The 57671-nt window shown below is 45.6% G+C and carries 49 protein-coding genes and 1 other annotated feature (2 of these 50 running past the window's edge); of the genes, 48 read left to right on the top strand and 1 reads right to left on the bottom strand.

Going from position 1 to position 57671, the window contains the following annotated elements:
* The 30 genes from yhbY to holA all read left to right on the top strand — a co-directional run.
* Positions 1–108: the 3' end of a ribosome assembly RNA-binding protein YhbY gene (yhbY, locus tag DESYODRAFT_RS23360; protein ID WP_007786847.1), read on the top strand. It extends 186 nt beyond the left edge of the window; only the last 108 of its 294 coding nucleotides appear in the window; its start codon lies beyond the left edge, outside the window; its stop codon occupies positions 106–108.
* Between the two features lie 357 nt (positions 109–465).
* Positions 466–1338, top strand: coding sequence for an FAD binding domain-containing protein (locus tag DESYODRAFT_RS23355; protein ID WP_007786845.1), 873 nt, complete (start codon positions 466–468; stop codon positions 1336–1338).
* A gap of 137 nt (positions 1339–1475) precedes the next feature.
* The gene (locus DESYODRAFT_RS23350; protein WP_007786842.1) at positions 1476–2891 is read left to right on the top strand and encodes a sigma-54 interaction domain-containing protein; all 1416 of its coding nucleotides are present in this window, start codon (positions 1476–1478) and stop codon (positions 2889–2891) included.
* A 240-nt stretch (positions 2892–3131) separates the two neighbouring features.
* Positions 3132–3788, top strand: coding sequence for an ABC transporter permease (locus DESYODRAFT_RS23345; protein WP_007786840.1), 657 nt, complete (start codon positions 3132–3134; stop codon positions 3786–3788).
* Positions 3789–3848: 60 nt separating this feature from the next.
* Complete coding sequence (locus tag DESYODRAFT_RS23340) at positions 3849–4964, top strand: ABC transporter ATP-binding protein (RefSeq protein ID WP_007786839.1); 1116 nt, start codon at positions 3849–3851, stop codon at positions 4962–4964.
* A complete protein-coding gene (locus DESYODRAFT_RS23335) occupies positions 4965–5609 on the top strand; it encodes an ABC transporter permease (RefSeq protein WP_007786838.1) in 645 nt (214 codons plus the stop codon).
* Positions 5610–5786: 177 nt separating this feature from the next.
* The gene (locus tag DESYODRAFT_RS23330) at positions 5787–6731 is read left to right on the top strand and encodes a glycine betaine ABC transporter substrate-binding protein (protein ID WP_042340051.1); all 945 of its coding nucleotides are present in this window, start codon (positions 5787–5789) and stop codon (positions 6729–6731) included.
* A gap of 162 nt (positions 6732–6893) precedes the next feature.
* Positions 6894–7898, top strand: coding sequence for an ATP-binding protein (locus DESYODRAFT_RS23325; protein ID WP_007786835.1), 1005 nt, complete (start codon positions 6894–6896; stop codon positions 7896–7898).
* 499 nt (positions 7899–8397) lie between these two features.
* Positions 8398–9864 carry a trimethylamine methyltransferase family protein gene (locus DESYODRAFT_RS23320; RefSeq protein ID WP_007786834.1) on the top strand — a complete coding sequence of 489 codons (1467 nt, stop codon included), beginning with the start codon at positions 8398–8400 and terminating at the stop codon, positions 9862–9864.
* 24 nt (positions 9865–9888) lie between these two features.
* Positions 9889–11346: a trimethylamine methyltransferase family protein gene (locus DESYODRAFT_RS23315; RefSeq protein ID WP_007786832.1), complete on the top strand. Its 1458-nt coding sequence runs from the start codon at positions 9889–9891 to the stop codon at positions 11344–11346.
* A gap of 111 nt (positions 11347–11457) precedes the next feature.
* The gene (locus DESYODRAFT_RS23310; RefSeq protein WP_007786830.1) at positions 11458–12090 is read left to right on the top strand and encodes a corrinoid protein; all 633 of its coding nucleotides are present in this window, start codon (positions 11458–11460) and stop codon (positions 12088–12090) included.
* A gap of 192 nt (positions 12091–12282) precedes the next feature.
* Entirely contained in the window at positions 12283–14295 is a 2013-nt protein-coding gene (hutU, locus tag DESYODRAFT_RS23305; protein ID WP_007786828.1) for a urocanate hydratase, read from the top strand.
* Positions 14296–14316: 21 nt separating this feature from the next.
* Positions 14317–15576: an imidazolonepropionase gene (hutI, locus tag DESYODRAFT_RS23300; RefSeq protein ID WP_007786827.1), complete on the top strand. Its 1260-nt coding sequence runs from the start codon at positions 14317–14319 to the stop codon at positions 15574–15576.
* A 146-nt stretch (positions 15577–15722) separates the two neighbouring features.
* The gene (locus DESYODRAFT_RS23295) at positions 15723–15875 is read left to right on the top strand and encodes an aspartyl-phosphate phosphatase Spo0E family protein (protein WP_007786825.1); all 153 of its coding nucleotides are present in this window, start codon (positions 15723–15725) and stop codon (positions 15873–15875) included.
* A gap of 185 nt (positions 15876–16060) precedes the next feature.
* Complete coding sequence (locus tag DESYODRAFT_RS23290) at positions 16061–18010, top strand: ABC-F family ATP-binding cassette domain-containing protein (protein ID WP_007786824.1); 1950 nt, start codon at positions 16061–16063, stop codon at positions 18008–18010.
* A 21-nt stretch (positions 18011–18031) separates the two neighbouring features.
* On the top strand, positions 18032–18187 hold the full coding sequence (locus DESYODRAFT_RS28850; RefSeq protein ID WP_007786823.1) for a hypothetical protein: 156 nt from the start codon (positions 18032–18034) through the stop codon (positions 18185–18187).
* Between the two features lie 63 nt (positions 18188–18250).
* Complete coding sequence (locus DESYODRAFT_RS23285) at positions 18251–19807, top strand: ABC-F family ATP-binding cassette domain-containing protein (protein WP_007786822.1); 1557 nt, start codon at positions 18251–18253, stop codon at positions 19805–19807.
* Positions 19808–19999: 192 nt separating this feature from the next.
* On the top strand, positions 20000–21166 hold the full coding sequence (locus DESYODRAFT_RS23280; protein ID WP_007786820.1) for an MFS transporter: 1167 nt from the start codon (positions 20000–20002) through the stop codon (positions 21164–21166).
* A gap of 111 nt (positions 21167–21277) precedes the next feature.
* Complete coding sequence (gene nadD, locus DESYODRAFT_RS23275; RefSeq protein ID WP_007786819.1) at positions 21278–21910, top strand: nicotinate-nucleotide adenylyltransferase; 633 nt, start codon at positions 21278–21280, stop codon at positions 21908–21910.
* A gap of 180 nt (positions 21911–22090) precedes the next feature.
* Positions 22091–22342 (top strand): RNA recognition motif domain-containing protein, encoded by a 252-nt coding sequence (locus tag DESYODRAFT_RS23270; protein WP_007786817.1) that lies wholly within the window; start codon positions 22091–22093, stop codon positions 22340–22342.
* Between the two features lie 136 nt (positions 22343–22478).
* A complete protein-coding gene (gene yqeK / locus DESYODRAFT_RS23265; RefSeq protein WP_007786816.1) occupies positions 22479–23075 on the top strand; it encodes a bis(5'-nucleosyl)-tetraphosphatase (symmetrical) YqeK in 597 nt (198 codons plus the stop codon).
* Complete coding sequence (gene rsfS / locus DESYODRAFT_RS23260) at positions 23050–23409, top strand: ribosome silencing factor (protein WP_007786815.1); 360 nt, start codon at positions 23050–23052, stop codon at positions 23407–23409. The genes yqeK and rsfS overlap by 26 nt, the downstream gene beginning before the upstream one ends.
* 27 nt (positions 23410–23436) lie before the next feature.
* Positions 23437–23634: a binding site (T-box leader), on the top strand.
* Between the two features lie 54 nt (positions 23635–23688).
* Positions 23689–26190, top strand: a complete 2502-nt coding sequence (gene leuS, locus DESYODRAFT_RS23255; protein ID WP_007786814.1) for a leucine--tRNA ligase — start codon at positions 23689–23691, stop codon at positions 26188–26190.
* Between the two features lie 351 nt (positions 26191–26541).
* Entirely contained in the window at positions 26542–29994 is a 3453-nt protein-coding gene (locus DESYODRAFT_RS23250; protein WP_007786813.1) for a pyruvate carboxylase, read from the top strand.
* Positions 29995–30121: 127 nt separating this feature from the next.
* Positions 30122–32260 (top strand): cell wall-binding repeat-containing protein, encoded by a 2139-nt coding sequence (locus DESYODRAFT_RS23245; protein WP_007786811.1) that lies wholly within the window; start codon positions 30122–30124, stop codon positions 32258–32260.
* 389 nt (positions 32261–32649) lie between these two features.
* Complete coding sequence (locus tag DESYODRAFT_RS23240; protein WP_007786810.1) at positions 32650–33975, top strand: PhoH family protein; 1326 nt, start codon at positions 32650–32652, stop codon at positions 33973–33975.
* Between the two features lie 502 nt (positions 33976–34477).
* On the top strand, positions 34478–35887 hold the full coding sequence (gene ltrA, locus DESYODRAFT_RS23235) for a group II intron reverse transcriptase/maturase (protein ID WP_007780559.1): 1410 nt from the start codon (positions 34478–34480) through the stop codon (positions 35885–35887).
* A gap of 232 nt (positions 35888–36119) precedes the next feature.
* Positions 36120–36716: a helix-hairpin-helix domain-containing protein gene (locus tag DESYODRAFT_RS23230; protein WP_007786809.1), complete on the top strand. Its 597-nt coding sequence runs from the start codon at positions 36120–36122 to the stop codon at positions 36714–36716.
* On the top strand, positions 36713–39172 hold the full coding sequence (locus DESYODRAFT_RS23225; protein WP_007786808.1) for a ComEC/Rec2 family competence protein: 2460 nt from the start codon (positions 36713–36715) through the stop codon (positions 39170–39172). Before DESYODRAFT_RS23230 ends, DESYODRAFT_RS23225 begins: the two co-directional genes overlap by 4 nt.
* 280 nt (positions 39173–39452) lie before the next feature.
* Positions 39453–40472, top strand: coding sequence for a DNA polymerase III subunit delta (gene holA / locus DESYODRAFT_RS23220; RefSeq protein ID WP_007786807.1), 1020 nt, complete (start codon positions 39453–39455; stop codon positions 40470–40472).
* A gap of 90 nt (positions 40473–40562) precedes the next feature.
* Here holA and rpsT read toward each other — a convergent pair whose 3' ends face one another.
* The gene (gene rpsT, locus DESYODRAFT_RS23215) at positions 40563–40835 is read right to left on the bottom strand and encodes a 30S ribosomal protein S20 (RefSeq protein ID WP_007786806.1); all 273 of its coding nucleotides are present in this window, start codon (positions 40833–40835) and stop codon (positions 40563–40565) included.
* Between the two features lie 241 nt (positions 40836–41076).
* Here rpsT and DESYODRAFT_RS23210 point away from each other — a divergent pair, with 241 nt between their 5' ends.
* The 18 genes from DESYODRAFT_RS23210 to DESYODRAFT_RS23125 form a co-directional block, all read left to right on the top strand.
* Positions 41077–41406: a phage holin family protein gene (locus DESYODRAFT_RS23210; protein WP_007786805.1), complete on the top strand. Its 330-nt coding sequence runs from the start codon at positions 41077–41079 to the stop codon at positions 41404–41406.
* Positions 41407–41508: 102 nt separating this feature from the next.
* Positions 41509–42594, top strand: a complete 1086-nt coding sequence (spoIIP, locus tag DESYODRAFT_RS23205) for a stage II sporulation protein P (protein WP_007786804.1) — start codon at positions 41509–41511, stop codon at positions 42592–42594.
* An 81-nt stretch (positions 42595–42675) separates the two neighbouring features.
* Positions 42676–44244: a murein biosynthesis integral membrane protein MurJ gene (gene murJ, locus DESYODRAFT_RS23200; RefSeq protein ID WP_007786803.1), complete on the top strand. Its 1569-nt coding sequence runs from the start codon at positions 42676–42678 to the stop codon at positions 44242–44244.
* A 197-nt stretch (positions 44245–44441) separates the two neighbouring features.
* Positions 44442–44885, top strand: a complete 444-nt coding sequence (locus tag DESYODRAFT_RS23195; protein WP_007786802.1) for a HutP family protein — start codon at positions 44442–44444, stop codon at positions 44883–44885.
* A gap of 356 nt (positions 44886–45241) precedes the next feature.
* Positions 45242–45559, top strand: coding sequence for a P-II family nitrogen regulator (locus tag DESYODRAFT_RS23190; RefSeq protein WP_007786801.1), 318 nt, complete (start codon positions 45242–45244; stop codon positions 45557–45559).
* Between the two features lie 3 nt (positions 45560–45562).
* Positions 45563–45946, top strand: coding sequence for a P-II family nitrogen regulator (locus DESYODRAFT_RS23185; protein WP_007786800.1), 384 nt, complete (start codon positions 45563–45565; stop codon positions 45944–45946).
* Positions 45947–46005: 59 nt separating this feature from the next.
* Positions 46006–46833 (top strand): nitrogenase iron protein, encoded by an 828-nt coding sequence (nifH, locus tag DESYODRAFT_RS23180; RefSeq protein WP_007786799.1) that lies wholly within the window; start codon positions 46006–46008, stop codon positions 46831–46833.
* A 37-nt stretch (positions 46834–46870) separates the two neighbouring features.
* Positions 46871–48298 carry a nitrogenase molybdenum-iron protein alpha chain gene (gene nifD, locus DESYODRAFT_RS23175; RefSeq protein ID WP_007786797.1) on the top strand — a complete coding sequence of 476 codons (1428 nt, stop codon included), beginning with the start codon at positions 46871–46873 and terminating at the stop codon, positions 48296–48298.
* Between the two features lie 30 nt (positions 48299–48328).
* Positions 48329–49756 (top strand): nitrogenase molybdenum-iron protein subunit beta, encoded by a 1428-nt coding sequence (nifK, locus tag DESYODRAFT_RS23170; protein WP_042339046.1) that lies wholly within the window; start codon positions 48329–48331, stop codon positions 49754–49756.
* Between the two features lie 18 nt (positions 49757–49774).
* The gene (gene nifE / locus DESYODRAFT_RS23165) at positions 49775–51142 is read left to right on the top strand and encodes a nitrogenase iron-molybdenum cofactor biosynthesis protein NifE (RefSeq protein ID WP_007786794.1); all 1368 of its coding nucleotides are present in this window, start codon (positions 49775–49777) and stop codon (positions 51140–51142) included.
* Complete coding sequence (nifN, locus tag DESYODRAFT_RS23160; RefSeq protein WP_007786792.1) at positions 51135–52442, top strand: nitrogenase iron-molybdenum cofactor biosynthesis protein NifN; 1308 nt, start codon at positions 51135–51137, stop codon at positions 52440–52442. Before nifE ends, nifN begins: the two co-directional genes overlap by 8 nt.
* A gap of 110 nt (positions 52443–52552) precedes the next feature.
* Positions 52553–52924 (top strand): NifB/NifX family molybdenum-iron cluster-binding protein, encoded by a 372-nt coding sequence (locus DESYODRAFT_RS23155; RefSeq protein WP_007786791.1) that lies wholly within the window; start codon positions 52553–52555, stop codon positions 52922–52924.
* Positions 52925–52993: 69 nt separating this feature from the next.
* Positions 52994–53257 carry a ferredoxin III, nif-specific gene (fdxB, locus tag DESYODRAFT_RS23150; RefSeq protein WP_007786790.1) on the top strand — a complete coding sequence of 88 codons (264 nt, stop codon included), beginning with the start codon at positions 52994–52996 and terminating at the stop codon, positions 53255–53257.
* A gap of 199 nt (positions 53258–53456) precedes the next feature.
* A complete protein-coding gene (locus DESYODRAFT_RS23145; RefSeq protein WP_007786788.1) occupies positions 53457–54293 on the top strand; it encodes a radical SAM protein in 837 nt (278 codons plus the stop codon).
* Between the two features lie 2 nt (positions 54294–54295).
* On the top strand, positions 54296–55435 hold the full coding sequence (locus tag DESYODRAFT_RS23140; protein WP_007786786.1) for a homocitrate synthase/isopropylmalate synthase family protein: 1140 nt from the start codon (positions 54296–54298) through the stop codon (positions 55433–55435).
* Positions 55436–55629: 194 nt separating this feature from the next.
* A complete protein-coding gene (locus DESYODRAFT_RS23135; RefSeq protein WP_007786785.1) occupies positions 55630–56076 on the top strand; it encodes a GNAT family N-acetyltransferase in 447 nt (148 codons plus the stop codon).
* Between the two features lie 273 nt (positions 56077–56349).
* Positions 56350–57249 (top strand): glutamate formimidoyltransferase, encoded by a 900-nt coding sequence (ftcD, locus tag DESYODRAFT_RS23130; RefSeq protein ID WP_007786784.1) that lies wholly within the window; start codon positions 56350–56352, stop codon positions 57247–57249.
* A 41-nt stretch (positions 57250–57290) separates the two neighbouring features.
* On the top strand, positions 57291–57671 hold the 5' portion of the coding sequence (locus tag DESYODRAFT_RS23125; RefSeq protein ID WP_007786782.1) for a cyclodeaminase/cyclohydrolase family protein. It continues 246 nt past the right edge of the window; the window shows 381 of its 627 coding nt (coding positions 1–381); its start codon is at positions 57291–57293; its stop codon lies off the right edge, out of view.

The raw sequence follows: 57671 nt of genomic DNA, 5'->3' as shown, positions 1-57671 counted from the left end.
GCAGAACTTGCCGAACGGACTGGGTCAGATCTTGTCCAAGTTATCGGGCGTAACTTCTTGTTGTTTAAGCAGTCAAAGGATAAGCCAGTCATAGAACTGCCGAAGTAAGGATCCAATGACGATCATGAATGATTCATAAATATATTGAAGTTTGTTAAAATGGAGTGATTTAAAAATTGGGCGGTTTTGAGGCTGGACTAATCTAGGTTAGTACACCTCAAACCGCCCGATTTTTCAACTGAAGGCTATGTGCAGCCCTGCTTGATGTTAGGACTATCAACGAAAACCTGAAAAAGCATAATACGCGCGTATGATTTTTGAGACAAGAAATAAGACAATTGCCCGCTCAGCTTCAATACGGAAACTTACCTATTCTTAAGGAAGGGATACTGGCTCAGATAGCGAATATCTAAAGAAGAAATGCGAGGATCGGGTGGAAAGAGGAAGCGAGGGGAGTTTTTTTAGATGCCGAAATGTCAGTTTGTTTGTCCAGCGACTATTGCAGACGGGATTGAGAAGATTTCCGCAATTAATGAGGACGTTATGTTTATAAGCGGCGGTACGGACCTTGTCATTAAATTACAGAGCGGTCAGATACATCCTGATTGGCTGATGGATGTTTCTTTGATTCCGGAGCTTAAATTTATTAGGGAAGCTGATGGTAGGATCAAGATTGGGAGCGGGACAACCTTTGCTCAAATCGGTGAGAGTAATCTCGTTCGGGAGAAAGCTCGTTGTTTGAGCCAAGCCGCGTCTCAGGTGGGGTCTGCTCAAATCCGTAACCGGGCTACCATAGGCGGAAATATTGCTAACGCTTCGCCGGCGGGGGACAGTCTACCCGCTTTGCTGGTCCTTGATGCTTGGGCCAGTATGATTGGACCTCAAGGCATTCGGAGATTACCCTTTGCTCAGTTGCAAGCAGGAGATGGCCAAGGTCTGCGTAAGAAGGAATTGATCACTGAGATCGATTTTCCTCTGTGGAAAGCGCAGGAGAAAGCTCGTATTATCAGCGCTTTTGGGAAAATCGGAAGCCGTACCGCGGTTTCGATTGCTCGTTTAAATATGGCGGTAATGGTGGAATTTGATGTTGAGGGTCAGCGGATTTTAAACTCAAGATGGGCAGTGGGAGCGTTAGGGCGTGTCCCCTTTCGTTTAAAGGAGTTGGAGCAGGAATTACAGGGAAAGAGGGTTAACCAAGAACTTGCAGAGGACATTGCCGATCATTTAACAGGAGTAGTGGATCGAGCAATTCCTGGCCGTGACTCCCGGGAGTATAAACGCGAGGCTATTCGAGGTCTGGCTTACGACCTTTTTGAGGATTTGTTCCCTAACCTGTGAAACAAGGGATCATTCTCGGCTATTGAAATGAGAGCCTCATGATTGGATGATGCCGGTATAGTGACATTTAAAAAGGTATATCGTTAGTTGGAGAATCAGAGTATTATAGTGTTTTAAATGACTAAGGGGGTTGGAGTATGCCTGTAGGTGATATTATGATTCAAGTTTTTAGGCATCTCTTCAATTCAATTGACGAAGGGATCATTGTTACAGATACTGAGGGTAAGATCATCTTTTATAATGCAGAAATGGCTAAGTTAGAAGAATTGTTATCGGAACATGTTGTTGGAAAGCACCTGAATGAGGTCTATGATGCGGTTACTGTGGAAAGCAGTGAACACTTGAGTGTTGTGCTTACCCGTGAACCTGTTCTTGAGAAGCATAAAGCCTATTTTACAAACAAAGGTAAAGAGGTCACGATTGTAGCCAGTACGTTTCCCGTGATAGAAGACGATCAGGTGGTTGCGGTCTATTCCGTGTGTAAAGATATTACCAAGTTTAAAGAATTGTTAACTAAGACGATGCAGTTACACGACCAGATTGGGTTGGAAGGGCAGGAGCAGCGCAGTAATAATGGAACCCGTTATACCTTTGATTCGATTGTCTATGCCAGCTCAACGATGAAACGCTTAATTGCTTCTGCTAAGAAAGCAGCGGTAGCGGATGGATTTATCTTAGTGTTTGGCGAGACCGGAACGGGTAAGGAACTACTGGTTCAAGCCATTCATAATCATAGCCCTAGAAAAAATGAACCTTTTGTAGCAATTAACTGTGCGGCAATTCCGGAAACCTTGCTGGAAAGCATCCTATTTGGGACGGCCAAGGGGGCTTTTACAGGAGCCGTGGAATCAAAGGGACTGTTCCAACAAGCAGGTCAGGGAACCTTGTTTTTAGATGAATTAAATTGTATGAGTATCGCTTTGCAGGCCAAGATTTTACGAGTCGTTCAAGAAAAAATGGTGAGGCGGGTTGGCGGGACAACGGAGATTCCTATTCACTGCCGGGTGATCAGTTCTACGAATGTTGATCCTTGGGAGTCAGTAAACAATGGGAGCATGCGTAAAGATCTTTTTTATCGCCTGGCCGTTATGACCCTCTTTATTCCCCCTTTGAAGGATCGGAAGGAAGATATTGAAGCTTTGATTCACTTTTTTTTGAACCGGTATCAAAAAATCTATGGCTTAGGTGAGGTTCAAATTGGTGATGATCTAAAGAATGTTTTCCTTAGATATATATGGCCGGGAAATGTACGCGAATTAGAGCACATTCTTGAAAGCGCAATGAACATGCTGGACGGCCGGAAGGTTATAACTATGGACCATTTACCTCATTATCTAAAGGCAAAGTTTCTCAGTCAGGAGGTGAGTTCAACCGAGCTCTACAAAAAGGGGTCCGGCACTTTAGCTCATGCTTTGCGTGAGGTAGAGAAGCAAGTGCTGTGGGAAGCATTGAAAGCTCATAGCGGGAATGTCACCAGGGCTGCTCAATCCTTAGGAATTGCTCGGCAAAATCTCCAATACAGGATGAAAAAATTAGGAATGCATAAATTTTAAGCGCGCCATAATAATTTGCGCTTGCTATAGAAAAACACTCCTGGCTAGTCTTGGGGTGTTTTTCTATAGCAAATAAATTATGCATAAGGATTCAAGGCTGTGGACAAAAAGCCAGATGGCCAAATTATCTGAAAGCAGGCATGATTTTTGCAACATATATTAAATTTACAGTATTTTTTAAAATGTTTTAATTTGAAGTGTGATTCATGAATAGATGAAAGAAAGGTGGGGTGATGCGAAGTGACATTGTCGGACATGATTAATTTTTTTACAAGAAACACCAGGACCATTCTGGAGTATTCAGAAAATCATTTTACTCTGGTCTTATTGGCAGTGGGGATTTCTCTGGTGATTTGGGTACCTGTCGGGTTATTATTGACGAAAAGTGATAAATGGGCGGCTAGGGTCTTGTCGCTGGCGAACACGATATTTTGTATTCCAAGTTTGTCCATGTTTGCTATTTTGGTAACTATTCCCATGTTCGGCTTGGGCCGAAAATCTGCTTTGTTTGCGTTGGTGCTTTATGCGATGATGCCCTTAATTCGCAGTGTTTATGACGGGGTTAAAAATGTCGACCGCAATGTAATTGAAGCGGCTAAAGGGATGGGTATGAGCACAAGGAGAATTCTTGTTGAAATTCTTGTACCTTTAGGTATGCCCGTTATCTTTGCCGGTTTTCGAGTGACGGTGGTAATGACCACCGGCATTGCGGCGATAGCCACTTACATCGGGGAGCGTAATTTAGGGCGGTTTATTCAGGAAGGCCTCGTTCGTTCTAATACTCCTATGTTGGTCACAGGTGCTTTGATTATCTCGGTGATCGCCATTGGCTTAGATACGTTTCTTGGCTTGATTGAGAAAAGAGTTGTTCCCAAAGGATTAAGAATTAGCCGCTAACGCCTCATCTACATAAAAGGCCTAACTGAGGACAGAAAGAGTTTGCAGAGGAGGTTTCTGATGATCGTACTAGAGCAAATTACAAAACAATACCCAGGTCAAGCAATGCCAGCCGTTGACAAATTATCGCTTTCCATTCCGAAAGGGGAGATATGTGTCTTAGTCGGACCTTCAGGCTGTGGGAAGAGTACTATTTTACGCATGATCAACCGTATGATTGAACCTTCATCCGGGGTCGTCAAGATTAATGGAGAGGATGTGACGCGCACAGATCCGGACCAATTGAGAATGGGGATCGGTTATGTTATTCAACAGATTGGCCTGCTGCCTCACCGCACCATTGCCGAGAATATAGCCATCGTTCCCCGATTGTATAAATGGCCAAAGGAGAAGATCAAGCAGCGTGTTGACGAATTAATCGTTATGATGGGGCTTGATCTGGAAAAGACAAGGGGAAAGTATCCCTCTCAGCTTAGCGGCGGGCAAATGCAGAGAGTTGGGGTCGCCAGGGCAATGGCCGTTGATCCTCCGATAATGTTGATGGATGAGCCCTTTGGCGCAGTTGACCCGATAGCCCGGACGCATCTGCAGGATGAATTGCTCCGTTTACAGAAGGAGATTAAGAAGACCATTGTTTTTGTTACCCATGATATTAATGAAGCTATAAAAATGGGGGACAGGATTGCTATTTTTAATGCTGGAAAGCTAGTTCAATTCGGAACTCCGGAAGAGATTTTGACCAATCCAATCAATGAGTTTGTCGAAGATTTTATCGGTCGTGACCGGGTTGTGAAAAAGTTGAACCTTTATTTGGCTGAAGACGGAATGCAGCCGGTTGGTTGTACCGTAAAGGAAGAGGAACTGGAGAATGCTGCCCGGAAAATGAAGGATGCGGGAGCCGAGGTGGCTTTTGTTATTAATAAAGCCGGCAAGGCTTGCGGGCACATTACCTCTGCTGATCTTGACAAGCTTGAAAACGATTTGGAGGGGTTAAGAAAACGGGTTCTTAAGACGGAGAAAGCCTTTGTTCAGACAACCACTCCGTTTCCTGATGCGCTTTCTTTATTACTGGAATATGATGCTGATTATCTAGGAATTCTGAAGGGCGAGGTACTTTGCGGGATGCTCTCTTTCAAGGGGATCAGGAAGCATGTTTATAGGAAAGAGGGTGTGTAGATGAGGTGGGAGAATTTCAGGTTTGCTCTATTCGAGAAAGCACCGGAGGCTTTATTGGAGCATTCCATGATCGTTGTGATCACCATAGGGATTGCAATCCTGATTTCTATACCGCTCGGGGTGTTTCTAAGCCGTCCGAAATTTAGAAAGTTTGGTCTTGTCACCCTTAACATCCTGAATCTTTTACAAGCTGTGCCCGGGATTGCTGTTATTGCTCTGGCTTTACCGATTCTTGGTTTGGGAATGAAACCTGCCATAGTTGCTCTTCTATTCCAAAGCCTGTTGCCCATCGTCAGAAATACGATTGCCGGTTTATTGGGAGTTAGTTCAGATGTTAAGGAAGCGGCGAGCGGTATGGGAATGTCCCAGCGAAAAATACTTTTCGAAGTAGAAATTCCCTTAGCTATCCCGATTATTCTGAGCGGTATCCGGACGGCGACAGTTTACGTTGTGAGTATGGGTACATTGGCTTCTTTAATCGGGGCAGGAGGTTTGGGCAATCTTATTATGGGCGGTTTAGCTCTTTTCCGGCCTGAATACTTGCTGGTTGGCGCGGGGCTGGGGGCGCTGATGGCAATCTTTTTAGATCGGATGATTAACTATCTGGAGTATCGGATTACTCCGCCGGGGATGAAGGTCGAGTAGGAGAGAGACGGGATTTCGGTCGGCAAGATGTATCGAGGAGGCTGTAGGGGCCAAGGGTGACGTTTTGACATGGAGCTTGGAAGGAGGGATGTCCAGAAAATTGTGGAAAAAGTGCTTCGAAAATATTGTGAAAAGATGTATAATTGGAACAGTTCAATAAAAGGAAGGGGTATGTACATGAAAAAACGATCATTATTTCTCGTTGCAGTCTTGTCCCTGACATTAGCTTTGGGCGGGGTCTTTGGCTGCGGTTCCAAGGAGCCTGCTGCCGGATCTGCTCCAGATAAGGCAAAGGAAGGACCTGCCATTAAGATTTCCTCCAAAACCTTCACCGAAGCGGCACTTTTAGGAACGATGACCCTCCAATACATGGAAGAACTAGGCTATCCCGTTGAAAACAAGATGGGTCTCGGTGAATTGGCCGTTATCAGACCTGCTCTGACCTCCGGGCAAATTGATCTCTATTGGGAATACACTGGTACGGGTGTCTTGAATTTAATGGAACATGAACCTGTATTTGATGCTGATGAAAGCTACAAACTCATTAAAGATTGGGATGCCAAGAACGGAATTGCGTGGCTGGATTATGCCCCACTTAATGATACTTACGGAATTGTGGTTCGATCAGATATTGCCGAAAAGTATAACTTGAAGACCACGTCTGACTATGTTGCTCTGGTGAAGAAGGGGGAAGGCCTTAAATTTGTCGGTTTCCCTGAATGGGAAGGACGAGCAGATGGGCTGCCGGCTTTCGAGAAAGTCTATGATTTCAAAATGCCTAAAAACGATTATGTTAATGTAGCTATGGGTCTAAACTACGAGACGCTTGCCAATAAAAAAGGGGATCTGGCATTAGCCTTCACGACAGAACCCAGGATTGTTACAGATAAGCTGGTAATGCTGGAAGATGATAAGAAAGCCTTCCCGGTCTATAACGCAGCTCCTGTCGTACGTCAGGAAATTGTGGATGCCTATCCTACCCTGGCAGAGGATCTTAAGAAATTGAGTTCTGTGTTGGATACAAAGACTATTACTGAATTAAACATGCAAGTCGATGTTGAGAAGAAGTCTATCGAAGAAGTTTCAACAACCTTCTTAAAAAGTAAGCAATTGTTAAAATAAGTAAGGTCTGACGCACCTCAACTTCGGCGTTCCGCCGAGGGTTGGAATGTTTCCGTGATTAAGCCGCTCATTCAAGTAATCAGCCACTTTATACCTAATGCTTCACAATAGGTGTAAAGTGGCTTTACGATGTTTTGCATCATGAAAGGCAGGATAGTAAAAATGACTACAATTGATAACTCAATTTCTTCGTTTGGTGTACCTGAATTTGCAATTCCTTATCTTTCTCGTTTTATTTCGGAATATGAGATGGACCTGGTGGACCGGCTTGATGGTCAAAAGTGTACTGCCCCTGAAATTGCAGTAAGGCTAGGTTTTTCTTTAGAAGAGACACAGGTTTTTTTGCAAAGCTGTTATAATAAGCATATTGTTCACAAGGAAGAGCTTAATGGGGAGCTTGTTTATTTTGCAGGGGATTTCTATGATCTCTTGGATTATATGTGTAAGTTTGATGAAAACTATCCCCTAATGGATAAAGAGTTAAAACAGGCTTTAGATCAGTGGTGCTATCAGGTTTATGCCGAACGGATGGAGCCGTATCTTAATTCACTGCTGAATGGGGAAGCTGTGGATAGAGCACCAGAGGAGTTTATGCTGATTGAAGATCTTGACGACGTATTGGAGCGTGTGAGTGAGATCCGTTTAGTTCCTTGTAATTGCCGCAAGTTAGCAGAGCAGTGCGCTAAGCCGGTGGAAACTTGTCTGAGTTTTGACGATGCAATAAAGGATCGTACGTTTGGTCGTTCACTTACGAGGGAAGAGGCCAAAGAGCTTGTGATGACAGCTCATAAGAAAGGCCTGATGCATCAATTGAACAGTGACTGGCGGACAAATGGGCCGGCTTTTATGTGTAATTGTTGTTCCTGCTGCTGTTATCCAACACGTCTGGCCCAGGAAAAGGGGACGAAGGGTATATTTCCTATTAGTCAATTCGAGGCTCATTATGATGAAACCAAGTGTTCCCATTGTGGAGCCTGTACTAAGCGCTGCAATTTTGGGGCTTTCTATTGGGGAGAAACGGAAAGGGTGGTGAAGGGCAAGACTCGGAGAAACGTCGAGTTTGACCCAAGCAAATGTTGGGGATGCGGGATTTGTGTTGAAGCCTGTGGCAGTAAGGCAATTTCCATGGTTCCTCTCGATAATGGTTTAAATCATAACAAAAAATGAAACGTAAATCAGCAAATTTATTAGGCAGTGCTAATAAATTATGCGCTCATATAAAGTCATAAATAGTTGGCTTATATAGAAACTATAGATGCAAAAAGTTTATGCGGATTCGATATATTCCGTTTTTATAAGCAGGCAAACCCCTGTATTTATACAGCCCCGGGACATCTTTACAAGCTATACAATGGGCTTAAACGCGCTAATATGGACTTGAAACACATACTTAAAAAGAAGATTTCTTCTGGTTTAAAGAATTGGCATAGAATTTGCTACTAAATAACTGTAGTGAAAGAAATATTAAATACCCACTTAGTTATTATCTATAAGCTAAGTAAGAGTTTTCTAACTTTCAGCAAATGCAAAGCTTCCCGGGTATTTAAGGTAGTTTTAGGTAGACCAAGGTGACAAAACGTTCAAAACTTGGAGAGAAAATCAAACAGCAAGAATTAGGAAAGGATAAGGTTAGGTTTTCCAAGTTTTATTAACCGGGTAAGGATTGATGAGAAAGATTCGTTCCAATAGTATAGAACAAACAACGCCATTATTACGCTGGGTGAGTGAGGGGCAAATCGAGCAAATTCATTTCGCAACTTTGGAGGTTCTGGAACGAACCGGAGTTAAGGTCGATCACCCCGAAGCATTACAGTTGCTGAAGGATGCCGGATGTATAGTTAATGAGAACCGTGTTCGAATTCCGAGCTGGCTGGTAGAGGAATGCCTGCGGTTAGCACCTCGCAAAATTGTGGTCGCTAATCGGAAGGGTCAACGGGTTATGCCGTTGGAAAAGAATCGGACATATTTTGGGACAGGCTCAGATCTGCCCTATACAATTGACTTGGAGACGGGTAAGCGGCGACGCTCGACGAAGAAGGATGTGGAGCTTGCTTGCCGGGTGATGGATTATTTGCCGAATTATGATTTTGTCATGAGTTATGCGATTGCCTCAGATACGAGTCCTAGAGTGAGTGACCTTCATCAATTAGAGGCGATGGTTTCTAATACTATAAAACCAATCATTGTTACTGCCCATGATGAAATCAACATGCGGGCGCAATTAGAAATGGCTGCTTTAGTTGCTGGTGGGAAGGAAGAACTGAGAAAGAATCCGTTCCTGATGCTTTATTCCGAGCCGATCTCTCCTTTGGTGCACACCAATGATGGAGTGGGCAAAATGTTTGCTTGCTTTGAATATGGTGTTCCGGTGGTTTATACTCCGGGGATTTTGTCGGGGGCAACTACACCGGTTACCAAAGCAGGAACCATTGTGTTGATGAATGCTGAAGCATTGGCAGGAGTTGTCATGGCTCAATTAAAACAAAAGGGGGCTCCAATTATTATTGGCGGCGGAGCGACTCCTATGGATATGAGAACCACGGCGACCTTGTATGGCTCTCCGGAGACAATGATGAACTATGCCATCATGACTCAATTATCCCAGTTTTATGGGATTCCTAACTTCACGGAAGCTGGGTGTGTCAATTCTCCGGTGCCGGATGCTCAAGCTGGCATGGAAGCCGGAAATGGTATTTTAATGGCTCAATTAATGGGTGCTAATCTGGTTCATGATGTGGGATATCTGGAAGGCGGAAAAACCGGTTCGTTGGCTTTCCTTACAATGTGTAATGATTTCATGGATAATGCACGTTATATGGGAAGAGGTACGCGGATTGATGACGAGACGATGGCTGTCGATGTGATCGATGAAGTGGGACCGGGTGGAAACTATGTTAGCCATGAACATACGTTTAAATATTTCCGTGAAGAAGTTTGGATGCCAAAACAGTTCAATCGCTCCTTCTGGGAGATCTGGGAAGAGCAGGGGTCGAAATCGATGGAAGACAATGCTGAGGAATTAGCTAAAGAGATCGTCGCTGCTCATACCCCTGAACTATTAGACCCAACAATCCGTCAGGGATTAAATGATATCATCTCTGAGACGGATAAAGCAAAAGCGGCAATTCGATAAATACCAACGAAAGGGGTACATGTAATGGGATTAGGAAGCTCACATGGAAATGGCCTATTCTTTCGAACACTCTCGGAAAAGCAAGCAGAGGAGATTCATCTTGCCAGTTGCCAAATTCTCGAAGATACAGGTATGGTAATTCACCATGAAGAAGCAGTTGAACTACTTCGACAGGCGGGAGCGCAGGTCGAAAATGGTAACCGTGTTTATTTTCCGAGCTTTCTGGTGAAGCAAGCACTGCAATCGGCCCCTTCTCGTGTAACTCTATATGACCGCAATGGGGAAGCAGCACTGCATTTAGAGGGGACAAATGTTTACTTTGGTACAGGGTCGGATACGCTCAACTATCTCGATCCGTTCACCTTGGAACGGCGGAGTTGGCGTCAAGAGGATGTGGCTAATGCCATCAGAATTTGCGATAAATTACCAAATATTGATTTTGTCATGTCCATGGGTTTATTGTCTGATGTGGACCCGCTTATGATTAATCGGGAACAATATGCAATTATGGTTCAAAACACAGAGAAACCTCAGGTGGTTATTGCTGAAGATGGGGATACCCTGCGGGATATTATTGAGATGGCTGCGTGTGCGGTCGGCGGAAAAGAACGTCTGCGTCAGAAGCCTTTGTTTATGATCTATACTGAGCCGACTTCGCCGCTTCAACATCCGAAGGAGTCCGTTGATAAATTGTTGATCGCTGCAGAAAATGGAGTTCCGGCGAATTTCGCGTGTGGTGGTGTAGCGGGCGCATCTGTTCCTACAACTGTGGCAGGGGCTTTGGTTCAGGCCAATGCGGAAGCGTTGAGCGGCTTAATTATTCACCAGTTGAAAGCTCCAGGGGCGCCGTTTATTTACGGTTATGGAAATTCCCCGCTGGATATGCGCTCGATGCAGGCGGTTTATGGAACTCCCGAGGCGGTGCTCTTTCAAGGCGGAGCCGTTGATCTGGCCCACTACTACCAGCTGCCCTCTTGGGGCTATGCCGGCTGCAGCAATTCTAAGGTTTGCGATGAGCAGGCGATTGTGGAGTCGACGATGTTTACGTTAATGGGAGCGCTCCAAGGGTGTAATATTATGCATGATGTTTTCTATATGGAATTTGGCATAACAGGCTCCTTAGAGCTGCTGGTTATTTCCAACGAAGTTATCGGACGGACCCGGCGGCTTTTAAAGGGGATTGATACGGATAAGGAATCCCTGGGCGTAGAGGCGATCAAACGGGTTGGCCCGGGAGGAAATTTCCTCGGGGATGAGCATACCGTTAAGCATTTTAGAGGAAATTGGATGTCCGATCTTTCGGATTTCAACAATTATGAAAACTGGACAGTGAACGGCAGCAAAACAATGGTGGAACGTGCCCGGGACCGCATTAAACTTATCTTGGATACCCACCAGCCCAAGTCCGTCTCTGAAGATGTAAAGGAGCAAATTGCTGAAGTTCTCCGCAAAGCCAGGGAAAAGCTTGGAGTTAAAGCGTAGATCTAATTAAAAACTGCACATGCCTGAATAATCATAGACGACAAAGATGTTAAAGTGGTATAAGAGTATCCTTGGATAAAGATAATAACTAATATTATAGGAGGAATTATGATGAGCAATTTTGCTAATTTATCTGAACTTGTGATTAGTGGGAATTATGCCGGAGCTAAGGATTTAACTCAGAAGATGATCGATAACGGTATTGAGCCTTTAGAAATTATTAACCAAGGATTAATGGCGGGTATGAATGTTGTCGGGGTTCGTTTCAAAGCCGGGGATATGTTTGTTCCGGAGGTCATGATGTCTGCCAGAGCTATGAGCACAGGGATCGAACTCTTAAAACCTTTGATTGCGGATAAAGATATGCCTACTGCCGGGAAAGTGTTGATTGGTACGGTAAAGGGCGACCTTCACGACATCGGGAAAAATCTCGTCGTGATGATGATGGAAAGTGCCGGATTTGAGATTGTTGACTTAGGTGTTGACATAGCCCCTGCTGTTTTTGTGAAAGGGGTTAAAGACCACAAGCCCCAAGTTATTGCTATGTCCGCTCTTTTGACAACAACAATGCCGGCCATGAAGGATACGATTGAGGCATTGAAAGAAGAGGGATTGCGTGATTCCGTCAAAGTTGTGATTGGAGGAGCCCCCATTTCCCAAAGCTTCGCTAATGAAATCGGCGCCGACGGATATGCTCCGGATGCTGCAGCTGCCACAGATTTGTGTCGGAATTTAATTGCTTAGTAAACTCGTGAATGAGTTTTTCCATGGCAGGGATAGAGATTACGGCGAAAGTTCCGTATAATGATAAGGGTACAGGAGTCCGCAGGGACAACTGTACCTATTTCTAAACTGCCAATTAAGTGACTTTTCTGCTAGTTTTATTGATTAGTAAGTTAGGTCAAGGCTTAAAATTTTTAGTGAGGGGTGACCTGTATGATCAGTAACAATAACATTTCCCAAGCCATGACGATCAAGCTGGATTCTAAATTGCCGGAGATGCCGGAGTTTGTGGAAGGGATTAGGCGGGCACCGGATCGAGGTTATAGCCTGTCGGTTGAGCAAACGAAAATTGCCTTGAAAAACGCTTTGCGCTATGTTCCCGAAGAACTGCATGAACAATTAGCGCCTGAGTTTCTGGAGGAGTTGCGGACCAGGGGGAGAATTTATGCGTATCGTTACCGTCCGGCGGGAAGGTTGTATGGGAAGCCTATCGATGAGTATAAGGGTAACTGCACAGAAGGCAAGGCTTTTCAGGTGATGATTGATAACAACCTGGATTTTGACGTGGCGCTTTACCCTTATGAGCTTGTTACTTATGGTGAGACAGGAAGTGTTTGTCAAAACTGGCTGCAATATCGTTTGATTAAAAAATATCTCGAAGTGATGACAGATCAACAGACTCTGGTTATGGAATCAGGTCATCCCGTCGGCTTATTTCCTTCCCGCCCGGATGCTCCGCGGGTGATTATTACCAATGCTTTGATGGTCGGGATGTTTGACAATCAGAAGGATTGGGAAATTGCTGAACAAATGGGTGTCGCAAATTATGGGCAGATGACGGCGGGCGGTTGGATGTATATTGGCCCTCAGGGAATTGTCCATGGTACCTTTAATACCTTGCTTAATGCCGGGCGAATGAAGTTAGGGATTCCACACGATGGGGATTTAAGCGGGCGATTATTCATCTCCTCAGGTCTGGGCGGAATGAGTGGTGCTCAAGGAAAGTCTGTGGAAATTGCCTGTGGTGTGGGAATTATTGCTGAAGTGGATGAGTCTAGAATCAAGACTCGTTTTGAGCAAGGTTGGGTTAGCAGAGTGTCTGCGGATCTTGAGGAAGTCTTCCGTATTGCGGATGAGTATATGCGGAAAAAAGAGCCTATGTCGATTGCTTATCAGGGTAACATTGTCGATTTATTGGAGTATGCGGTTAATCATCAAATTCAAGTGGATTTGCTCAGTGATCAGACGTCCTGCCATGTTGCCTATGAAGGCGGGTATTGCCCGCAGGGGATTTCCTTTGCAGAGAGAACGAGGCTGCTGGCAACAGACCGGGCTGAGTTTAAGAAGCTCGTGGATCAGAGTTTGGTTCGTCAATTTGAATTAATCCGCACCCTGGTTGAACGTGGGACGTATTTCTTTGATTATGGTAATTCGTTTATGAAAGCGGTTTATGATGCTGGAGTGAAGGAAATTTCGAAAAACGGTGTGGATGAAAAAGATGGTTTTATCTTCCCGTCCTATGTCGAAGATATTATGGGGCCGGAGCTCTTTGATTATGGATATGGACCGTTCCGATGGGTTTGCCTGAGCGGCAAACCGGAAGATTTGCGTAAAACGGACTCGGCAGCGATGTCTTGTATTGATCCGAATCGCAGGGGGCAAGATCGGGATAATTATATTTGGATTAAGGATGCTGAGAAAAACAAACTGGTCGTAGGTACGCAAGCCCGAATTCTATATCAGGATGCCGAAGGACGCATTAAAATTGCCCTTAAATTTAATGAAATGGTACGTCAGGGAGAAATTGGCCCGGTCATGCTGGGGCGGGATCATCATGATGTGAGCGGAACAGATTCGCCGTTCAGAGAAACAGCAAACATTAAAGATGGCAGCAATGTTATGGCAGACATGGCTGTGCAGAGTTTCGCGGGAGATGCTGCGCGTGGGATGAGCCTCGTATCTCTTCACAATGGAGGGGGCGTCGGTATTGGCAAAGCCATTAATGGCGGCTTTGGCTTGGTGCTTGATGGCAGCGAGCGAGTGGACAGTATTATCAAATCTGCTCTGTTATGGGATGTTATCGGTGGAGTAGCGCGACGGTCTTGGGCTAGAAATGAACATTCCATCGAGACGAGCATCGAGTTTAACGAGCGATATAAGGGGCTGGGGCATATTACGGTTCCCTTTATTCCAAAGGATGAATTGATTGATCGGTTGGTCAAGTAGGAATTGAATGGAGATGATTGTGTGGTTTATGCGGATCTGGTGATCCATTCCGCTCAGATGATGGCGACGCTGAGAGGTTTCTCGGAGGGACCGGCCTGTGGGACGGATATGTCTGAGATCGGTATAATCGAGGATGGTGCTGTTGCTATTCAAGACGGCAAGATTACAGCGGTTGGCACAACTGAGGAAGTCCGGGCAGATGGATGGATAGGCCCTGATACAAAGCTAATTAATGCGTCAGGTAAAGTTGTTACACCAGGATTTGTTGATCCTCACACCCATGTTCTTTATGCTGGCTCGCGTGAGAACGAGTTGTCTTTAAAACTAAAAGGGGTTCCCTATCTCGAGATACTTAAACAGGGCGGGGGGATTTTATCCACGGTTCAGAGTACAAAGCAGGCATCGGATGAAGAAATTAAGGCGCAGACAAGTCGCCGGCTTCGAACGATGCTCAGCATGGGCACGACGACGGCTGAGGCGAAGAGCGGATATGGCTTAATGCTGGATGAAGAACTCCGGGCGTTGCGTTTGATCCATGAATTAGATCAAGAACAAGCCGTTGATTTAGTACCGACGTTTATGGGTGCGCATGCCGTTCCCCCAGGCTACAATGAAGAAAGGTTCACAAACTACATTGTTGATGAAATGTTGCCTCAGATTGCCGCAGAGGGCTTGGCGGAGTTCTGTGACGTTTTTTGCGAGCCTGGGGTTTTTAGTCTCGAATCCAGTGAGCGGATTTTACTGAAGGCTAAAGATTTAAATCTTAAGTTAAAAATGCACGCTGATGAATTGGCTTCAGCAGGAGGAGCAGAATTAGCTGCAAAGCTGGGCGTTATTAGTGCAGATCATTTACTTCAAGCCTCGGATGAAGGGATCGCGGCCCTTGCCCGAAAAGGTGTCATTGCAGTGTTGCTTCCGGCAACGTCGTTTAATCTTGCCAAGAATTCGTACGCCAGAGCAAGAGAGATGGTTCAAGCAGGGGTACCTCTAGCACTGGCCACGGATTCAAATCCAGGATCGTCTCCCACAGAATCCATGCCGCTTGTTTTGACCATTGCCTGCCTATACCTTAGACTTACTCCTGAGGAGGCTTTGACAGCGGCGACGATCAATGCTGCGCATGCTATTGACAGAGCGGATCAGGTGGGAAGTTTGGAAGTTGGAAAACAGGGGGATGTGCTCATACTTGACATACCAAATCTAAATTATTTGCCCTATCATTTTGGAAATAACCCCGTAGAAATGGTGATTAAACGAGGAAAAGTAGCCTGGAGTATTTAGACAGTTTTTGGAATTTATAGACTTTTTTCAAGTATTTATAATTCATCTCATTTCGACAAAAGATTATCTTATATATTGTTGATGATATTTGAGTATTGTATTAGAATGGTTCAAGGTTATCAAATATGTTGAAATGAGGTATTCTAGTGAGTAAATTGCTAGAAGAGCAAATTGAAGAATTGAGATTAGAAATGCATGAAGTCGCTTCAGATAAAGATTTGACGGATGATAGAGTTGTGAGTATCAGCTCTAAATTAGACGTATTAATTAACGAGTTTTATCTGAAAGGCAAGCATTAAAACGTTTTTCAATGAGAGAAAATATTAGGCTGTCCTTGGTTTCTTTAATTATGGAGTAACCGAGGACGGCTATTTTTATGGTTAGACGTCTTGCAGATTAAGGCAGTTTCTATATAGGGCGTCCTTCTTAGAACTGTGATATAATAAATTGTTCGACAGCTTTTGCTAAAGAGAAGAGGGTCAGGATGAATGTCTTAACTGCTGAAAATTTGACGAAAAGTTATGGTGAAAAGCTTCTATTCACTGATATTTCCTTCGGGATTGACGAAGGGGAGAAAATAGGGATTATCGGAGTCAATGGGACGGGTAAGTCTACATTACTTAAAATATTAGCTGGTATTGAATGGCCGGATCAGGGTAAAGTTACGATTGGCAATAGCGTCCGCTTAGAATACCTCTCTCAAAACCCGGAGTTCGAAGAAACGGCGACAGTCTTACAGCAGGTCTTTAAAGGAAATTCCCCGCAGATAAAGCTGCTGCGGGAGTATGAATCCGCTTTAGAAAAGCTGAATGCAGATCCTGATGAGCCGGTACTTCAACAAACGCTGATAGCCTTAGGCCAGCAAATGGATGAGCAGGATGCCTGGCAACTCGAAAACGAGGCCAAAACCATCTTGACTAAGCTGGGAATTTCCGGTTTTGATACCTTAGTGGGAACTCTTTCAGGCGGACAGAGAAAACGAGTTGCTTTGGCGAGTGCTCTCATTAATCCTACAGATATCCTGATGCTCGATGAACCAACGAATCACATTGATAATGATACGGTTGATTGGCTGGAGCAGTATTTAAATAAACGTAAAGGTGCGTTGGTTATGATTACGCACGATCGGTATTTTCTGGATCGTGTGGTGGGGCGAGTGCTGGAGTTAGATCACGGGAGGGTGTATCCTTATCCCGGTAATTACAGCCGTTTCCTGGAATTGAAAGCGGAGCGGGAGGAGCAGCTTGAAGCATCCGAGAGAAAGCGCCAAAACCTCTTTCGCAATGAGCTTGCTTGGATGCGGAGAGGCGCTAAAGCCCGGACGACGAAGCAAAAGGCCAGGATAGAACGTTTTGAAAAACTGCAGGCTGAGAAGCCCTTAGATCATGAGGAGCGGATTGAAATCCTGGCGGGGGCGTCCCGCTTAGGAAAAAAGATTCTGGAATGCACTGAGCTGCAAAAAGGGTTTCCTGATCGGGGTGTAGTTATCAAAGATTTTAGCTACATTCTTTTGAGGAATGATCGGATAGGAATTATCGGACCCAATGGGAGTGGCAAGTCGACCTTGTTGAACCTGATTGCCGGAAAGCTGACGCCGGATAGCGGTAGTATCGAACTGGGTTCGACGGTTAAGATAGGCTATTTTTCTCAGGAAAACAGTGATATGGATCCGGATGTACGTGTCATTGATTCGATTAAAGCCATAGCCGAAGTGATCCCCACGGCAGATGGTGGTTCTTTGACGGCTTCTCAAATGCTGGAACGCTTTTTATTTCCGCCGGCCGTTCAGTGGACACAAATTGGTAAGCTCTCCGGCGGGGAAAAACGCAGGTTGTACTTGTTGCAGGTTTTGATGGGAGCACCGAATGTTCTCTTATTGGACGAGCCGACCAATGATTTAGATATTCAAACTCTCACTATTTTGGAAAGCTATTTGGATGATTTTCCGGGAGCGGTTATGGCTGTCTCCCACGATCGGTATTTTCTTGACCGGGTCACAGATAAGATTTTTGCGTTTGAGGGTGAAGGAAAAATTCGCTCATATACGGGAAATTACTCGGACTATCGTGAGCAAGTATACGCTGCTGAGCAAGAGGCCGAACAGGCTGTTAAATTGGCCGCTTTAGCAAAAACCTTCCGAGAAATAAAGCTTGATTCAGAAAAGGGAGAACCCGAAAGCAAGAAAGAACGTCCGCTCAAAATGACCTATAAAGAGCAGCAGGAATATGATCAAATTGACGCCCGGATTGCGCAAGCAGAAGAAGAACTGCAAAAAAACACTCAGGCTATGAATGATGCCGGCAGTGATTTTGGAAAGCTGAATGAGCTAGTGAAGCTTCAAGAAACCCTTGAACAGAAACTGGATGATTTGTTGGAACGTTGGACATATTTAACGGAGTTGGCAGAAAAGATAGCCGAAACAAAGGGCAGATAAACTTATTGGAGGACACGACAGATGGACGAAAAGACCTTGGGCCTGATGAAAAAATTAGTTGAGGAGAAAAAACTAAAGAGCTCTCAACAAGGTGGGCCGATTAAAGCGATGCAAAAAATCGGAGAGAAAAGGAAGGGCATTAAACGGCGCAAAGTCGGTGGGATGTTTGATAAGTAAATAACTCATTTTTGGGCGCCTGATAGGAGTTCTAGTTTACTTAAGGGAGAGAAGTTAAGTCAGATGAGTGTTTTAAATGTTGAAAATGTCAGTCATGGGTTTGGTGGACGCAAAATATTTGAGGATGTCACGTTTCGTTTATTAAAAGGGGAGCATGTTGGCTTAGTAGGAGCGAACGGGGAGGGAAAATCGACCTTTCTGGATATTATAACAGGGCGCCTGATGCCTGATAAAGGCAACGTCGAATGGTCAAATCGGGTGACGGTCGGCTATCTGGATCAGCATACGGTTTTGACCAAAGGAAAGACCATCCGGGATGTGCTTAAAGAAGCGTTTCAAGGGATGTATGATTTGGAAGCGGAGACTTTAGAGATGTATGACCGTATGGGCAATGTCTCTGAAAGCGAAATGAATAAGCTTCTGGAAGACGTAGGGGAAATTCAGAGTATTTTAGAGCACAATGGTTTTTATATGATCGATGCGAAAATCGAAGAGATTGCTAATGGACTGGGTCTTGGTGAAATCGGACTGGATAAAGATGTTACAGATTTGAGTGGAGGTCAGAGGACGAAGGTCTTACTCACCAAACTGCTGCTTCAAAATCCGACCATCTTAATTTTGGACGAGCCCACCAACTTTTTGGATGTTGAGCATATCGAATGGCTCAAACGTTATTTGAATCAATATGAGAATGCGTTTATTCTCGTTTCTCATGATGTTCCGTTTTTGAATAGCGTCATCAATGTTATTTATCACGTGGATAATGCGCAGTTGACTCGTTATACTGGAAACTACGAGCAATTTATGGCGCTTTTAGAAACTAAAAAGATTCAGGAACTTAAAGCCTATGATAAACAGCAGAAAGAAGTCGATCGTCTCGAAGACTTTATTGCCCGCAATAAAGCGCGGATTTCAACGACCGGGCGGGCTAAGAGCCGTCAGAAGCAGCTGGAAAAAATGGATCTGCTGGAGCGGCCAAGAGAGAAGATTCAGCCCAAGTTTAAATTTAGGGAAGCACGGTCACCTGGAAAAGTGATTTTTGAAGCCAAAAATATTGTGCTTGGGTATGATGAGCCTTTGACTCGTCCGCTGGACTTGGCCCTGGAACGCGGGCAGAAGGTTGCGATCCGTGGGGTTAACGGATTGGGAAAATCTACGCTGTTAAAAACTCTGTTGGGGTATATCCCGCCGGTTTCAGGTGAAGTTGAGCTGGGTGATTATCTTTATCCTGGTTACTTTGAGCAAGAATCCAGTCGCAAGAATTCTAAGACAGCTTTGGAGGAAGTGTGGGATGAGTATCCCGGAATGACAAACTCTGAAGTGCGGGGAGCCTTGGCCAGGTGTGGTTTGACCAGTGAACACATCTCCAGTAAAATGATGGTTCTAAGTGGGGGGGAAAATGCCAAAGTTCGCTTGTGTAAGCTGATGCTGAAAGATGTGAACTGGCTTGTCCTTGACGAACCTACGAATCATTTGGATGTGGATGCTAAGGCCGAGCTTAAGAGGGCTATTATGGACTTTAAAGGGACGGTCATTGTGGTTTCCCACGAACCGGATTTTTACGAAGATTGGGTCACGGATGTCTGGAATCTGGAAGATTGGACCACAAAAATCGTATAAGTGAATAGATTGTTTGATGGAGACTATCCCACTAAACAAAAGGCTTGCTGATAATGTCAGTAAGCCCTTTTCAATCTCAAATATCGTAAACTATGCTTTTAGAATATTAGGTAAGGCATGGATTAATTAGTAGTTGAATTTGTGGGATGACATAGAAATAATCAACAGAGGACACAGAAAGAGGGGAAACAATTGATTAACCCGTATTTATGGATCTTGAGTATAGGTCATCTGATTATCGATTTGGGGCAGGGTATCCTACCTATCTTAATGCCCTTACTGGCCCAGAGCCTTCATCTCAGTTACTTTCAAGTTGGTACGGTTGTGCTGGCATTTACGTTCAGTTCGGCCATTATTCAGCCGGTATTCGGGGTGTTGAGCGATCGCTACAGCATGCCTTGGTTAATGCCTCTGGGGCTTTTCCTTTCCGGTCTTGGACTAGCACTCACTGGTATTGTTAACTCTTATGCATTATTGTTGCTTGTGGTGCTGTTGAGCGGTATCGGGGTGGCGGGATACCATCCGGAAGGGTCTAAAGTGGCCCATTTTGTCAGTGAGGATAGTAAGGCTGGGGCTTCGATGGCAATTTTTTCAGTGGGAGGAAATCTCGGTTTTGGCCTGGGCCCCATGCTCGCAATATTCTTATTGAGTTTTGCCGGTCTGGACTCAATTCTGGGTGTAATGATTCCAGGAGCATTGGCTGCTTTGGTCTTCTTATTCTTAATGCCCAAATTCAAGAAGATTCTTGAGAAGAAACCTTCCAAACAAAAAAGTGATTCCGCACTAAATACCAGGAGTGACGATAGGAGAAGCCTAGTATTATTGATCCTTTACGTAACCATTCGATCCTGGATACATTCTGGTCTGATTTATTTCATACCTTTCTATTATCCCAGTTTTAAAGGTATCCCTGATCCTGAATATCTGGTGAGTATGTTTTTAATTGCCGGGGTAGTAGGCACGGTTTTAGGCGGGCCTTTTGCCGATCGTTTCGGTGGACGTAATGGAATGCTGGCTTCTATGGCTGTTTCCCTATTCACGGTTTACCCATTTATCCATTTCAATGGTACGTGGATTCCCGTTTTAGCATTTATTGTAGGCGCGTCGGTCATCTCAACGTTTTCCGTTACTGTGGTATTTGGGCAGAGGCTCTTACCAAATAACATCGGGTTGGCTTCGGGGCTGATGCTCGGTTTTGGCGTAGGTATGGGCTCAATCGGCATAATATTACTCGGAGTAATCGCTGATCATATGGGCCTGCCTCTAACCATGAACCTGATCAGCCTGCTTCCCGTCCTGGGGATAATACTAGCCTTTACTTTACCGGATATCAGAGCCGGTGGTTCTGTTGCCAAATAGGTTGGGATAAGGGGTAAGAGACTATTAGGGCGGGAGAGAGGATGATCAGGTATACACTGCTGATATACTATGGCATAATACATAGAGAGACAGACCGTGGAGAAGAAAGCAATGAATAATGATCTAAAAGGAAAAGTGAATAGGTTGGGCATAATGGGCGGAACCTTTGACCCGATTCATTATGGGCATTTGGTTGCTGCGGAAATGGCGCGTGCGGAGTTTAAGTTAGACAAAGTCTTATTTATACCGACAGGGACTCCTCCCCATAAAAACAGAAAAGGCATCTCAGACGCAGAATTGCGTTTTGAGATGGTTAAACGTGCTATTCAGGATAATCCATCCTTCGATATTTCCCGATTGGAAATTGAGCGGGAAGGTCCATCTTATACCGTGGAAACTCTGCGTGTCTTACGCCGTATGTGGCCGGAACATGAACTTTATTTTATTACCGGGTCAGATGCTCTTTTAGAGATCTTTTCCTGGCGTGAGGCAGAAGAAATCTTCAGGTTGATTGAATTTATAGGTGCTGCGCGGCCAGGGTTTGATGCGAGTGATTTTTTTTTAAAGGTTCAACAGGAACATCCGGAAACTAAAGGGAAGATTCATTACCTTGAGGTTCCAGCCTTAGCGATTTCTTCAACGGATATCAGAGCGAGGGTTCGGCGTGGAGAGCCGATCCGTTATCTTTTGCCTGAGGCTGTTCGGCTTTATCTTGCCCAGCATAAGCTATATACAGATACGTAAAGTGACCTCTTCGTTTGCTTTCGCAGCAGAAGCCCCGATGTTCAGCTAAGCTAAAGTAAGTTCACTGAGCAGTTCGGATTTACTAATTTTATGTTTTGTTTTTATTTCGCATACTCTGTCTGGATTTGACCATACTAAAAACGATCAATGATTAATACTAGACAAGAGGTGACAGTTATCATGGCAACAACACTATATGTTGGAAATCTTCCATGGAATACGACAGCTGAAGAACTCGGAGAGTTTTTCAGCGCGTATGGTCAGGTTGAAAGCAGCCGGATTATAACCGATCGTGAGACTGGCCGCTCCAGGGGTTTTGGATTTATTGAGGTTGAAGAAATGGATGCGGCACGTATGGCGGAAGAGTTAAACGGCAAGGATTTTGGCGGAAGGCCATTAACGGTCAATGAAGCCAAACCGAAACAAATGTAATACCTGCGGACTGTAAGGGAGACCTCTGACATGCTTGGTGGGGGTCTCCCATTTTATTATTTTGCATCAGAAGCATTTACTTGATAAAATAGATACTCAAAGAGAATGTTAGAGATTAAAGAGGAGCGGGAGATACGTGAAATTGCAGGTTGAAGTGCTGAGGGATCTGGCGGCTCGTGTTCTTTCAGAAGAACGGTTCAGGCATACTCTGGGTGTGGCAGATTGGGCGGAAGAATTGGCTCATCACCATGGATTGGATCCGGTTAGGGCTCGTTGTGCGGGATTAGTGCATGATTTAGCAAAGGAAATTCCAATAAAAGGCCAGCTTAGGTACGCACGACGCTGGAATTTGCTTAAGTATCCTGAAGATGAGCTAAGTCCTTATGTTTTGCATGGCTCGGTGGCCGCTTATTGGCTGGAGCATTATTACGGATTAGATGATGCTGAAGTCTTAGCAGCTGTTGCGAATCATACATTGGGAAGGCCGGGAATGTGTCCTTTGGAGATGCTGATTTACAGTGCTGATCTGACGGAACCTGACCGTGATTTCCCAAAAGTGGACTTTTTGCGACAATCCCTGTATGATAATTTAGAAAAGGGTACGTTAGCCTGTGTTGAACACACGTTACTATATTTGAAAGAGGGCAAGCGCCCGATTCATCCGTTAACTCAGTTGACGTTTGATGATTTACGAAGGAGGCAAACTATTGGAACTGGATCAAAAAATGCTTAGTGAAGTGGTCGGTTATGTTGAGGACAAAAAAGGTGGAGACATTACCCTTTTGAATTTAAAGGGAATTTCTATGGTCACGGATTATTGCTTATTGGTAACTGGAAATACGACGACTCAGGTTAAAGCGATCACTGACCATTTAGAAGAAAAGTTGCCGGAGATGGGAATCCCGGTTATTCATCTTGAAGGATTGCCAACGGCCAACTGGGTTTTGATGGATTGTGGCGGAGATCTAGTGATTCATGTTATGACTCCGGATCATCGTGAATTTTATCAGCTTGAACGTCTCTGGAAAGATGCGGAAGTTATGTCATTGAATCCGGTCAAGCACTAAGTTGAACACGGAGATTAATTCAAACACGTAAAAGCTGGGATAGGGAGCAGTACTGGGGGACCCTCTGCAGAGAGACGGCGGAAGGTGCAAGCCGTTATTGGGAACGTCAGGAACTCACCCTGGAGCTGTGTTCAGGTAACAATGAACATCGGTGCGAACCGTTAAAATCGTTTGAGCGCTATTGAAAATGGGTGGTACCACGGGAGAAGGTCTCTCGTCCCTTTAGGGACGAGAGATTTTTTAATTTAGCAGACTTATTTCTAAGGAGGAACGTTTTTTATGCAAGAGAAGTACTCGTTTCCTGAGATTGAATCGAAGTGGCAGAAAGAATGGGTGGAGAATAAAGCTTATAAAACCGAGCGAGATGCCTCAAAGCCCAAGTATTATGCCTTAGCTATGTTCCCTTATCCTTCAGGAGATCTACATATGGGGCATGTACGCAATTACTCAATAGTGGATGTAATCGCTCGTTATAAACGAATGACAGGTTACAATGTGCTTCACCCTATTGGCTGGGACGCTTTTGGCTTGCCGGCTGAAAATGCCGCTATCAAGCACCAGACTCCGCCGGCAGACTGGACCTGGAAGAATATCGCCAATATGCGGCGTCAGCTTCAGGAGATGGGAATTTCCTATGATTGGGACCGGGAAATGGCGACATGTCATCCGGGTTATTATAAATGGACACAGTGGTTATTTTTAGAGTTTCATAAACATGGGTTGGTCTATAAGAAAAAGGCTGCTGTGAACTGGTGTCCTTCCTGTGCCACAGTGCTTGCCAATGAACAAGTTGTGGACGGTGGATGCGAGCGGTGCGACACCTTGGTCACGAAGAAAAACCTGGAACAGTGGTTTTTTAAAATTACGGATTACGCGGATGTTCTGCTTCAAGATTTGGACATGTTGCCGGGATGGCCTGAAAAGGTAAAAACCATGCAGCGTAACTGGATTGGCCGTTCAGAAGGGGTAGAAGTAAAATTTGCTTTGGAAGACAGCCCAGAGAAAATCCCAGTGTATACAACCCGGGTTGACACTCTTTTTGGAGTCAGCTATGTGGTCCTAGCTCCTGAACATCCTCTCGTTCTAGAGCTGGTAAGCGGGACCGAGTATGAGGCGGATGTGTTAGCCTTTATCGAAAAAATGAAGGGCCTCAATGAAATTGCTCGAACGTCAACCGATGCAGAAAAGGAAGGACTGTTCATAGGAGCCTATTGCCTCAATCCACTAAGCGGCAAAAAGGTGCCGATTTGGATCGCCAACTATGTTCTGCTGGAATATGGAACAGGAGCAGTGATGGGTGTTCCGGCTCATGATGAAAGGGACTTTGAATTTGCGACGAAGTATAATTTAGAGATTAAAACGGTCATTGTGCCTCCAGGGAGTTTCTTAGAGGAGAAGGACCGGCCCCTCAAAGCGGCTTTCACAGACGAAGGAGTTATGGTGAACTCCGGTTCCTTCGATGGACTGGGCAGCGAGGAGGCGTTGGAGCGGATTGCCGATGAAGCAGAGCGCCTGGGTATCGGACAACGGAAGGTTAATTTCCGCTTGCGTGATTGGCTTATCTCTCGTCAGCGTTATTGGGGTGCACCTATTCCTATGATTTATTGCGATTCTTGTGGAACCGTACCCGTTCCGGAGGAACATTTGCCGGTAATGCTGCCACCTGATGTTGTCTTTAAATCCGGGGAGAATCCGCTGGCCACATCTCCTTCGTTTATAGAAACAACCTGTCCTAAGTGTGGGGGAACTGCCCGGCGTGAAACGGATACGATGGATACCTTTGCTTGTTCTTCCTGGTATTTCCTTCGTTATACGGATCCCCGCAATGCCGATCAGGTTTTTTCGAAAAAAGAAGCAAATCACTGGATGAATGTTGATCAATACGTCGGTGGGGTAGAGCACGCCATCCTTCATTTGCTTTATGCACGCTTTTTTACGAAGGGTTTAAGAGATTTCGGCTATTTGGAGGTCGATGAACCTTTCCAGAACCTGCTTACCCAGGGGATGGTTTGTATGAATGGTTCTAAAATGTCCAAATCGAAAGGGAATGTTGTCAGTCCGGGAGCGATTATTGGAAAATATGGCGCAGACACGGCCCGTTTGTTTATACTGTTCGCTGCTCCGCCGGAGAGAGATTTGGAGTGGAGTGATCAAGGGGTTGAAGGATGTTATCGTTTCCTGAATCGAGTTTGGCGTTTGGTTGTTCAGTATCAGCCCTTCTTAAGGGAAGCAGGAGAAGCATCAGCGGCTGATGATCAGGCAAATAGCTGGGAACACCTGGATAAAATCGGCAAAGAAATGCGTCGTCACACTCATTTGGCCATCCAGAGAGTAACAACAGACATCGGAAAGCGCTATAACTTTAATACCGCCATTAGTACGATTATGGAATGGGTTAATGCTTTGTATATCTACAAAGAGCAGCCAACTGCAGATGCTGCTGTCGGTCGTGAGGCTCTGGAAGGGATTCTTATGCTTCTTGCTCCCATTGCTCCGCATATCACGGAGGAGCTTTGGCGGGAACTTGGACATACGGAGAGCATTCATCTCCAGCCTTGGCCTGAAGTGGATGAAGCGGCTCTCGTTCAAGATGAAGTGACGGTTATTCTCCAGGTGAATGGGAAAGTTCGGGAACGGATTCAAGTGGCTGCTGATATCTCAGCGGCTGAATTAGAAACGTTAGTGCTTGCTCAGCCAAAAGTTATGGAATGGACCCAAGGAAAAACCATCGTTAAAGTGATTACAGTTCCGGGTAAGCTGGTTAATATTGTTGTTAAGTAATGACTTAAGAGAGCAAATCGTTAGGGAAACTTGACTAAAAGTTGCTTAAGTCCTGGACAAGGACGGTTCTTTCTGGATTAAATCCATTAAAGAACCGTCCTTATTTGGTTTACTTAAGAGCCTGATATCCTTTTTAATCAACCCGACTTTCGTCTGAGATTCTACCGTTCAGCGAAGGGAAGTTATCCCTAAAAAATGTATACATAAAGAATCCGATAAATTGATATATTATAAGATTGTTTATTATGATAAGATTTGAACTATTGACTGTGTTGTATAGTCTGCTGTGGCCTTCCGGCCTTATTTATTATTTACAAAGATTAAGGTGACGAAAAGAGATGGAGGAGAATTATGGCTAAATTTAAGAGAGTGATGGTTGCCAATCGGGGTGAAATCGCTATTAGGGTGTTCAGAGCATGTAATGAGCTGGGAATAAGGACTGTCGCCATCTATTCCAATGAAGATAAATACTCTCTTTTTCGGAGCAAAGCCGATGAGGCTTACCTCATTGGCGAAGACAGGAGTCCTGTTGATGCCTATCTGAATATTGAGGAGATTATCAGCCTGGCCCTCAAAAAAGGGGTGGATGCCATTCATCCGGGATATGGCTTCCTGTCGGAAAACCCTGAATTTGCTCTGCGCTGTGAGCAGGAAGGCATTGAATTTATCGGGCCGACGGCGGCGATGATGGAGAGGCTGGGAGACAAAATCAAGTCAAAGATTGTGGCCAAAAAAGTGGGAGTCCCGACTATCCCGGGTTATGAGAAGAACGTAAAAACAGTGAATGAGGCAAGGATACATGCCGCGGAATGCGGTTATCCCCTGATGCTTAAAGCAGCCGCCGGAGGCGGCGGCAGAGGAATGCGGATCGTCAGAGACGAGAGTGAGCTGGAGTCTGCCTTTTTAAGCGCTAAAAGCGAGGCGAAAAAAGCCTTTGGCATCGATCATATCTTTATGGAGAAATTTATTGAGAAACCGAAGCATATCGAAGTACAGGTGCTGGGGGACAAGTACGGCAAGATAGTCCATATGTTTGAACGGGATTGTTCCATCCAGAGAAGACACCAGAAGGTGGTGGAATTTACTCCGGCCTTTTCCATCTCCCAGGAAATCAGAAACAATATTTATCAGGATGCTCTTAAGATCGCCAGGGCCGTAAACTACCGGAGCGCCGGAACCCTGGAATTTCTGGTGGATAACCAGGGAAATTATTACTTCATTGAAATGAACCCGCGGATTCAGGTTGAGCATACGGTTACAGAGATGGTTACCGGGATAGATATCGTCCAGGCCCAGATCCAAATTGCTCAGGGATACGCTCTGGATTCTCCGGAGATCGGAATCAACTCACAAGAGGACATCATGCTCAATGGCTATTCCATTCAATGCCGGATCACCACGGAGAATCCTTCCAATAACTTTGCTCCGGACACAGGAAAAATTGAATCCTATCGGACCGGCTCCGGATTTGGGATCAGGCTGGACGGCGGCAACGGCTTCACAGGAGCTGAAATCAGTCCGTATTATGACAGCCTTCTCGTCAAGAATATCTCTTGGTCCAGAAGTTTTCAGGATGTTATCAAAAAGTCCATTCGAGCCATCACCGAGACCCAAATCACCGGAGTTAAGACGAATATAGGCTTTCTGATCAATGTTCTCAATCATCCCTTGTTTATGAAGGGAGAATGCCATACCGGTTTCATCGAGGAAAATCCTGATCTGATCTCCCTCAGCCATCAGAGTGATGATGAAAGCCGGATTCTGAAATTTCTTGGCAATGTGGTGGTCAACGAGACCATAGGGGTCAAGCCGCAGTACGATGTCCCCAAAGTGCCTAAAACCGGTGGTATCAGTTCGGGGGATTTGAGGGGAACGAAACAGATTCTCGATGAGCAGGGTGCGGATGGGCTGGTCAGCTGGATCAAAGCTCAGAAACAGGTTCTGCTGACAGATACGACCATGCGGGACGCTCACCAGTCTCTGATGGCGACAAGGCTCAGAACCAAGGACATGATCAAAGTCGCCAAGGCCACTTCCGTTTACGGCAAGGATCTCTTTTCCCTGGAAATGTGGGGGGGTGCGACTTTTGACGTGGCTTACAGGTTCCTTAAAGAGTCTCCCTGGGAACGGCTGGAGGAACTGCGGAAAAGGGTTCCCAACCTTCTCTTCCAGATGCTCATAAGAGGAGCGAATGGGGTAGGCTATAAGAACTATCCGGACAATGTCATCCGGGAATTCATTAAAGAATCGGCTGCCGCGGGCATTGATGTCTTCAGGATTTTTGATTCTCTGAACGAGCTGAGGGGTATGGAGATTTCCATTGACGAAGTTATAAAGAGCGGCAAGATCGCCGAGGCCTGCATCTGTTATACCGGAGACATCTTGGACAGCAGCAGGGAAAAATATAACTTGAACTACTATATTAAGCTGGCCAAAGAGATAGAAAAAGCGGGAGCCCATATTTTGGCGATCAAAGATATGTCCGCACTCCTCAAACCTCATGCAGCCTATCGGCTCATCCGCGCCTTGAAAGAGGAAATCGGAATTCCAATCCACCTGCATACTCACGATACCACAGGCAACGGGGGAGCCACGGTTCTCATGGCTGTGGAAGCGGGAGTAGATATCGTGGACACTGCTTTCAACAGCATGTCAGGGCTGACCAGTCAGCCGGCCATGAATTCAATTGTTGCCGCTCTGAAAAATACGGAAAGGGATCCCGGCATTGACCTGAAAGGGCTGCAAAAGATATCGGACTACTGGGAAGCGGTCCGGCCGGTTTATGGCAGATACGAATCCGGCTTGAAATCGGGATCTGCTGAAATCTATAAGTATGAAATTCCCGGCGGGCAGTACTCCAATCTTAAACCTCAGGTAGAAAGCTTCGGCTTGGGTCACAAGTTTACCGAGATCAAAGAAATGTACAAGACTGTTAACGGGATGTTAGGGGATATTGTGAAAGTCACTCCGTCTTCGAAGGTTGTGGGGGATTTTGCCATATTTATGGTTCAGAATCACCTGACCCCGGAGAATATCTATGAGAAAGGGGAGAAGATGGCCTTTCCCGATTCTGTCGTAGCCTATTTCATGGGGATGATGGGCCAGCCCATGGGAGGCTTTCCGGAGAAACTCCAGAAACTGGTGCTGAAAGGGGAAAAACCCATTACCCAGCGTCCGGGCGAACTGCTTCCTGCTGAGGACTTTGACAGGATCGCTCAACATTTGAGACATGAATTCGAATTGGAACCAACTAAACAGGATATCCTGAGTTATGCCCTGTACCCTGAAGTCTATGCAGGATTCTTGAAATTTGTCGCCGAATACGGAGATTTGAGCAGGCTGGGAAGCGACGTCTTCTTCCATGGACTTGGCGAAGGAGAAATTATTGAAGCAGAGGTCGCAGAAGGAAGAAGTTTGATGATTAAACTCCGCTCTATCGAGAAGCCGGATCCGGAAGGATACAGAACCCTGGTATTTGAAGTCAACAGGAATAGAAGGGAAATCAAAATCAAAGACAAGAACTGGAGCAACGTTAACCTTCTTAGTCAGTTGGGAGAATACGGCAGGACAGAAATGGCGGATCCCGATAACAAGAATGAAATTGGCTCGCCAATTCCGGGGACGGTTGTGTCGCTGAAGGTTGAAGAAGGAGACGGGGTAACAGAGGGTCAGCTGCTGGCGATTATCGAGGCCATGAAAATGGAAACAAGGATAACGAGTTCTGTTGCCGGGACAATCGGCTCGGTGAATATCAAAGAAGGGCAGCAGGTCAAGGCTGGGGAGCTTCTGATCGTTATTAAATAAAGGCGTTCTTGCGCCGGGATTCGGAGTGTTTGAAAATAAATTTCCTGATTGAGCAGGGATTGCCCCCCTTATCATAGAAATTATCATTATGAATCTGATTAATTTTGAAAGAAGGGGAGGAAACGACGTGAAATTAGTGAAAAAATTAAGTTGGTTCGTGATGTTACTCGCGCTATTACTTGTATTAACGGGGTGTAGTCAGAATCAGCAGGCCATTTTTGATGCTGCCATGAAGATGCAAAATGTAACCTCTTTGCAGCAGCAGACAACGATGACCTTCAAATTAAGCGGCTCAGGGTTTGATCCGGCTGTCCAACAACAAGTCGACACGGCTGCCGAATTTATGAATAACGCGAAATTAAACCTAAATGTAAAAACCAGCAGCAATCAAGAGAGAACCTTAAGTAAGGCACAAGTTGATATGGACTTAGCTTTACCGGGAATGAACATAACGCTGCCTGTTTGGGTAGACGCGGATTTAACCGGAGAAGAGCCAAAGCTCATTGAGATTATTAAACTTCCACAGATAGCAAAAGCGTCTTTACCCCCGGAGTTTGCCGGTAAGGAATACACGGTGATGAATCCTTATAATATGGGGGGGCCACAACCTAATTATGACCTGTCCAAGCTTGCTGAATTCAGCAAAAGCATGCCGGCAAAACAACTGGCCTTTTTAACGAGCTTTGCTCAGCGCTTTAATCCGGATCTTAAAGTGATTTCCAAAGGAAGTCAGTACTTGCAAACTAACGAGGGCAGTAAGCTGGCTAAACTATATGAGATCAAACTTAACGACTCCCAATTAAAGGATTTTATCCGGTACGCCGTCAATAATTTTGCTCAGGACCAGGAAGCTATGACGTTTATCAAAGAGTATATGGATACGATCATGGGGTTTAGCCAGGTTCCGGGGAAGGCAAATACCTTAAATGAGTTTGATCAGGCTTTTGAGGACTTTGGAGATAATAAGCAGGAGTTTTTAACCGGATTTAATAAGGTCATGGATGAATTAGAGAATGTTACCCTTTTGGGTGATCAGGGACTAGAGTTGCAGTATGCTATTGTTGACGGATATGTGGTTAAAAAAAGCGGGACTCTCGATCTTAACGTGGATTTGCCCCAGATTATCCAATTGATGCAGTCTCTAACCCCCGGCCCCCAACAAACGATGTCTGAAGATACAGCGGGTAACTTAAGTTTGAAGGTCAATTTTAGTACAGTTACTTCGGATATCAACCAACCCTTTGAAATCCAGATCCCGGAAGTAAACGAAAATAACTCTTTTGATTACATGGACTTGATGAAAGCCTTTAACCCTTTAGCCGACCGTCCAGTACGTTTGGCAGGGCAGGATGGTTATGAGACGGCTAAAATCATTGGAGAAGAGTATAATAGCGGTCAATGTACGAGCATTATTTTAGCATCCGGTCTTAACTTTTCCGACGCCTTATCCTCAAGCATCCTTTCCCAAAAGTTCGATGCCCCAATTTTGCTGGTTGGCGCTAGCGTAGAAGAGTCATCAGCTGCCTTCGATTATATTGCGTCACATTCAAATTCAGATACCAAACTGTTCATTGTCGGTGGTACCGGAGTAATAGGTACGCCTTTTGAAACGGAGCTTATCAAGCGCGGGCATGTAAATATTGAACGTTTAGGCGGATCCGATTCCTATGAAACAGGCATAATTGTGGCAGAGAAGGCAGATGCAGCGTATGGTACGCCCGTGTTTCTGATTTCTGGAGAGAGCTTTCCGGATGCCCTGAGTGCAGCCGGTTTTGCGGGTGCTTACCAATACCCTGCCCTCCTGATAGGCAAGAATGAACTTACGGATAAAACCAAGAATTATATTGCAAGCAATAATCCAACCACTGTGTATATTGTTGGCGGGGAAGCCGCTATCTCGCAGTCTGTCGAAGCCCAAATCAAAGAGTTGGTGCCTGCTGCTTCTATTAAGCGCTTAGCAGGGAATGATAGCTTTGCCACAGCGGGTGCCGTACTTGACGAGTTTGCTGAATTCCCACTGGCAGTTTATTTGGCCAATGGATCTGCCTATCAAGATGCACTTGCCGGAAGCTCTTTAGCAGCGAGAACAGCTGACCCGGTTCTTTTGGTTGACCCCAATCGAGAAACCCTTCCTCCTGCAATAGAGGCTTACCTGAAGAAACTTAGGGATACAGGAAGCCGTCCTATGGTTCGGGCCTTGGGAGGGGCGGTTGTCGTTCCAGATAGCCTGATAAAACAGGCCGAAGCTTTGCTTGATGGGAAGTAAGTCAAACTATTATCATTGCAAGACTTGAGGGATTGACCCGGAAATAGGATATCATAACCTTCAAACAAGGACGATTCTTTTGATGCCTTAAAGCATTTAAAAGAAATTCGTCCTTGTTTATTCTTTTTAACATTACCTTAACATCCTTGCTAAGGTTACTTTACAGTCATCTGTTATACTTTGACTTGATATGACAATAGAGTTGAAATAGCGGACAGTACCGACAAATCGGCTGAAATTGGTTTTGCGAATGGTTAAGCGGGCTGGGAATATAGTATTAGAAAGATCTGGATTTAAAATGAATACGTTGTGGGGGATAGGGATGTCATGAGATTTTGCAAATATCTGGAATATACTATAAAAGGATGGTAGAAAAGGGGTGTATATAGTTGCAAAAAATATATGTACTCGATTCAAGCGTACTACTGCATGACCCTAACGCGATCTTACACTTTCATGAGAATGAAGTCATTATCCCTTACGTTGTATTAGAGGAAGTAGAAGGTAAAAAACGCAGCTTAGAAAATATTGGTCGGGCAGCCCGGGAGGCTATTCGCCATCTTGATGGATTAAGGGAAAAAGGTCAACTATCTCAGGGGGTTCTTTTGCCCAACGGTGGTAAGGTTCGGATTGAGCTGAATCATTATTCTAATGATATTTTGCCCTTGAAATCAGATATGGCGTTGGCTGATAATCGAATTCTGGCAGTCACCCTGAGTCTGACCCGTGAAGAAGAACGTCCTGTCGTCTTAGTTACAAAAGATATTGCTATGCGAGTCAAAGCGGATGCTTTAGGAATCTTAACGGAAGATTATCATAATGACAAAGTAGTTTTGCCTCCTATTATGGAGGAAATCGTAACCCGCTCAATGGATGATGACGAGGTTGCGGTACTTTATAAGAATAGGTATATCCCACTCCAATCACCGATATCCCCGAATCGCTGTGTAAAGGCGGTTTTGAGCGACGACAGCGTCTTGCCTCTCTTAACGTCTCCCGATGGAAAGAGACTCGTCTATCAAATGGGGAAAGGTCTTGCTCCTTGGGATATACGGCCTAAAAATCTGGAGCAATCATGGGCCTTGGAAATGCTCAATAATCCAGAGATCAAATTAGTTAATTTAATGGGGCCGGCAGGTACCGGGAAAACGTTACTTGCTTTGGCGAGTGGTTTGGAGCAAACTATCCATGCTGAAATCTATGTCAGGATGCTTTGTGCCCGTCCGATTGTTCCTTTTGGCAAGGATATTGGATTTCTGCCTGGGGAGAAGGATCAGAAGGTTCGTCCGTATATGCAGCCCATTTATGATAACCTTGAGTTTCTACTGCGGGCAAGGCGGGAGAAAGAGCGTGAGAGAGGCGCTGAATCCGTGGTAGACAGTGCGATTGATCTTCTCATCAAGAAGAGACAGCTTGAAATCGAAGTACTCACCTATATCCGAGGCCGCAGTATTCCGAATCAGTTTATTATTATCGATGAGGCTCAAAATCTTTCTGCCCATGAGGTAAAGACGATTATTACCCGGGCGGGTGAGGGAACGAAAATTGTGCTTTGTGGGGATCCGGATCAAATTGATCATCCGTATCTTGATAAAGAGAGTAATGGACTGGCCCATCTCGCTTCCCGGTTAAATGGGCAATCCTTTTACGGCCAGGTCCGTCTGGTTCGTGGGGAACGGAGCGAACTTGCAACTCGGGCGGCCGGGTTGCTGTAAAGGGGGATTATGGTCACACAGTGCGAGGTGTTTGCGGCGCAGAGAAGCTAAGCGTGGGTTTGGAATGCAAGTTGGGACAGTTCCCGACTTGCATTTTGTAGTGCGCCACGCATGACGATTAACTTGACGGTGAAAGTCCGTTATGGGGGTATGTAGCGACCAACCATTAGCTTAAGGCAAGGGTGTCCATCGCAAGGTGGAATCTGAAGGAAGCCTACGGCAAAGTTCTGCCCCGAGGAATACGAACAGTATAAGGCGCAAAACGTGGGGTAAGACTGCTACACAAGTCAAAGCCCAAAAGCTACACGGACACGTTAGCGTAGATATTGCGGGTACATGGAATGAAAGTGAATCGTCTTACCGTGGGAGGCCTCACGGACGGGTGGAAACAGAGTAAGAAACCCGGTTGAAACAAGATTTATCGTGAGGAGTCAGCCGAAGCCATAGTACAGAGGTGTTCTAGACACCGACGGAAGGGCTGAACCAAAGGAGGTGTGGGTCAATGAAAGTTACTGAAAGTGGCAACCTAAAACACAGACAACTTCGAAAAGGAGACTATTTGCAAAGGGTATCTGCGGAACAGAAAGAGTATGCAGAAGTGTGTGCGCCCCCAAAGATGACTGAAACCGACAACACCAACACAAATGAGCAGACAGAAGGTTTGCTTGAGCAAATCCTTAGCACCGAGAATCTAAACCAGGCCTATAGGCAGGTTAAAAGAAACAAAGGCGCAGGTGGGATTGATGGTATGCAGGTAGATGAACTTCTACCCTTCCTAAAAGAACACAAGGAGGAACTCTTGCAATCCCTCCGGGACGGTCAATACCGTCCAAAACCCGTACGAAGGGTAGAAGTACCTAAAGAGAACGGAAAGACTAGAAAACTAGGAATACCCACCGTTTTGGACAGGCTAATCCAACAAGCGATAACTCAGGCTCTAAGTCCCATATTCGAGAAACAGTTCTCAGACAATAGCTTTGGATTCCGACCGAACCGCAGTGCACACGGTGCACTAAGAAGATGCCAAACCTATATTACAGCAGGTTACAGATATGTAGCCGATATGGACTTGGAGAAGTATTTCGATACGGTAAACCAAAGCAAGCTGATTCAGATTTTGTCGGAGACGATAAAAGATGGCCGGGTCATATCCCTGATTCACAAATTCCTGAAAGCAGGAGTTATGACCAACGGGATGTTTGAAGAAAGTCCAGAGGGTGTGCCACAGGGAGGCCCCCTAAGTCCGTTACTTGGCAACATAATGCTTAACGAGTGCGACCACGAGTTGATAAAGCGAGGACACCACTTTGTACGGTATGCAGATGATATGATGATTTTCTGCAAAAGTAAGAAGGCGGCAAAACGAACCATTGATCACATTCTCCCCTATATCGAAGGAAAACTGTTTCTAAAGGTAAATAGGGAGAAAACGAAGGTTGCTCATGTAAACTATGTCAAGTTTTTAGGATATAGCTTCTATATTTACAGGGGAGAAGGGCGCCTGAGAATCCATCCTAAGAGCATCCAGAAGCTTAAGGACAAAATCCGGGAAGTTACTGGGCGTAGCAATGGGATGGGAATCGAAGAGCGCAGAACTAAGCTCAATCAAGTGGTACGAGGCTGGACAAATTACTTCAAACCGGCAGATGCTAAGAAGCTACTCAAGGAACTGGATGAATGGATGAGAAGTCGTATACGAATGGTAACTTGGAAGCGATGGAAGAAAATCCGAACTCGGTTTAAAAACCTGAAGAAAGCAGGTATTAGCAAGGAACAAGCTTGGATGTGGGCAAATACAAGAAAAGGCTATTGGCGAACTGCCCATAGCCCTATTCTGACGAGAGCACTATCCAACGAGCGGTTTAAGCAAGTCGGATATCTTAGTTTTAGTGAATATTACTCTGCGAAATAACGTGTAAACTTTGGAAGCGCCGTATACCGAACGGTACGTACGGTGCTGTGGGAGGTCGGCTGATCAAATAATGATCAGCCTCCTACCCGATCATTGTTGTCCCATATCCAGGGTGCTTGACGAAAGGGCAAAATCCGACAGGATAAGCAAGACTTCGTGGCAGGAGAACAAAGGAATAAGGCGAAATTGAAACCGATAAAGCAGATTATTTGATATGGCAGGGGGTATGGGGATGGAACGGAAGCTACGCTATGCCTGGTGGGGTGTCCTTGTTGGTTTGGTGATTGTAGCGATTTGGAAACTGTTTCTTCCTCATGGCTCGGAGACGTATCTTCAAAAAGCAGATACGCGTCGGGAGATTATTGTTTATATTGCCGGGGCCGTTGAAAAACCGGGACTTGTTCATTTAGAGCCTGATGCTCGTTTGGATGATGCCCTTAAGCAAGTCAGCTTATTGCCGGAGGCGAACTTAGAGAGTATGAATCCGGCGGAAAAACTAAAAGACGGTCAGAAAGTGACGGTTCCGTTCAAGGTTGTTATTCCCCAAGATTCTGCAGGCTTAACGACTTCATCCGCGCCAGCTGCGCCTGCGGCTAATCCTCTGCAAACAGTAGTTTCGTCAACATCCGAAGGCAAAATAAACATTAATACTGCCGGGGCTGCTGAACTGGACAAACTGTCTGGTGTCGGCCCGGCGTTGGCGGAGCGGATTATTCAATATCGGACGGAACATGGACCCTTTGCCAGACCTGAAGATTTAGAGAATGTTTCGGGTATTGGTCCCAAGACTTATGAAAAAATGGCTTCCCAAGTGACGGTTGGACCATGAGAGATCCTTTGATCAGACGAGCGTCTGCCCTCTTGCTCGGAGGACTTATTGGAGCGTACATTCCGTCTGAGGGACGTTTTTGGGCTTTGGGGATTCTTGTATGGTTAGGGGTTCGGCTTTTATTGTGGTGTCCTCGTGATTTCTTTGGCCGCATGTTTCGACCTGAAATACCACTGTTAGCAGGGAGTCTGTTGTTGGGGTTTGTCTATGGAGCGCTTGCAGAGAGAACCTTGCCGGAACCCCTTGTTTTGGATCGCGTAGAAATTGTTGGCCTCTTAAAGGATTGGAATATAAATGAGGATATGGCGGTTGGACTTCTGCGTGTCGAGGAAGGTGAGGTTAAAGGTCAGACCTATCGTTTAGCTGTTTATCCTGATCAAGGGGGACATATTCCAAGTGAGTGGAAGCGGGTTCAGCCTGGAGACCGGCTGAGCTTTCAAGGGCACTTGGAAAGACTTAAGCCTCTCGGTACGCCGGGTGGCTTTGATGTGCGGCTTTACTATGGAGTTAGAGGGCTAAGCGGAACTATGTACGCTCAAGGGGATGCAGTGCTTGTATCTGCAGGGGAGCCGGGCCTGACTTGGAAGATTCGTCAGCAAGTTCGGAACCGGCTTTTGATTTGGGATTCAGAGGAAACAGGGGTCTTAGAGGGGATTCTGTTTGGAGATTCCAGTCGGATTCCAGACGTGGTCGAAGAACGCTATAAGGTGACGGGTGTGCTTCACGTTTTTGCAGCCTCGGGCTCGAATGTAGCCTTTGTATTGGGGTTTTCCTGGCTTCTCTTCTGCTTTTTGCCAAAAGGATTCAGGATTGGTGCAACAGTTTTGGCTTTGTTGCTTTATGCCGCCCTTTGCGGGGGAAATGCTCCGATTGTCAGAGCAACTATCTTGGGGATTGCGCTTTTACTGGGGCGTCTGGGCCGGGAAAAAGTGGCTGTGTTGAGATGGTTGTTTTTTGCTGCTGTGGGGCTTTTTATTCATAACCCTTTGATTATTCAGGATCTTGGTTTTCAGCTTTCTTTTGCGGCAGCCTGGGGAATAATAGTGCTCACTCCTCGGATCCTTGGGACGAAGTTATTGGCAAATATACCTGCTTTGCTTCGTTATGCGGCTGCCGGAACCCTGGCAGCTCAAGCGGCGACCTTACCGCTGTTGATTGCAGCGTTTCATCGCTTATCGATCATTGGTTTATTGGTTAATGTCTTTATCCTATTTGTCTTAGGGGGTGTATTAGAAGTAGGGCTCTTAGGGGTATTGCTTTCTTTTTCCCCAGAATTGTCTGCTCCCTTGTTTCAAGCAAGTTTATGGCTGCTGGAAGGGACGAATGCGATTTTAAAGTTCCTGGCGGAATTACCCTATGCGGATGTCTGGGTTCTAAATCCGGGGCCCCTTTTCTGGTTGATCTGGTATGGCGGCATTGGCGTTGTTTTGTGGGGGAGAGAGCGTGCTCTCTTTACCTTTAAAGTAAGATGGATTTACTGCCGCAGAGGGTTAAGTAAACTTGCGGTCAGGCTGATTGAGGAATGCCCAGGGGGGCTTGGTCAAGCCATGCAACGAACGTTGGCAAGTATATCGTACAGACCTATTTCGGGAAATCGGTGGTTAGTCCGCTGGAGCGGGATATTGCTGATTCTGGTTTTATTATGGAGCCCCTGGAATTCAAAAAACGATCTGGAAGTCGTTATAATTGATGTGGGACAAGGAGATGCGACCTTAATACGGACGCCTGAGAAGCATGCTGTTTTAATCGATACCGGTCCGCGCAGTGAAACCTTTGATGCGGGGGAGCGTATTGTCCTGCCCTATCTGCTGCATACAGGCACTCGGCATTTGGATGCCCTGCTGATTACCCATGAACATAATGATCATATTGGTGGAGTACGAGCGATACTCAAGACTATTCCCACTGATTGGGTAGGGGTGCCTAATGTGGGCGAGCGTCTGGAAAATGAGGAATGGCGAGAGGGGCTGCCCGTGGGTTTAACTCGACAGTCCGAGACGTTGCGCCTACTTCAAGCGGGTGATCGAATCAATCTGGATTCAGGAGCTTGGATTGATGTCTTAGGTCCGCAGCAGGTCCTTAAAGGAACGCATTCGGATGCCAATAATAATTGTTTGGTGCTCAAACTTCATTATTTAGGGCAAAGTGTTATGTTAACGGCGGATATGGAGCAAGAACAAATGCAGGACATCTATGAGACGGGTGTGGCTCTGGAAACAGATGTTTTTAAGGTTCCTCATCATGGAAGCCGGTTTTCCTTGTATGCACCTTGGTTAGAAAGTATGTATCCTCAGGCTGTGTGGATATCGGTAGGGAAAAACTCCTTTGGCCACCCCTCACGGGAAGTGCTTCGGTATTGGGAAGAACGTCATGTTCCGGTTTTTCGGACGGACGAGTATGGAACGATTAGGCTATTGTTAGGGGAAGGTGGGGTTGAGGTTATTCCTGGCCGCTAGTGTACTGCTCCTCTATATCCATAAATTAAAGCTGGAATCCGATTATTTTTCGACAGTATGTATAAAAAGGAAATGTTGGGTAACAATAACAAGGAACATCTCTTTTCTCCTCCTCTTTCTTTTGCTCCTCCACTACCGTGGGGGGCTTTTTTTATTGTTCGGGAAAGTATATAATTTTTGACTTGTGGATAACTGATGTAGTGTGTGCGGCAGCATGCTTTTTTCACTGGCTTTTTTTAAGGGTCTCGATTAAAATGAGCACTAGAGGTGTTTAGTTAAGATGCGTGAGATTGAACGAATCAGGGAAAGCGTAGAAAAGGGAAGGATTGCGTCCATTTACCTTTGGCATGGGGAGGAGCGCTTTTTAATACAGGAAGGATTGAAAGTCCTTAAGTCGTTCTATTTCATGAGGGATCCTTCCGGAAGTGGAATCGAAGTACTGGACTCAAAGGAGTTATCTCCAGCTGAAATCGTAGAGCGGGCTAATACAATGTCCTTTTTTGCTAACCGTCTTGTGGTGGTTGATGAGGCTCCTTATTTTCAGGAGGGACAAACGACAGATTTAGAGCCGTTTATAGAGTATTTTTCCAACCCAAATCCTGCTACCTGCCTCTTGTTTGTCGCTGAGAGCGTGCATAGAGGAAGAAAACTTTATAAAGCTTTGAGCCGGGCGAAGGCGGGGGAGATCTTAGAATTTTCAGTTCCCAAACGTCCTCAGGAATGGCTGGCTTGGGTTCAGGCAGAATTAAATGCACGGGGAAAGGCAATGGATGCTAAGGTGGCGTCTCAGTTTATTGAATGGGCAGGACATCAGACCGGGGTTTTAAGTCAGGAGTTAGATAAGCTTGTAGCTTTTGTGGGGGATCGCTCAAAGATAACCATGTCGGATGTTAAGACTATCACGACGCGGACGATTGAAGCGAGTATCTTTAATCTTTTGGATGCGGTAGCAGATCGTTCCTCGGCAAAAGCAGTTAAGACGTTGCGGGAGGTGTTACTTGAAGAGCATCCCTTAAAGGTTTTAACCTTAATGGTTCGTCAGGTTCGTCTTTTGCTGGGCTGTGATGCCTTACGCAAGCGGGGCGGAAATCTGGCTGAGGTTCCTTCTGTGTTGGGGATTAAACCATATGAAGCCCAAAAGCTTTGGCAGCAATCTTCAAAGTTAGCGACGAAGCAGTTGTCTGAGGGGTTAGCAGAATGTTTGAAGACAGATGTGGCAATGAAATCCGGGGGCGGAGATCCCGGATTTTTATTGGAAATGATGATTATCAGGTTTTGTGGAGGGGAGTCGGTTACTTAGTCTGTTAAGGTTGTGCCAGGGGACGGGGTTATTGACACAAAAAAAGAAAGCGACGATTGCGTCGCTTTCTTTTTTACAGCAATTTTTTGCTTAGCCCACTTGAGCAAAATGTTTGCTGAAGCGTTTTGTAAGACGGGACTTTTTGCGAGCAGCTAAGTTTTTATGAATCAAACCCTTGGAGGAGGCTTTATCCAAAGCACGAGCAGCCCTTTTCAAAGCGAGTGCTGCAGTCTCGGAATCCGTGCTGATTGCTTCTTCAAAACGGCGAATGGTTGTACGTAATGCAGATTTTGCAGCAGCATTTTTAATCGTGCGAGCTTTTGCCAACTCAACTCTTTTAATGGCGGATTTAATGTTTGGCACTAATAGTCACCCCCTTTGGTTATGACATTCGTTCGGATTGTTGCACAAACTATATTTTAACATCAGGATTTAAAATTATCAAGGAAAATCAGGAATTTTGTTGTTAATCTGAGATATTGTCACCATAGAAAATAAGGAAATTACTGCAATGTAAATAAATCCGGATCATTTTGTTTAAACTAAACCTTGTATCACGGAAACACTTTAAAGTGTAGCAAATAAATGATTGGAGGGTCTTGCAATGGTAGGTATGATCGTTCGGTTTATCGTATCCGCTTTGGTTTTGCTTTTGGTGAGTTGGATTGTTCCGGGGCTTCGGGTGGCTGGATTTACGGGAGCTTTAATTGCAGCCGCAGTGATTGCCATAATGGGTTATGTTATTGAAAGGGTGTTCGGAGATAAAATTACCCGGATGGGACGGGGAACGGTCGGATTTTTGACGGCTGCCGTTGTTATTTACTTCAGTCAGTTTCTTGTTCCCGGGTCCATTTCAGTTTCTATTATTGGCGCGTTACTGGCTTCCCTGGTGATTGGTATTGTCGATAGCTTTGTTCCGACAACCCTTCGCTAAACATAAGCGCAACACTTAAATTTTATCTGAACTATATTTTTTAGGTTCTAGCTTGGACTTGTCCTTCATATTTCTTCAATAAGAGGAAGGGGGACAAGTCCTTTGTTACGGGAAGATTTTTATCATCGGCAAACTAAAAATTATAGGATTTGGACATTTAAAGAATGGCTGAGAGGGTTTTTCCTTGGGATTGTTAGCCTCTTAATTATTTTAGGGTTAGCTTATGCTTTGCGCAGTGGGAGTTCCCACCAATTTGTTCATTTTTTAACTCAACAGTCGTTTCCTTTTGAAGCGATTTTGTTAGAAGGGGCTCCGGGGTATTCCCAACCGGAACGCTCTCGTTTGGACTTAGTGAGGCATCAAGGTGCGGCAGTGAGCATGTTTTTATTGACGGGTGTTAATATTTCGGACCCGCGGACATTTTTTCTGAGCTATTTTTCCCCTCCGCCCCAAGGCCCGGTTTGGTTAGGGTGGGCCTATAATCCTGATGATCCTGAGTTTGAAGGTCCCATTCTTGAGCCAATTGACCCTCAGATACCTGAAAATAATGAGTCTCTGAATCCTCCCCCGCCGGAACCAGCTGGTCGTAAGGAAGTCGTTGTGGGGATTTATAATACGCATAACAGTGAAAGTTATGCAGGGAATGGGGGGCCTGATCGATTACAGGGAGAAAATGGGGACATCGTAACAGTAGGAGCTACCTTAAAGAAAGCTCTTGAGCAAAAGGGAGTCGGTGTTGTTCATGACAAGAAAATACATGATGCGGTCGATTTTATGAAGTCATATAGCGAGTCCGTTAAGACGGCAACTCAGCTCATTAAGGACTATCCTTCTATTAAGATTTTATTAGATATTCACCGGGATGGACTCCCGCCTGGATTCCCTAAGTCAACCATTACGGTCAATGACCGAAAAATCTGCAAGGTTCTGGTGGTGATAGGCAAGAAGAATCCGCACTGGGAAAAGAATGAGGCCTTAGCTAAAGAACTGATGGCTATAGGTGAAACGAAATATCCCGGGCTTTTTAAACCCAATATTAGTTATGCAGCTGATGCGCGGTACAACCAACATCTTTCGGAGGGCGGTTTGTTGCTGGAATTCGGGAGTCAGCATAATACGCTGGATGAAGCTAATGGTGCAGCGGAAGCTGTAGCTGAAGTTTTAGCGGAGTGGCTGAAAGGGAAGTAGCAGGTTTCTCTTTTTTCGTATGGTGAAAAATGCTATAATTCGGGTGGCAGAGTAGCGATGGGGAGAAGAGGTTAATTTAAGATGTCATCAACTAATCGAACACTTATGAAGGCTGCCGGTTTTTTAATGGCTGCTCAGATGGCTTCACGTATTCTGGGGTTTTTGCGAGAGTCATTGATGGCCGGTTTTTTTGGACAGGGTGGGGTGACAGATGCTTATAATACTGCGTTTGTACTTCCGGATTTATTATATTGGCTATTAGTAGGCGGAGTTTTAAGTGCCGCCTTTATTCCTGTCTTTTCTGAGTATATTGCCAAGGAGAATGAGGATGAGGGCTGGCGAGTGGTCAGCTCGGTTGTGAATTTGATTTTTATTACCCTAGGCTTACTTATTTTATTGGGGCTTTTTTTTACACCGCAATTTATTAAGCTGGTGGTTCCCGGGTTTGCGCCTGAAAACACGGTGCTGGCAATTCACTTAACCAGGATTCTTTTGATACAGCCACTTTTTATGGCTTTGAGTGGGTTGACGATGGGAGTTTTGAATTCCTATAAGATTTTTTGGCCCTCGGCTTTAGGAACTGTGCTTTATAATGCGTCCGTGATTTTCTTTGGTACGATCCTGGCCAATCCCGAGAAACCTGAGAGTGTTTCGGGCTTTGCCTTTGGGGTTGTTGTTGGGGCGGTGATAAGTTTTGGGGTTCAAATTCCTTCTTTACGCAGAGTAGGCGTGCGGTATTACCCGATTATTGATCTGAAGCATCCGGGGGTTCGGCTGATCGGAGCTTTAGCGTTGCCCATCATTATTAGTTATTCGCTGAACCAAATTCAGGTTGTGGTCAATAATAACTTCGGATCAACGTTGTTTCCCGGGAGTATTACGGCTGTCTGGTATTCCTATCGGCTTTTTCAGCTGCCAGTGGGGATTTTTGCATTAGCGATTGCCGTGGCCACGTTTCCGACAATGACGGAACAAGCGGCGTTGAAACAATGGGATAACTTTCGGGAAACGATCTCAAATGCTATTCGCATGGTTATTTTTATAACGGTTCCGATTTCGATTGGCATGATTGTCTTGCGTTTTCCTCTCATTCGGGTTTTGTTCGAGCATGGTCAATTCACGCCTCAAGATACATTAACAATGGCCATTCCGTTATTTTATTTCTCCATAGGAATATCGTCGCAAGCGGTCATTCAGATTCTCCCGCGGGTTTTTTATGCCCTGCAGGATACCTGGACACCTGTTTTGCTGGGAATCGTGGCGATGGCCATTAATATTATAGCCATGTTTTTGCTGGTGGGTCCGCTTGCTCATGGGGGTTTAGCGTTCGCCACGACGATAGCCGCTTTTGCAAATATGCTCCTCTTGTTTTACGTGCTGCACAAGCGGATGGGGAAAATGGACGGATGGAATATGTTCTGGACCAGCCTTAAGTCCATAGCAGCATCCCTGCTTATGGCGCTTGTGGTCTGGGGATGGTGTCTCTTGCTGACTCCTGTGATAGGGGTTAGTACGATCCCCTCGTTGATCATGCTGGTGACTGGAACGGCCATAGGGGTGCTTGTCTTTGCCGGGATGGCAAAGCTTCTGAGAATGAAAGAGTTTAATCTGGTAATGGGAATGGTGCACAGGAAGATGGGGAAAAGATAGTACAAACCGGGAACCTATGTATACCTGTATTATTAGCAAATGCCCTTGTCTACTCATTGACAAAGCTTAGAATACCGAGTATCATATGCTATATTAATTGCATTACTTTAATTAAAGATTAGGCAATGGAGCCGTCAAGGTATCTTAAAGATATCTGGCGGCTTTTTCTATTCTGACTAAGGAGGAGGGGCAATCGTTTGAAAGCACCATTACCCAAGGAAAAAGCGAAACCTTCCTTAGAACGCTTAGCCTTAAAGTTAGCTATGACGGAGACACGGGAGGAAGAGGAGAAACTTAAAAAGGCTCTTAATGAATTGTTTGATCTGCGCTGCGGTGTGACGGAACTTGGAGGAACAGTGTCAAATCTCCAACATACGGGTAAGCTTACGAATTCAGTGATGGCAACAGCCTTTAACACCGGGGTCATTCCCAAAGAGGACCGAAAGATACACGCCCTGATCCATGCCACATTGGAAGCTAGCAACAGCATTTTTATTCATACTAACAGTAATGCCAGTCTTGCCCTGAAAATTGGCTTAACCACAGATAGTGAATGGATTGCAGTAGCTATTTATGGCCGTTCTTCGCTCCACCCCCTTTTGGAACATGCACGGGTAGGATTGGGGGTTATGCACCTCTGATAGAGCGAAATAGCTTTCATCAAAGCTTAACCGAATTAGTGTAAAAGTGTAGAAGTAAGTCAAACTCCATTTGACCATAATTTCATAAACCGGGCACCAGATCAAAGCGAAGATTTGGAGCGGAATAGTGTTTTAGAGAGCCCTTAATTTATCAGAATTAGGGGCTCTCTTTGTCTTTTTATCCTGGCCTCCAGCCAAAAGCTAATTTCTTGGGTTTTCAATTTTATAAGCTGCTTAAGCAATTCACAGAGGTTCATAGTTCCTTATCAAAGGAGGTGATGCGATGGAATTTACGAGGTTATCCGAAACTAAGCGCCATGAAGAAATCAACCTGAATTTGAAGGAGGACAAAGTATATGAAAATGATTAGAGCCATTGTAAGACCGGATAAAACAGAGGGAGTGGCAGAAGCTTTGGCCAAGGCTGGAATGCCCTCCCTGACAAAAATGCACGTCTTTGGGCGGGGCAGAACGAAAGGAATTCGGATCGGGGATGTGGTTTATGATGAGTTTCCCAAGACTTTGCTGATGATGGTTGTCGATGATGAGAAGCTTGATGAAGCTATCACCATTATTCTCGGAAATGCCAAGACTGGAACTATGGGGGATGGGAAGGTTTTTGTCAGTGAAGTATTAGAAGCCTATACCGTAAGTAATGGCACAAAGGGGTTGTAATGAATGAAAGAAGTAATGATGGTGATTCGGCGTCATCAGGTTCCCGCGACGAAAAAGGCTCTTGAGGATGCCGGGTTTCCTGCTTTGACGATTCAAAGTGTTGAGGGGCGCGGCAAGCAGGGAGGTATTGGCGGATGGGCAGGGGAGGTTGATCCTGAATTGAATGCGCTGATGAAGAGCAATTCTGCCGATGAGCCCAAATTTGATTGGATTCCCAAACGGTTGTTAACCATTATAGTTCAGGATGATCAAGTGGAAGAGGTGGCCGATGTGATTATTAAGGCTAATCAGACAGGGCACATGGGGGACGGCAAAATTTTTGTCTGCCCTTTGCAGGAGGTTGTTCGGGTTCGTACGGGGGAAGTCGGAAACGATGCGGTTGTATAGAGCAGAGCCGGCGGCAAGTACCGAATTCAATTTACGTTAAATAAGGAGATGTATTTGACATGAGACAAATTGCGATCTATGGCAAAGGCGGGATCGGAAAATCAACCACGACCCAAAACACGGTGGTAGCCTTGGCGGAAATGGGCAGAAAAGTGACGATTGTGGGCTGTGACCCTAAAGCAGATTCGACACGTTTGATTCTGCATAGTAAAGCTCAAACCACAGTTATGGACTTGGCCCGTGAAAGAGGGACGGTTGAAGATCTGGAGCTGGAGGATGTCTTAGTGGAAGGCTATCTAGGGGTTCGCTGTTCGGAATCCGGGGGTCCCGAACCAGGAGTTGGCTGTGCCGGGCGCGGTGTTATTACAGCGATTAACTTTTTAGAAGAAAACGGTGCCTATACGGAGGATACAGATTATGTTTTCTATGATGTTCTTGGTGATGTTGTGTGCGGGGGATTTGCAATGCCAATCCGGGAGAATAAAGCCAAGGAAATCTATATTGTCACCTCCGGGGAAATGATGGCCATGTATGCCGCTAATAATATTTCTAAAGGAATTCTGAAGTACGCTCAAACCGGGACTGTTCGTCTGGGGGGATTAATCTGTAACAGCCGTCAGACAGACAAGGAGAATGAATTAATTGAGGCTTTAGCCAAAGCTTTAAATACTCAAATGATTCACTTTATGCCTCGGGATAATGAGGTGCAACGGGCTGAAGTTCGTAAAATGACGGTTATTGAATATAACCCAACTCATAAACAGGCAGATGAGTATCGAGCCTTGGCCAGGAAAATTGAGAATAACACCATGATGACCATCCCGACTCCTCTTTCCATGGATGCCTTGGAAGATTTAATGATGGAATTCGGGATCATGGAGATGTAAGGTTGATCAGCGATTGAGATATGAGGAGGACAGCTTTATGAGCACACGGGAGATCGTCGATTTCCGGAAACAGGTCGTGGAAGACGTTTTAGAGGTTTATCCGGAAAAGGCCAAAAAGAATCGGAGACAACATATTGCGGTTAAAGATAGTGAGTGTGCAGGCTGCGCAGTCAAATCCAATGCCAAAACAGTCCCTGGCATCATGACTGCCCGGGGGTGTGCTTACGCAGGGGCTAAAGGGGTTGTTTGGGGTCCGGTTAAGGATGTGGTGCATATTTCTCATGGACCCGTCGGTTGCGGCTATTATTCCTGGGGGAACCGCCGGAACTTAGCAGAAGGTGAAATCGGCGTTGACAACTTTGTGCCCTTTTTATTTACCTCGGACTTCCAGGAAAGCGATATAATTTATGGCGGCGACAAAAAGCTGGAAAAAATCATCCACGAGGTTGTTGATCTTTTCCCAAATGCCAAAGGGGTTTCTGTTCTTTCGGAGTGCCCTGTCGGACTGATTGGGGATGACATTGAAAGTGTCGCCCGCCGGATGAGTGAAAAATTTGAGCTGCCGGTTGTCCCGGTTCGTTGTGAGGGATTTAGGGGAATAAGTCAGTCCCTGGGCCATCATATTGCTAATGATGCTATTCGGGATCACGTTTTAGGGAAGGGTTCAGCCAGAGACGTTGGACCATACGACATTGGAATTATCGGAGACTACAATATCGGTGGTGATGCCTGGGCCAGTAAAAAGATTCTGGAAGAAATAGGGCTGAAGGTTGTTAATATCTGGACGGGGGACTCTACCCTGGAAATGCTTCAGAATGGCCATCTTGTCAAGCTTAATTTAATCCACTGCTTCAGAAGCATGAATTATATTGCTAAATACATGGAGGAAACCTATGGCACCCCTTGGCTGGAATTCAATTTCTTCGGGCCGACGAAAATCAGGGAATCCATTCTTAAAATTGCAGCTCAATTTGATAACAGTATTATGGAGAAAGCCTTAAAGGTCATCGAGAAATATGAACCTTTGATGCAAAACGTGATTGATACCTACCGCCCGCGTCTGGAAGGGAAAAGTGTCATGCTGTATGTAGGCGGGCTTCGGCCAAGACACATTGTCGGTGCCTATGAAGATTTAGGCATGGAGGTGATCGGAACCGGTTACGAATTTGCCCACAAGGAGGATTATGAGAAAACCATTCCCGCCTTAAAAGAGGGAACGTTGATTTATGATGATGTAACCGCATTAGAACTCGAAGAATTCGTCAAGAAGCTAAAACCTGACTTGGTAGGATCGGGCATTAAAGAAAAATATGTCTTTGAAAAAATGGGTCTTCCTTTCCGACAAATGCATTCTTGGGATTATTCCGGTCCGTATCACGGATACGAAGGATTCCCCATCTTTGCCCGGGATATGGATATGGCCATCAACAGCCCAACCTGGAAAGTCATTAAAGCACCGTGGTAAAGTGAGCTCATATTAATTTAGGCAGAAAGGATGTCACTTATGGAAGCTTGTACGAAGGTAACAAAAGAATGGCTGAATACTCAAGAATACCGGGTAAAGAATTTTGCCCGTGAAAAGCTGGTTATCAATCCAGCCAAAGCCTGCCAACCTCTTGGCGCCTTGTTTTGCTCCTTGGGAATTGAAGGAAGTCTCCCGTTTGTTCATGGTTCACAAGGATGCGCCGCCTATTTTCGCAGTACCCTATCCCGTCATTACAGGGAACCTGTTGCAGCAGTCTCTGATTCTATGACAGAGGATTCCGCGGTGTTCGGCGGACAGTCGAATCTGATTGAAGGCTTGAAGAATGCTAATGCACTTTATAGCCCCAAAGTGATCTCTATGTTTACGAGCTGTATGGCAGAAGTGATTGGGGACGATATTAAGGCTTATTTAGGCAATGCCAAAGACCAGGGAGCGATTCCCCAAGAACTGCCCGTTGCCTTGGCGAACACTCCGAGTTTTAAGGGATCTCATATAACCGGGTATGACACCATGCTTAAAGGGCTCATTGACTGCTTAGCCGAGCCCAGACAGGAGGATAAACTGAACGGCCGGCTTTATATTGTCCCTGGTTTTGACCCTTATACGGCCAATCTTCGTGAATATAAACGGCTTCTTCAGGTGATGGATGCGCCTTATACTCTTTTGCCTGATCAAAGTGAGGTTCTGGATGCTCCTAATTTAGGCACCTACGAATTGTATCCCGGAGGAACAACCATCACAGAAATGAAGGATGCCCTAAACGCCCCGTGTTTCTTATGCCTCCAAACCTATTCAACTCCGACAACCCAAAAATATTTGGCCGCTAAGGAAATTCCGGTTAAAGCGATCTCTATGCCCATCGGGATCGGGGGCACGGACAAATTCATAGAAGCCATCGCCCAATTTACAGGAAAAGAGGTGCCCGGGGAAATAACCAATGAACGGGGACGTTCGATCGACGCCATGACAGATGCCCATCAATATATTCATGGCAAGAAATTTGCCCTGTTTGGTGACCCGGATATTCTGATGGGGCTTGTCTCATTTCTGCTGGAAATGGGCGGGGAACCGGTCCATATCCTTTGCACGAATTCCACTCCCTTATTTAAGAAAGCTATGGAAGGTTTGCTGGCCTCCAGCCCTTATGGTCAAGGTGGTACACTCTATGCCGGCAAAGACCTTTGGCATCTCAGATCTCTTTTAGTTACAGAACCCGTAGATATGTTGATTGGCGATTCCCATGGCAAGTGGGCTGCCCGAGATGCTGATATTCCCCATGTCAGAGTGGGTTTCCCCATTACGGACCGGGTAAATCTTCATCGCTATCCAATCATCGGGTATTCCGGAGTTATCAACTTGATCACGATGATCGTCAATACATTTTTGGAGGAAAAAGATAGAACATCGACAGATACTTACTTTGAAATGATGCGTTAGTGAACGGAGGGGTGCTTCATGTTTACCAATCTTACAAAATTGGATCTCAAAGACAAAGAGTGCATGTCAGATGCCGGTTCGCCTAAATTGTGCATGAAGGCCCTGCCCGGGGAAGGCGCAGAGCGAAGCTGCGCTTATGACGGGGCACGAGTTGTGCTGATGCCCATTACGGATGTTGCTCATCTTGTTCACGGACCGATTGCATGTGCAGGTAACTCCTGGGATAACCGGGGAGCGCGCTCCTCTGGCTCCCAGCTCTTCCGGCGGGGCCTGACCACCGACATTATGGAAAATGACGTGGTTTACGGCGGAGAGAAGAAACTAAAAGAGTCGATCCTGGAAATTGCCCTCCGGCATAATCCAAAAGCCATCTTTGTCTACGCAACCTGTGTCTCCTCGCTGATTGGAGATGATGTCGACAAGGTTTGTCAGGAGGCGGAAGCGGAACTGACAATGTCGGTGATTGCCGTTAATTGCCCAGGCTTTTTGGGAGACAAGAATATTGGAAATCGTATTGCGGGAGAAGTCTTATTTGACCGGGTAATAGGAACGGCGGAAGAGCCGGATGAGAAAATACCTCTTTCCATTAACCTGATCGGAGAGTATAACATTGCCGGAGATCTTTGGGGAGTATTGCCCGATTTAAAAAACTTAGGGATCACGCTTCAAACAGCTATAACAGGAGATGCGAAATTTGAGGACTTGCGTTCAGCGCACAGAGCAAGCCTGAATGTGCTTATCTGCTCCAAAAGCCTGACCAATTTGGTTCGGAAAATGGAGATTCGCTATGGTATTCCTTTTATGGAAGGATCCTTTTATGGAATTCATGACACGTCAGAAACCCTGATCAAGATTGCCAAAGCACTTGGCGATCCGGATTTGCTGGAGCGAACCTTAGTTTATGTTCGTAAGAAAGAAGACGAAACACGGCAGATCATTGCAGGCTACAAAACCTTACTAGAGAATAAACAGGCCATCTTGTTTACGGGCGGGGTTAAAACCTGGTCGATGGTGTCCACCTTGGCTGAGTTAGGAATCAACATCCTGGCGGGAGGAACCCAAAACTCGACGCCGGAAGATTTTCAGCGGATGAAAGAACTGATGGATCCCTCCGCTCAGATTATCGAAGATACAAGCTCGGCGGGCTTTCTGAAGATGATTGCGGAGAAAAAACCTGACTTGATCGTCGCTGGAGGAAAGACAAAGTATCTGGCCCATAAAACAAGAACACCTTTTTTAGATATTAACCATGGACGTAAACTCCCTTATGCCGGTTATCAGGGCATGGTTACCTTTGCAAAAAGCTTAACACGCACAGTGCTCAGTCCTGTTTGGGGGCATTTAAGACGGGAATTTCCTCCGAAGGTGGGTGAACAAGATGATTAATCCGACTCAGGAAATTAATACGAGACATTATGAGGGGAATCCCCAGAAAAACAGCCCGGCTTTGGGGGCAACTCTGGCTTACCTGGGTGTCAATGGACTTTTGGCCTTACTTCATGGTTCGCAGGGGTGTTCCTCGTTCATTCGCTTACAGCTTTCCAGACACTACAAAGAACCGATTCCCCTGAATTCAACAGCCCTTTTAGAAGACTCCGTTATTTTTGGCGGCTGGGAGCATCTTAAAAAAGGAATTGCTGTGGCAGCTGATAAATACAAACCGCAAATTATCGGCGTGATGAGCACAGGATTAACTGAAACTTATGGTGACGATATGGTGAGCGCATTGTCCAGCCTGCGCAAGGAAAGGCCGGATTTAGAGAATATGCCGGTTGTGCTGGCCAGTACTCCGGACTATATGGGTTCAATGCAGGAAGGCTATCAGAGGACGGTAGAGGCTTTGCTCATGACATTGGCTGGACACTCAAACTCAAACATCCATTCTGCCCCTGAAGATTCAGCTCCATCCATCGTTTTATTGCCCGGTTGTCATCTGACCCCAGGGGATGTGGATGAACTGAAAGAAGTCGTGATGGACTTCGGATTTAGGCCGGTCACGATTCCTGATCTTTCGATTTCGTTGGATGGGCATGCCGAACTGGAAGCGGCTCCGGTGGTTCAGGGCGGTACCTTACTCGAAGATTTTCAGCGTTTGCCAAAGTGTAAAGCCTGTCTGTCCTTTGGTTTAAGCATGGAACAAGCGGGAGAGATAATCCGGCAAGCGCATCAAATTCCCCATCTCAATTTTCCTTCATTAACTGGCCTTGCGGCGACTGACGCCCTTGTCTTAACCTTAGCTGAATTGTCCGGCAAGCCGGTTCCTGAGAAGCTCCTCCGTCAAAGAAGCCGCTTGCTGGATACACTGGCTGACTATCATGGTCAGCTTGGCGGTCTGAAGGCAGCTATAGCTTTAGAGATGGATCTGCTGTATAGTCTGGCCTCTTGTTTGGTTGAAGTAGGTGCTGAGATTTCGGTAGCTTTGTCAGCATCTCAGGCGGGTATCCATCAGTTGTCCCTGCCGATCCCCATCGAAGTGGGAGATTTGGAAACACTTGAGGAACGAGCGGGTCAGAGTTCGTTGATTATCGCCAATTCCAATGGACGCCAAGCCGCAGGAGCGCTTAAGCTTCCCCACTTAAGAGCGGGCTTGCCGGTGTTTGATCGGGTCGGTTATCCGCAAAAACGTTGGATTGGCTACGAAGGTACTCAGCAATTTCTTTTTGACACCTTGAATTCATTAGGTTAAAGAGAATGTTCACTTAGTCAGACTGAAAGGCACTGAATAATCCGGAAAAGTGTACTGACAGAAATGAGAGATATCCGGAAGATGGTTTTAGGAATAGAGGAGGGTAAGGTATGCTTATAGCCTTTGCCAGTAGTGATGGAATAACCATTGACTCGCATTTTGCTTCCGCCCCTGGGTTTGAAATGTATAAGTTTACAGGAGGGCCTCAAGGAATCATTCATACCTCTCTTTCCGCTGAGGATATGATGGAATCGAAGGATAAAGTGGATGTCCGCATTAAAATGCTTAGAGAATGCGCGATTGTTTATTGCACTCAGATTGGGGGGCCTGCGGCGGCTCGTTTAGTTCAGTGCGGCATTCATCCTATTAAAGTACCTGTTGGAGCACGGATTGCAGATGAACTTAACAAACTGAATACGTTATTGCTTTCGAAAAAGCTGCCTCCTTTTCTAAATAAAAAAGTGGGCAATATAGGTGTCTGAAGTTTAAGGGGTTTTTAACAGTTGCGGTCAATGGATATTGTGAGAAGCCTATACTAGGAGGATGAAAAAATGAGTGAAGGACTAATTTACAAAACCTTTGGCGGATTGCCCTGGACGCCGAAGTTTGTGGAAGCAATTGATAAAACCCTGTGCTTAGGGTGCGGGCGGTGTGTGAAACTATGCGTGCGAAAATGCCTGGGTCTGGAAGGTTTTGAAGACGATGAGGGGACAGAGCGGCATGTAGCGATCATTACTAATCAAGAGCAATGCATCGGCTGCCAGGCTTGTGGCAGCATCTGCATACGTCACTGTTATACGTTTAAAGAAAAATAGATGCGAGGTACGAGGTTCGAAGTTAGAGATTCGAGTGTATGTGTGCTTCCGGGTCTTGAAGGGCTTCGTAAGGGGTGATTGTCTGTTTGTATTTACAGTGAAAGAGAGTGTAAACTCCTACGGTCATGGAGGGCATGCTTATTCCGGCAGGGGCAATGGAAGTGGATTAATCAAACGATGAACGATGGGAGAGATAACGATGCATAGAGAATGTAATCACACGAGAATAAGCAGCCCGAATTTAAATCAAGGGCATCCCTGTTTTTCAACCTCAGGACACGGTAAAACCGGGCGGATACACTTAGCGGTGGCGCCGGAGTGTAATATATCCTGCAATTATTGCGTGCGCAAATTTGATTGTGCCAACGAGTCCCGTCCGGGAGTCACCAGTAAAGTTATTAATCCGGAAGAAGGGATTGAAACCGTCAGCAAGGCTAAAGCCTCTCCCATAGGATCCAAACTTACAGTTGTGGGGATTGCCGGGCCGGGGGAGCCTTTAGCTAATGAAGAGACCTTTCAAACCTTGAGAAAGGTAAAACGGCGCTTTCCAGACATGATTTTTTGTTTAAGTACCAACGGACTTCTCTTGCCGGAGAAACTGGCCGAATTGGCGGAGATTGGAGTTTCTCACCTTACGGTAACCATCAATACCCTTGATGAGCAAGTGGGTGCTAAGATTTATAGCTACATTCATTGGGAAGGGAAAACCATGATCGGTCCTGATGGGGCAAAAATACTGATCAAGAATCAACTAGAGGGACTTGAGCAGGCGTCAAAGGCCGGAATGACCGTGAAAGTCAATACGGTGGTTATTCCGGGGATCAATGAGCACCTTTTATATAGCCTGGCCTTAGAGGTTAAGAAACGAGGAGCACAGATTCACAATTTGCTGCCCCTAATCCCTCAAGCAAAATTCGCGGATAGAATGGCTCCCAGAAAAGAGACGATTAGAAACTACCGCAGTATTCTGGGCTTAATTCTTCCTCAAATGAAGCACTGCCAACAATGCCGTGCAGATGCAATCGGGGTGCTGTAACTATGAAAAAAGGATTAGCTGAGAATGAACAAAGGGTTTGGTTGTGCGATACAACCTTAAGAGATGGGGAGCAGGCTCCCGGTGCGGCATTCAGCTTCCATCAGAAGGAAATGATTGCCCGGGCCTTGGCAGAGGCTGGGATTGATGAGCTGGAAGTGGGAGTGCCTGCCATGAGCGGGTCAGAAACTAAAATGATTTCTCAATTAGTTGCATTGCACCTCCCCGTTCGGCTGATTACTTGGAATCGTGCGGTTCTGTCAGATCTTCAGGCGAGTTACAAAACAGGGGTTGAGGGAGTGGCCATTTCCATTCCTGCCTCGGACCAACAAATCAAGAACAAGCTGAGAAAAAACCGGGCCTGGGTTCTGGAGCAAATGGGGCAGTGTATCCTTAATGCCAAAAAGGAAGTTGGCTATATTGTTCTCGGTCTGGAAGATGCCAGTCGGGCGGAGCTTGGGTTTCTCAAAGAGATATTAGCAGAGGCTGAGAAGCTGGGGGTGGACCGGGTGCGGTTTGCGGATACGACGGGACTCCTTGAGCCGCTGAACGTGTTTTTTACTCTGCAGGAATTAGTAAATGGGACTAAGATTCCTTTGGAATTTCATGGGCACAACGATTTAGGGATGGCAACAGCGAATTCGCTGGCAGCGGTTCAAGCGGGTTTTAAAGCCATTAGTGTTACCGTCGGAGGAATCGGAGAAAGGGCCGGTAATGCTGCTCTTGAGGAAGTTGCTGTTGCGCTGAACTATAGTCTTAATCAAGCCGTGAGACTTGACTTAACACGATTATATTCTATTGGCATGATGGTGAGCTGGGCGACAGAGCGTAAAGTTCCCCGGGCTAAACCTATCATTGGAGAAGACGTTTTTACTCATACATCTTCGATCCACATTGACGGTGTAGAAAAAGACTTGGCGAACTACCACTCTTTTCCGCCTGAAAGTGTGGGAAGGCAGCACTCTACCTCTATCGGTAAATATTCCGGCCGCAAGACGATCTTAAGGTTATTAAATGCCAAGGGGATTGAACTAAACCAAGAAACTGTGGAGGATATTTTAATCAAGATATTACGAAAAACCAATCGGCTTAAAAGGCCCTTGGCGGAAGAAGAGGTCTTAGGAATTGTGGCAAGAACATGCTAAAACCGGAGTCAAAAAAGAAAGCCCAAGCCCTTCTTTAAGCGATTGTGCTTTGAAAGAAGGGTTTGGCTTTTAAACTTGCTGCTTTAGAAAGTTCGGAAAAGGTTGCCGTCCAGGTACTGCCAAGTACTTAAAAGAACGTTTATTGACGTTGATTTAAGACGTATCTAAAATAAGGGGAAAGAGAGTGACTATCTGTGGGACACATCATCAGGGAGGCCGAATGTTCTGACCTGAAAAGTATGATTCTGCTGCTAAGGGTTTTATTTTCCATAGAAAAGGATTTTAAGGCCGATGAAGACAAGCAGCAAAGGGGGCTGGAGCTGATGCTGGAGGACTGCAGCAATCGTTGTCTAATGGTAGCGGAGCTGGAGCAAAGGATCATAGGAATGTGTACGGCACAGATTTTGGTTTCCACTGCGGAGGGCGGAATCGCTGCCTTAATCGAAGATTTGGTTGTTGAAGAAGCCTATAGAGGGCAGGGAATAGGAAAGGAATTGGTGTTAGCCGTTGAAAGTTGGGCGATTGTCCGGGGGGCTAAACGTTTACAGTTATTAGCGGATCGTAATAATACCCGGGGGTTAGGATTCTATAAGAAGATGGGCTGGAAGTTTACTCAGCTAATATGTTTGCAGAAAAAATAGCAATTTGTCGTTAGCTGAAGTGCGCCGGCAAACAAGCAAATTGAAGCTGCCTAAATTAAAGTTAGAAAGAATAGTCTGATCCAGGATAATATTTATAGAAACAATCTAGAATACTACTACAAACCTTCTTTAAGTATAGGGCTTAGAAAGAAGGTTTTTGCCATTTAGTGTAGAATTGGACGGATTGGGTAGTTCGCTGGGTTAACTAAGGACAACATTTGCAGGATCAGTTTTTGATATAGTCCTTAAACGTTAGAGAGGGGTCAGTATAAAATGGGAAAACTCGTAGAATGTGTACCAAATTTTAGTGAGGGCCGTCGCCCGGAGGTTATTGAGGCTATTGTAGCGGAGGTTAAAAAGGTCAGGGGGGTTAAGCTGCTTGATGTCAAGCCTGATGCCAGTCATAACAGAACGGTGGTGACCTTTGTCGGTGAACCGCAAAGTGTCAAACTTGCGGCTTTTAATGCTTGTGCTAGGGCGTGTGAATTAATCGATATGGAAGTACATCAGGGTGGACATCCTCGGGTTGGAGCGACAGATGTGGTTCCGTTCATCCCTGTTAAAGAGGTAAGCATGGAAGAATGTGTTCAACTGGCCAACGAGCTCGGTGCCGAGATCGCTGGTAAACTGGGCATCCCGGTTTATCTATACGAGGAAGCGGCTAAAGTGCCGGGCCGCAGGAGGCTTCCTGACGTAAGAAAAGGAGAATACGAAGGGCTGAAAGAAGAGATCAATAAGCCTGAACGTCATCCAGATTACGGCCAGCCTAAGATGCATCCTACAGCGGGAGCCACTGTAGTCGGGGCCCGTCAGTTTTTAGTGGCTTACAATATTAACCTTGGCACCAACGATCTCAGCATCGCGAAAAAAATTGCTGATTCCATCCGTGAGGTCAAAGGGGGATTCAAGTATGTGCGGGCGATGGGAGTAATGCTGGAGGAGCGGGATGTGGCTCAAGTATCTATCAACATGGTTAATTACACCGGGACCCCATTATATCGGGTTTTTGAGACTGTAAAATCTGAGGCAGCCCGGTATGGCGTAAATGTTATTGGCAGTGAATTGATAGGGGTAACTCCGCTGCAGGCACTGCTTGATGTTGCTGAGTTCTATTTACGCTTGGAGGATTTTGACCGCAAACAGGTTTTTGAAGAGAATTTGGGTGAGGACTAAATTCGAGGTTCGATCAAACCAATGATTAGGGGGTAGATGAAGTGTTAATTGAAAAAACAGTGAGTGGATTTATTGAGGAGTTAGCCAGTAATTCCCCAGCTCCAGGTGGTGGGAGTGCGGCGGCTCTTGCTGGATCCTTAGGAGCTGCACTGAGTATCATGGTTTGTAATTTTACAGAAGGTAAGCCTAAGTTTAGTGGTGTACAAGATGAGATTAGTCAGATAAAACAAAAAGGGCTGGCCTTAAAAAATGATCTGACAGACTATATTGACGCGGATACGAATGCTTTTGACGAAGTCATGAAGGCTTATAAATTGCCTAAGGATACGGATGCCGAAAAAACCTTAAGGTCTGAAAAGATTCAGGAGGCAACCATAGGAGCGAGCCTTCCGCCCCTTAAAGTAGCTGAGTCTTGCGTTGAA

Source organism: Desulfosporosinus youngiae DSM 17734 (genome assembly GCF_000244895.1).
Lineage (GTDB): Bacteria > Bacillota > Desulfitobacteriia > Desulfitobacteriales > Desulfitobacteriaceae > Desulfosporosinus > Desulfosporosinus youngiae.
Note: the sequence above shows the minus strand (reverse complement) of the source record. Positions and strands in the feature narration are given on the sequence as shown.

Coding starts and splice junctions, on each gene's coding strand:
- DESYODRAFT_RS23355 (WP_007786845.1), top strand. CDS start 466: ATGCCGAAATGTCAGTTTGTTTGTCCAGCGACTATTGCAGACGGGATT.
- DESYODRAFT_RS23350 (WP_007786842.1), top strand. CDS start 1,476: ATGCCTGTAGGTGATATTATGATTCAAGTTTTTAGGCATCTCTTCAAT.
- DESYODRAFT_RS23340 (WP_007786839.1), top strand. CDS start 3,849: ATGATCGTACTAGAGCAAATTACAAAACAATACCCAGGTCAAGCAATG.
- DESYODRAFT_RS23335 (WP_007786838.1), top strand. CDS start 4,965: ATGAGGTGGGAGAATTTCAGGTTTGCTCTATTCGAGAAAGCACCGGAG.
- DESYODRAFT_RS23330 (WP_042340051.1), top strand. CDS start 5,787: ATGAAAAAACGATCATTATTTCTCGTTGCAGTCTTGTCCCTGACATTA.
- DESYODRAFT_RS23325 (WP_007786835.1), top strand. CDS start 6,894: ATGACTACAATTGATAACTCAATTTCTTCGTTTGGTGTACCTGAATTT.
- DESYODRAFT_RS23320 (WP_007786834.1), top strand. CDS start 8,398: ATGAGAAAGATTCGTTCCAATAGTATAGAACAAACAACGCCATTATTA.
- DESYODRAFT_RS23315 (WP_007786832.1), top strand. CDS start 9,889: ATGGGATTAGGAAGCTCACATGGAAATGGCCTATTCTTTCGAACACTC.
- DESYODRAFT_RS23310 (WP_007786830.1), top strand. CDS start 11,458: ATGAGCAATTTTGCTAATTTATCTGAACTTGTGATTAGTGGGAATTAT.
- hutU (WP_007786828.1), top strand. CDS start 12,283: ATGATCAGTAACAATAACATTTCCCAAGCCATGACGATCAAGCTGGAT.
- DESYODRAFT_RS23290 (WP_007786824.1), top strand. CDS start 16,061: ATGAATGTCTTAACTGCTGAAAATTTGACGAAAAGTTATGGTGAAAAG.
- DESYODRAFT_RS28850 (WP_007786823.1), top strand. CDS start 18,032: ATGGACGAAAAGACCTTGGGCCTGATGAAAAAATTAGTTGAGGAGAAA.
- DESYODRAFT_RS23285 (WP_007786822.1), top strand. CDS start 18,251: ATGAGTGTTTTAAATGTTGAAAATGTCAGTCATGGGTTTGGTGGACGC.
- nadD (WP_007786819.1), top strand. CDS start 21,278: ATGAATAATGATCTAAAAGGAAAAGTGAATAGGTTGGGCATAATGGGC.
- DESYODRAFT_RS23270 (WP_007786817.1), top strand. CDS start 22,091: ATGGCAACAACACTATATGTTGGAAATCTTCCATGGAATACGACAGCT.
- leuS (WP_007786814.1), top strand. CDS start 23,689: ATGCAAGAGAAGTACTCGTTTCCTGAGATTGAATCGAAGTGGCAGAAA.
- DESYODRAFT_RS23250 (WP_007786813.1), top strand. CDS start 26,542: ATGGCTAAATTTAAGAGAGTGATGGTTGCCAATCGGGGTGAAATCGCT.
- ltrA (WP_007780559.1), top strand. CDS start 34,478: ATGAAAGTTACTGAAAGTGGCAACCTAAAACACAGACAACTTCGAAAA.
- DESYODRAFT_RS23230 (WP_007786809.1), top strand. CDS start 36,120: ATGGAACGGAAGCTACGCTATGCCTGGTGGGGTGTCCTTGTTGGTTTG.
- DESYODRAFT_RS23225 (WP_007786808.1), top strand. CDS start 36,713: ATGAGAGATCCTTTGATCAGACGAGCGTCTGCCCTCTTGCTCGGAGGA.
- holA (WP_007786807.1), top strand. CDS start 39,453: ATGCGTGAGATTGAACGAATCAGGGAAAGCGTAGAAAAGGGAAGGATT.
- DESYODRAFT_RS23210 (WP_007786805.1), top strand. CDS start 41,077: ATGGTAGGTATGATCGTTCGGTTTATCGTATCCGCTTTGGTTTTGCTT.
- murJ (WP_007786803.1), top strand. CDS start 42,676: ATGTCATCAACTAATCGAACACTTATGAAGGCTGCCGGTTTTTTAATG.
- DESYODRAFT_RS23190 (WP_007786801.1), top strand. CDS start 45,242: ATGAAAATGATTAGAGCCATTGTAAGACCGGATAAAACAGAGGGAGTG.
- DESYODRAFT_RS23185 (WP_007786800.1), top strand. CDS start 45,563: ATGAAAGAAGTAATGATGGTGATTCGGCGTCATCAGGTTCCCGCGACG.
- nifH (WP_007786799.1), top strand. CDS start 46,006: ATGAGACAAATTGCGATCTATGGCAAAGGCGGGATCGGAAAATCAACC.
- nifD (WP_007786797.1), top strand. CDS start 46,871: ATGAGCACACGGGAGATCGTCGATTTCCGGAAACAGGTCGTGGAAGAC.
- nifK (WP_042339046.1), top strand. CDS start 48,329: ATGTCACTTATGGAAGCTTGTACGAAGGTAACAAAAGAATGGCTGAAT.
- nifE (WP_007786794.1), top strand. CDS start 49,775: ATGTTTACCAATCTTACAAAATTGGATCTCAAAGACAAAGAGTGCATG.
- nifN (WP_007786792.1), top strand. CDS start 51,135: ATGATTAATCCGACTCAGGAAATTAATACGAGACATTATGAGGGGAAT.
- DESYODRAFT_RS23155 (WP_007786791.1), top strand. CDS start 52,553: ATGCTTATAGCCTTTGCCAGTAGTGATGGAATAACCATTGACTCGCAT.
- fdxB (WP_007786790.1), top strand. CDS start 52,994: ATGAGTGAAGGACTAATTTACAAAACCTTTGGCGGATTGCCCTGGACG.
- DESYODRAFT_RS23145 (WP_007786788.1), top strand. CDS start 53,457: ATGCATAGAGAATGTAATCACACGAGAATAAGCAGCCCGAATTTAAAT.
- DESYODRAFT_RS23140 (WP_007786786.1), top strand. CDS start 54,296: ATGAAAAAAGGATTAGCTGAGAATGAACAAAGGGTTTGGTTGTGCGAT.
- ftcD (WP_007786784.1), top strand. CDS start 56,350: ATGGGAAAACTCGTAGAATGTGTACCAAATTTTAGTGAGGGCCGTCGC.